Raw genomic sequence first — 56,212 nt, 5'->3', positions numbered from 1 at the left:
GCGCGGTGTGTTCTCGCCCTGGCCGCGGCCCAGTGCCGTGCCTCCCATGCTCAGGACGACCACCACCGCGACCACGGCGGACCATAAGAGGGATCTTGTCCTCGTCATCGTGAAACTCCCCTTCCGAAGCCGCGGTTGCTCACACGCGGGTCCACTTCTGGCCGGCCTGGCCGTTGCAGGTCCACAGCACCAGCGGGGTCCCGTTCGCGGTGCCGGCCCGGTCGACGTCGAGGCAAAGCCCGGCGTGGACGTTGCGGATCGACCCGTCGGAACCGGCGGACCACTTCTGGTTGTCCTGGCCGTTGCAGGGCCAGGTGATGACCCGGGTGCCGTCGGTGGTGCCCTGGTTGTAGGCGTCCAGGCACTTGTCGCCGAAGACACGGATCTCGCCGCCGGCCCACGTGGTCCACAGCTGGTTGGCGGCCGTATGGCAGTCCCAGAGCAGTACTGTCGCCCCGGCGGCGGTGGAGGCGTTGTCTACGTCCACGCATCGGCCGGACCCGTTGCCGCGCAGCCGCGAGGTGGTGGCGGCCAGCGGGCTGCCACCGCTCACCCGGAACACGGCCACGCCGTGCGCGGGGACGCTCGCCGAGATCTGGCCCGCCGTACTCGACGTGCCGCCGGTCCACAGATCGGTGAGGGTGAACGGCCCGCCGGACAGGCCGACTTGAGCTGCAGTCGTGCTGACCGCCGCGGTGCTGCCTCCCCGGTTGAACAGGCCCACCGCCACCGAGCCGTCGGACAGCGGCTTGGCGAACACCTCGGTGCTGCCGTCGTCGCGCACCCTGCGCCCGCCCGCGCCCAGCTGATCCTGGTTCACCGCCAGCAGACGCGGGTTGCGCAGGATCGCGCTCACGTCGGCGGACATGGTGCGGATGTCATTGCCGGCCATGAGCGGGGCAGCCAGCAGCGCCCACAGGGCGAAGTGCGAGCGGGACTCGGTCAGTGACAGGCCGGGACGGCCCACGACCAGCATGTCCGGGTCGTTCCAGTGCCCTGGACCCGACTGCGCCGCCAGTGGCGCGGTGACGTCAAGGACGTTGCCGACGCCCATCGGATAGCTGTTGGTGTTGCCGTTCTGCCAGATGTCGAGCAGGTCCTCGGTCGTCCGCCACAGGTCGGCGACCTCGCCCCAGTTGTACGTGGCGCCGGTGATGGCGTGGAAGCTGTTGGGGTTGATGCTGTAGACGATCGGCCGCCCGGTGGCACGCAGTGCGTCGCGCATCACCGTGAACCGTGCGACCTGCTCGTCACGGCTGCCGCTGGAGGAACACCAGTCGTACTTGAGGTAGTCCACACCCCAGGCGGCGAACGTGGCGGCGTCCTGGGCTTCGTGCCCCCTGCTGCCCGTCGACCCGGGATAGGCGCCGCTGGTCTGCGCGCACGTGCGCTCGCCCGGCACCTGGTAGATGCCGAACTTCAGCCCCTTGCCGTGGATGTAGTCCCCGAGCGCCTTCATCCCGCTCGGGAACTTGGCCGCATTGGCCCGCAGGTTGCCCGCCGCGTCACGCTGTGGGTCGAACCAGCAGTCGTCGACCACCACGTACCGGTAACCGGCGTCCCGCATCCCCGAGGACACCATCGCGTCGGCGGCCTGGCGAACCTGCGCCTCCGTGACCCCGCACCCGAAGCTGTTCCAGCTGTTCCAGCCCAACGGTGGAGTGAGCGCCGGGCTGCCGGGCGCGGCCGAAGCAGTGGAGTGAGCGGAAGCCGTCACGGACGCGGTGACCGTCAGCACGATGGTCGCGAGGAGGCGGAGCAGTCGTCCGCCTGACCGTCTGGGCACCAAGGGCTCCTTCGCGGAAGGGCGCCATGGGTGGGTGACACGAAGATCGATGTCACGTCCATGACACTGGATGGAAGAGAGATGGGTGATTCGAAATTTCGTGAGCAATTCGGAAACCAAGACCTCACGGATGTTAGGGAGGTCATCGAACGTGTCAACACCCATCACCGTACTGCCTCCACTATCCGGCCATACAGACTCATGGAAGGCGACATATAGGCACCATATGGGCAGCTGACCCGCGGTTACATGGGATCTATCTTCGAATGTTTCGAAGCCAACAACGATTTATGCGAGAGGTATTGACGGGGTTCACCGGCTCTCTATCATCCAGGATGCTCGACAAGCCGATCCATGTTCGACATCTCGTATACAGAGCAGCCACTGGGCCACAGAAGGGGATCGCCACTCTTGCAGATGTCATGGACTCATCAAAAGTTGTCCCGTCGACGCGCGCTGACGGCGTCCACCGGCCTGGCCGCCGGTGCCCTGCTTCCTCCGACTGCGGCCCCCGCGACCGCGGCGGCCTTCACGAACCCGGTGATCTGGCAGGACTTCGCGGATATCGACGTCATCCGCGTCGGTGACACCTACTACGCCTCGGCCTCGACGATGCACTACTCGCCGGGCGCACCCGTCCTGCGCTCGTACGACCTGGTCAACTGGGAGATCGCCGGCCACTCGGTGCCGGTCCTCGACTTCGGCGCCAAGTACGACCTGAACGGCGCCCGTGGCTACGTCCGGGGCATCTGGGCATCCTCGCTGGCCTACCGGCCGAGCAACCGGACCTTCTACTGGCTGGGCCAGATCGACTTCGCCCGGACGTACGTCCACACCGCCACCGCCGCCGAGGGGCCGTGGAGCAGACTCACGACGATCAGCACCCCCTACTACGACGCGGGGCTACTCGTCGACACCGACGACACCCTCTACGTGGCGTATGGCAACACCACCATCAACGTGGCCCAGCTCTCGCCCGACGGCCGCAACCAGGTCCGGACACAGCAGGTGTTCACCACACCGTCGAGTGTCGGCACCCTCGAGGGCTCCCGCTTCTACAAGATCAACGGGCAGTACTACATCTTCCTGACCCGCCCCGCGAACGGGCAGTACATCCTGAAGTCGTCGAGCGGCCCCTTCGGCCCGTACACGATGCGGCAGGTCCTGCTCGACTTGCGCGGGCCGATCCCCGGCGGTGGTGTCCCGCACCAGGGCGGGCTGGTGCAGACGCAGAGCGGCGCCTGGTACTACCTGGCCTTCGTGGATGCCTACCCCGGCGGCCGGATGCCCGCCCTGGCCCCGATCACCTGGACCCCGGACGGCTGGCCGGTCGTGCAACTCGTCAACGGCGCATGGGGCACTTCGTATCCCAGCCCGGCCGTGCCCACTCCGCCCCGCCAGGTCACCCCGATGAGCGGCATCGACACCTTCGACGGGACGACCCTCAAGCCCCGGTGGGAGTGGAACCACAACCCGGACGACACCAAGTGGTCGGTCGACAACGGACTGACCCTGCGGACCGCGACCGTCACCAACGACCTGTACTGGGCCCGCAACACCCTCACCCACCGCATCCAAGGTCCGACCTCCACCGCCACGGTCCAGCTCGACCACAGCGCGATGCGCGACGGCGACCGCGCCGGACTCGCACTGCTGCGTGACTCCTCCGCCTGGATCGGCGTCAAGCGCGACGGCGGTACCACGCGGCTGGTGATGGTCAACGGGCTGACCATGGACGGCAACTGGAACACCACCGGCACCGGCACCGAGGCCGCGAGCGCGCCCCTCTCCGGCAGCCGCGTCTGGCTGCGCGCGAACGCGGACGTCCGCCCCGGCACCGGACGCCCCGGCACCTTCTCGTACAGCACCGACGGCACCGCCTTCGCCCGCCTCGGGCCCGCCTTCTCCCTGGGCAACGACTGGCGGTTCTTCATGGGCTACCGCTTCGCCCTCTTCAACCACGCCGCCCAGGCGCTCGGCGGCTCGGTGCGCATCGCACGGTTCGAGCTGACCACGCCCTGAGGAGGTCCACCGAGCGCACCACGCACCCCCCACCCACCCCACAAGGAGAACTATGAACCCGCTGAAACGGCTCGGCTGTCGCCGAGCCTCGGTCCTGGGCCTGCTGGCCGCGACCGTGCTGGTGACACCCGGGACCGCGACCGGCGCGCCAGACGCCGTCCGGGCCTCCACCCTGGGCGCCCAAGCGGCCCAGTCCGGACGGTACTTCGGAACCGCCGTGGCCGCAGGCCGGCTCGGCGACGGCACGTACACCGGCATCCTGGACCGCGAGTTCAACATGGTCACACCCGAGAACGAGATGAAGTGGGACACGACCGAGCCGTCCCGCGGCTCGTTCAACTTCGGCCCCGGCGACCAGATCGTCAACCGGGCGACGTCCCACGGTCAGCGCATGCGTGGCCACACCCTGGTGTGGCACTCCCAACTGCCCGGCTGGGTCAGCTCCATCAGGGACGCGAACACTCTGCGATCCGTGATGAACAACCACATCACCACCGTGGCGAACCACTACAAGGGAAAGATCTACGCCTGGGACGTGGTCAACGAGGCCTTCGCCGACGGCGGCAGCGGCCAGCACCGCTCCTCGGTCTTCCAGAACCTGCTGGGCGACGGCTTCATCGAACAGGCCTTCCGCACAGCTCGGACGGCCGACCCGGCGGCCAAGCTCTGCTACAACGACTACAGCATCGAGGACTGGAACGCGGCCAAGACGCAGGGCGTCTACCGCATGGTGCGCGACTTCAAGTCCCGCGGCGTGCCCATCGACTGCGTCGGCTTCCAGTCCCACTTCGGCACCGGCGGACCGCCGGCCGGCTTCCAGACCACGCTGTCGAACTTCGCCGCCCTGGGCGTGGACGTACAGATCACCGAACTGGACATCGCGCAGGCGCCGCCGACCGCGTACGCGAACACGGTCAGGGCCTGCATGAACGTCTCCCGCTGCACCGGCATCACGGCCTGGGGCATCCGAGACAGCGACTCGTGGCGCAGCGGCGAGAACCCCCTGCTGTTCGACCGCAACGGCAACAAGAAGCCGGCCTACAACGCGGCACTGACCGCACTGGGCGGCACCCCCACCGCCGCGAGCGCATCAACCACCGTGCAGGGTAAGGCAGTTCGCTCGGCCAAGTCCGCCGCCGCCCTGCCCTCCACCTTCAAATGGAGCTCCAGTGGTGCGCTGATCTCGCCGAAGTCGGACGCGACCCACAACATCGCCGGGATCAAGGACCCGACGGTCGTCTACTACAACGGCAAGTACCACGTGTTCGCGAGCACCGCGAACGCCTCCGGCTACAACCTGGTCTACCTGAACTTCAGCGACTGGTCGCAGGCGGGTTCGGCCACGCACCACTACCTGGACCGCACTGCCATCGGGTCCGGTTACCGGGCCGCACCGCAGGTGTTCTACTACGCGCCGCAACGCCTGTGGTACCTCGTCTACCAGACCGGCAACGCGTCGTATTCCACCAACTCCGACATCAGCAACCCGAACGGCTGGAGTGCGCCGCGCAACTTCTACGCCTCGATGCCGGACATCATCCGGCAGAACATCGGCAACGGCTACTGGGTCGACATGTGGGTGATCTGCGACAGCGCCAACTGCTATCTGTTCTCCTCCGACGACAACGGGCATCTGTACCGCTCCCAGACGACCGTCGGCCAGTTCCCGAACGGGTTCACCAACACGGTCATCGCGGCCCAGGACTCCAACAGGTACGCCTTGTTCGAGGCGAGCAACGTCTACAAGGTGCAGGGCGCCAACCAGTATCTGCTGCTCGTCGAGGCCATCGGATCGGACGGCCGACGCTACTTCCGCTCCTGGACGACGAGCAGCCTCGCCGGCTCCTGGACACCCCTGGCCGCCACCGAGAGCAACCCATTCGCACGGGCGAGCAACGTCACCTTCCCCGCGGGCGCGTGGACCAAGGACATCAGCCACGGCGAAATGATCCGCGCCGGCTACGACCAGACACTCACCATTCCCGCCTGCCGACTCCAGTACCTCTACCAGGGCAAGGACCCCAACGCGAGCGGCGACTACAACAGCCTCCCGTGGCGGCTCGGCCTCCTCACCCAGACCAACTCCACCTGCTGACCGACCGTGCCATGGGGAGCGCTTCCGGTGGGAGCGCTCCCCATGCTCGCCACCGCACCGTCCGCCCACGCGGCCGACCCGACGGCCATGACCAGCGGGTTCTACGTGGATCCCGACTCCAGCGCGAAGCGGTGGGTCGCCGCCAACCTCGGAGACGGCCGGGCGCCCGCGATCAACACCTCCATCACCAACACCCCGACGGCCCGCTGCTTCGGCTCCTGGAGCGGCACCATCGGCACCGCCACCGGCGCGTACGTGTGCGCCGCCGACTATTGGGACAAGCTGCCCATCCTCGTCGCCCACAACATCTACAACCGCGACTACTGCGGCGGGCACTCCGCGGGCGGAGCCTCTTCCCCATCCGCCTGCGCGAACTGGATCGCCACAACGGCAACGGCAACGGCTCCAACGGCCATTGGTGCAACCCCTCAGGTCGCCGTATCGGTACCCCCACCCGGCTGGGCGGAGGCGCCGAGATGCTCTTGTGGATCAAGGTTCCGGGCGAGTCCGACGGCAACTGCGGTGTCGGAACCGGCTCTTCGGCCGGACAGTTCCGGCACCGGGTCAGGGGGCTCGCTCGACGGAACTGCCCCCTGGACGCTATCCGAACAGGCGTCGCTGGATCTCCCGCCGGTAGTCCTCGAGAGTCCTGTCGAGATGTGCCGCCGTAGCCTCGGCCGCCTCGTCGGGCCGGCCGTCACGAATGGCCCGGTAGATCACCTCGTGCTCCACGACCGCGGACTCGGTTCCTTCACCGAGCGAGTCGTGGATCCCGATCGCGCTGGACTGCCGCTGCAGTCGGCGCGCGTCACGCACGGCGCTGACGAGGAAGGTGTTGTGCGAGGCCGCGGCCACGCCCATGTGGAAGTCCTCGTCCGCCTGGTTGAACTCCTCGACCTGACCGTGGACGAACCCGTGGCGGCACTGCTGCATGGCCACCTCGATGGTCCGCAGCTCGGCGGGCGTGGCGCGGGTGGCAGCCAGACTGCTCGCGGCCATCTCCTGAACCCTGCGGAACTCGAACAGCATGAGTACGTGATCGAGGTCGACGGGACGGAAGAAGCCGCCCCAGCGGCTGGTGATGAGCATGCCCTCGTCGTCCGAGACGAACAGTCCACGCCCCTTGTGAGCCTTGACCCGGCCGAGCGCCGAAAGGATCTTCACGGCCTCCCGCACCACAGCCCTGCTGGTGTTCAGCGTCTGGGCCAGATCGTTCTCGGTGGGCAGCCGATCACCTGCCACCAGGCGGGCCTCGGCGATGAACTCGAGGATCTGCTCCGCCACGATCTCGTAGCCGGGCCGGTAGTCACGCCGCTCGTCCGCGCCGTTCACCGCTGCCGCCGCAACGGAGGGTGCCTGCGTCGGCGAGGCCGCCTGGGCCGCGGGCGTGTCGTTCATCTGTCCTGCCTCCTGGCTGGCGCAACTGGAGCGGTTGGTCGCTGTGGAGCCGCGGTCATCGTAGCGCAAGCATCAATGAGTCGTACTCATCTGGCAAGTAGATCCACATCATGGAGCTCGATCTTCCATCGTTATATATAGTAACTTTCTGGACATTTCATGCACTCATGCTGCAGCATCACCCGCAAATCGACGAGAAGAAGGCTGCACAAACCCTTGACGGGCCCCTTTATAAGGCGGCTAATTTCTTCCGCAGCGGCAAGCGGAGCGGCCGTTGCGGTACCCGACGCCCGACCGGTTCGGCCTGGCGTCGCCCATTCCTCGCGCCACCTGCCCATCTCGGGGCGCCCTGTACAAGCAGTGGAGTCGCACATGACCGTCAACAAGCCTTCGTCCGGCCGGGAGAGAGTGTCCAGCAAGAGGCGCGCGGCACTGCTGGCCGGCTGCGCGGCCGCCGCGGCGCTGACCATGACCGCCTGTGGCGGCGGTACCGCCGGCACGACCGACAAGGACGGCTTCGCTCAGGCGCCGCAGAAGGACGGTGCGTTGACGGTCTGGGTGGATGCGACCCGTGTGGAGGCCGCGAAGCTGTACCAGAAGCAGCATCCGGACGTGAAGCTGGACATCGTCACCTACGACGGCGACGCCAACGGCTCGAACTACCTCCAGACCAAGGTCCAGCTCTTCAACCGCACCGGCAAGGGCTGGCCGGACGTCGTGTTCAGCTCCCAGAACAACGAGGCGTCCTGGGCGGTCGACCAGAACTTCGCCGCTCCGCTCAACAAGGGCCTGATCCCCTCGGCGACGCTGGGGAAGTTCGCGAGCGGGGCCAACGACGTCTGCACGGTGGGCGGCACCGTCTACTGTCTGCGCAACGACCTCTCCCAGGCGGTGCTCTGGTACAACGCCCCCCTGCTGAAGAAGTTCGGCTACACGGTGCCGACGACCTGGGAGGAGTACCAGAAGCTCGGCGAGAAGGTGGCCAAGGAGCACCCGGGCTACCTCGTGGGCGACGCCGGCGACTCCTTCACCCCAGAGATCTACCTGTGGGCGAGCAAGTGCGGCGCCAACCACATCACCGGCCCCAAGTCGGTGTCGGTGAACACCTCCAGCGAGGCCTGCACCAAGATGGCCAAGCTCATGGACGTGCTGATCAAGAACAAGTCCATGTCCATCAGCGGGGTCTTCAGCACCGACTTCGGCAAGAACCTCGCCGACAAGGTCCTGCTCATGCCGGGTCCGGCCTGGTACGGCGGCGCGCTGTTCGAGGGCACCTTCAAGACGCCGGCCAAGCAGATCGCGGCCGCGCCCATCCCCCAGTGGCAGGGGGAGACCTCGCCGTCCACGGGCAACGTCGGCGGCGGCACCTGGCTGCTGTCCAAGCACTCCGAGCACGTCAAGGCCGCCACCGACTTCCTGAAGTGGGTCACCACCGACAACGCCTACCAGGGCGAGAAGGCGCCGGGCTTCCCCGCGTACACGCCGACGGCCGAGACATGGCTGAAGGGACAGGACGCCTCCGGCTACTACGCCAGCGACCTGAGCGCCCTCAAGGCCGCCTCCTCCCAGGTCTGGAACGGCTGGGGCTCGGGCCAGTTCAGCCAGGAGGCGATCTGGGCCGCCACCGTCAAGCCCGGCCTGACCCAGGGCAAGAGCATCGTCTCGCTGCTGCCGGCCTGGCAGGACTCCATCGTCAAGTACGCCAAGTCCAACGGATACAAGGTCTCCCAGTGACCCTCACCCACTCCCGGGCCGGTTCTGCCGCCCGGCGCCGTCGTGGCGCCGCGCGGCAGAGCCGGGCCGGCATGGCCTTCGTCGCCGCCTACGTGGTCCTGCTGGTCGCCTTCGGCGTCCTTCCGACCGCTTACGCGGTCTACTTCGCCTTCACCGACGCCGGGGGCAAGATCACCGGCTTCTCCAACTTCATCACCACGGCGCAGGACTTCCGTTTCGTGGACGCCGTGACCCATGTCGCCACCTACCTCGCCTTCTGGCTCGTTTCGCTGGTCGTGTTCGTGGTGGCCCTGGCGCTGCTGCTGCACCGCCTGGCCTCGGGTGGCGCCAGCAAGGCGCTGCGTTTCCTCTACTACATCCCGGGAGCGCTCGCCGGCGCCGCGAGTGTGCTGGTGTGGCTGTTCATGCTCGACCCGACGGTGAGCCCGGTCAGTTCGCTGCTGGGCACGCTGGGCTTCCACACCTTCGGCGAGGTGATCGCGCCCGGCAACCTCCCCCTGCTGTTCACGATCATCGCATTCTGGACCGGCGCGGGCGGCTGGATCGTCGTCATGTACGGCGCACTCAACAACATCCCCACGGATGTGATGGAAGCCGCGCGCATCGACGGCGCGGGCGCCTGGCAGACCGCCTGGCACGTGCAGATCCCGATGCTCCGCAAGTGGATCGTGTACATGGTGATCCTGGCCTTCGCGGGCGGCGCCCAGTTGTTCGTGGAGCCGCAGTTGCTGTCCCTCGCCAGTGTGGGCGTGGCCGGACGCGACTACTCGCTCAACCAGTTGACGTACGACTTCGCCTTCCAGATGAACAACATCAACGGCGCCGCCGCGGTCTCGGTGGAGCTCCTGGTCGTCAGTGTGTCGGCCGCCGCCGTCTTCGTCGCACGGTCGGGGTTCTTCGATGCCGACTAGAACTCATGTCAGTCGAGTCGCCGCCACGGCGAGCTCGGAACTGGAAGCGCCCCTCATGAGCCGATCTCACCACCAGCCGCCGCACCGCGGGTCCGTACGGCACCTGGCCTCCCGGCTGCTGACCGGATCCGTACTGGCCGGGTTCCTTGCCTTCTTCGTGCTGCCGGTGCTGTGGCTCGTCCTCGCGGCGACCAAGACCGACCAGCAGTTGGTCCACGACAACCCGCTCTCCTTCGGGTCGTTGCACGCACTGAAGGCCAACTGGCACGCGCTCACGGCGTTCCAGGACAACGCCGTCATGCAGTGGCTCGGCAACTCGGCCCTGTACGCGGTGATCTCGCTGGTCATCACCCTCGCGGTCGCCATTCCCGCGGGATACGCCCTGGCCATGACCGAGTTCCGCGGCCGGCACACCCTGCTCATCGCGACGCTGGTCGTGATGCTCATGCCGAACGCCACACTGGTGGTGCCGCTGTTCCTGGAGATCAACGCGGTGCACCTGATCGGCACCATGTGGTCGATCATCCTGCCGTACTCGTTCTACCCGTTCGGCGTGTACCTGACCTACATCTACTTCACCACCGCCGTACCGAAGGACCTGCTGGCGGCGGCACGGATGGACGGCTGCTCGGAGTTCCGCGTCTTCTGGCACATCGCGCTGCCGCTGGCGACCCCGGTCATCGCGCTCGTGGGCTTCTTCAGCTTCGTCGCCAACTGGACCAACTACTTCCTGCCGTACGTCATGCTCCCCGAGAGCAGCCAGATGCCCATCCAGGTGGGCGTCGGATCCCTGCTCAGCAACGTGCCGTCCTTCAATCCGGCCGTCGGCAACCTCGCGATCGAGCGGCCGCAGCTGGCCCTGGCGACACTCGTGGCCATCACGCCCGTGCTGATCGTCTTCCTCTTCGCCCAGCGCTTCCTGGTCAGCGGGATGCTCGCCGGCGCCACCAAGGAATAGCGGCCCGTCCCGACCGCCCGGCCGTCGTCCCCGGCGTGCGCCGTCCCGCCGTCCGCCCCGAACGGAGATCTCCCATGCCCTTCAGCTCTGCCGACCGCACCACGGCCGAGGACACCCCCAGCGACCAGCCGGCCCCGCCACCCGAGATCGAGGCGGGGGTGCCGCTGCTCGAACCACCCGGCTGGGCCGTGGCCCAGCGATCCCTGTTCGACCTCCTCGACCACGGCTGGCGGCGCTTCGCCCACGACTTCACCGGTCCGGACGGACGGCTGAACTACTCCGGCCCGCTGACCACCCGTGACGGGGTGGACGACTTCTACGAAGTGTTCTTCAACTGGCCGCAGCTGTACCTCCTCGGCGGCGCCGACGATCTGCTGCCCGCCAGTGAGAAGCACTGGGAGGGCGTGACCCGGCAGCTCACCGAACTGGGCATGTTGCACGAGGAGTTCGAGCGCGGATACGACTGGTTCCACCAGGGCGAGAGCCTGCTCCTGCTCTACTTCCTCAGCATGGCCGCCCCCGACCGCTGGTCCGAACGCGCCCTGCGCTTCGCCGAGTTGTACGTCGACCCGGCCAAGGGCAACTACGACCCCGCCCACCGCATCATCACCCGCCCGCACAACGGCAGCGACCCCGACCGCACAGGCCTGTTCGACGGTGACGTCTATCCCTGGCTGCAGAACGAGGCGCGGACGTACGGCTTCCCGCTCGACTGGATTCCCGAGGCCGACGGCGGCCCCCACCCCCTCTCCGCGGACCCGCGTCTCGGCGCGCAGATGCGGGACCGGATGGGCGTCGGCGACACCGCGGTCAACCTCGCCGCGGCCGGGCTGGTCCTCAACGCCTGGATCCTGTCCGGCGAGGACCGCTACCGCGACTGGATCGTCGAGTACGTCGGCGCATGGCGGGAGCGCACCGAGGCGAACGCCGGTCTCATCCCCGACAACGTCGGCCCGGACGGCGTCGTCGGCAGCCTGCTGGAGGGCCGCTGGTACGGCGGCCACTACGGCTGGTCCTGGCCGCACGGCTGGCACAGCGTGGGCCACGCGGCCTGTGTGGCGGCGCTGGCGGCGGCCACGGTCACCGCGGACGACGACTACCTCTCCATGGTCGCGACCTCACTCGACACCCTCATCGGCCGCGGCAAGGTGATGCCCCACACCGAAGCGGACTCCAGCCTCCCCTCCAAGTGGACGGCCGAACTCGGGCCCGACATCCACACGCCCACGCTCCACCTCCCCTTCCGCCACAAGGACTCGGGCTGGTTCGACTACAACCCGGCCACCCCACCCGTCCCGGTGGCCCTGTGGCACCACACGGCCTCCGACGCCGACCGCGCCCGGCTGGAGGGGCTGCGCGAGGCCGACGGCATCGACTGGCGCACCGTCCGACCGTTCCGCGCCAAGGAAGAGTCCGGGCACGAGAAGGCGTGGTTCGCCTTCCTCGCCGGCGACGACCCCGACTACCCCGAACGCATCCTCGCCACCGCCCAGGCCCAGGTCCGCCACCGCCTGCGCCGCATCGACCGCTACCGCGACCTGGACGTGCCCGAGGCCGACATCCACGTCTGGCAGCAGTCCAACCCCGTAGTCACCGAAGCCCTCGTCCAGCTGACCTGGGGCGGCCCCCAGGTGCTCTACAACGGCGGCCTGCAGCAGGCCCGGCTGCGCTACCACGACGCCGAGGCCCGCCGTGCCGGCCTGCCGCCGGACGTGGCCGCACTGGTCACCTCCATCGACCCCGAGGCGACCACCGTCGAGCTGGTGAACCTCTCCCCCGAGTCCAGGCGCACGGTGATCGTGCAGGCCGGCGCCTTCGCCGAACACACCATCACCGCTGTCCGGTACACGACCTGCTCGGACGACGGCTGGATCGGGGACATGTACGACTACGGCCACACCGAGCCCGTCGTCACCGAGACGGAGCAGGTCTGCGACGGCGCTTTCCTGGCAGTCCGGCTGCCCGCGTCCACCCGCATCCGGCTCACCCTGCGCCTCCAGCTGCGCACCAACACACCCAGCTACCGCACGCCGTTCGACACCCCCGCCGGCCGGCCCTCCCCTGGCACGGACGGAGAAGCCGCATGAAGCGCCTCGCCCAGACCATCAGGCTCCGGCCCGAGCACCGCGAGGAGTACCTCGAACTCCACTCGGCCGTCTGGCCCGGCGTCGAAGCCGCCCTGCACCGGTCGAACATCCGCAACTACAGCATCTTCCTCCACGGCGATGTGCTGTTCGCCTACTTCGAGTACCACGGCGACGACTTCGAGGCCGACATGGCCGTCCTCGAAGCCGACCCCGAGACCCGGGAGTGGTGGAAACTCACCGACCCCTGCCAGGAGCCCTGGCCCGACCGCGGCGACTCCCGCCAGTGGACGGAGCTCCCCGAGATCTGGCATCTGAGCCCGCCGGGTGACACCAACGGCGCCTGACGCACCTCACCGCCCCGACCACTTGGCCCCGCCCGACGTGGACCGACCCGACTTGGACCACCAGTGAGCCCCACCACCGCCCCACTCATCGACGCCCACCACCACCTGTGGGACGTCGACCAGCGTCCGCAGCCCTGGCTCGACGACCCGGCTCTGGCAACGATCCGCCGCTCCTTCACCCCTGACGACCTGCGTACCACCGCGACTCAGCCCATCGCGGGCCGCCGTCTGCACAGCACGGTGGCCGTGCAGTGCATGCCGGACGTGCCCGAGACGGAGGACCTCCTCGCGCTCGCGGGGCGGGAGCCGCTGATCGGGGCCGTGGTCGGCTGGGCGGACCTGACGTCCCCGGGGATCGGGGACCTGCTCGACGGGTTGCTCGCCGGGCCGGGCGGTACGTATCTGCGGTCCCTGCGTCATCTCGTGCAGGGCGAGACAGATCCGGAATGGCTGCAACGCCCCGATGTCGAACGCGGGTTGGCGGCGGTCCAGGACCGCGGGCTCTGCTACGACGTGCTCGTCCGCAGCCACCAGCTCGACCAGGCGATCCGGCTGGCCGAGCGGTTCCCGGACCTGCCTCAGGTCCTCAACCATGCGGGCAAACCGGCGATCGCCGGTCGCGAACTGGCGGACTGGGAACGCCGGTTGCGGCGGCTAGCCGGACATCCACAGGTGATCTGCAAGGTGTCGGGACTGATCACAGAGGCCGACCACAGCACCTGGACCACCGCCGACATCCGCCCGGTGTGGGATGTCCTGCTGAGCACCTTCGGGTCCGACCGGCTGATGTTCGGCTCGGACTGGCCGGTGGCGAATCTCGCGGGAGGCTGGAACCGCTGGGCCGCCACGGTGGACGAACTGCTCGGCGGATGTTCCGCCGACGAGACCTCGGCGATTCTCGCGGGCACCGCGACCGCCTTCTACCGCCTCACTCGTACGGAACGGACCTTGGGATCACGATGACACTCGCTGTTCGCTACATGGCCGCCCGCACTCTGGAGACGGCTCCGGCCGAGTTCTCCGAGCCCGGTCCGGGCGAGGTGGAGCTGGCGCCCGCCTTTGTCGGTATCTGCGGTACCGATCTGCACATCTTCCACGGCGACATGGACGCCCGGGTCGATGCGCCCGCCGTCCTGGGACACGAGATGTCCGGCCGCGTGGTGCGGGTGGGGCCGGGCGTGGAGGGCTGGCGGCCCGGTGACGCGGTCACGGTGATGCCGCTGCGCTGGGACGGCACCTGCCCGGCCTGTTTGAGCGGTCATCAGCACATCTGCCAGCACCTGGACTTCATCGGCATCGACTCCCCGGGCGCGATGCAGCAGCGCTGGACCGTGCCGGCCTCCACACTCATCCGGCTGCCGGGCTCTCTCGCTCTGGACCGGGCCGCACTGGTGGAGCCCACGGCGGTGGCCGTGCACGATGTCGGGCGGGCCGACGTGCGAGCGGGTGAGCGGGTCGTCGTCGTGGGCGGCGGTCCGGTCGGGATCCTGATCGCGCTCGTGGCACGGGCGGCCGGGGCCGAGGTCCGCGTGGTGGAGCTGAGCGCCCACCGGCGGGCGCTGGCCGAGGAGTTGGGGCTGGCCTCCTGGGACCCGGTCGCCGAGGACGTGCCAGAGGCGGTGCGGCGGTGGACCCGGGGCGCCGGTGCGGACGTCGCGTTCGAGGTGTCCGGTGCGGCGGCCGGCGTGAACACCGCCGTGGACGTGTTGGGGGTGCGGGGCAGGCTGTGCCTGGTCGCCATCCACCCCCGGCCGCGTGAGGTGAATCTGCACCGCTTCTTCTGGCGCGAACTCACTTTGGTGGGCGCCCGGTTGTATGACCGCGGCGACTTCGAGAGGGCGGTGGCCCTGGTCGCGGACGGCACCATTCCGGCCGGGCGGCTGATCAGCAAGGTCGTGCCGCTCGCTGAGGCGCCCGCGGCGTTCGAGGCGCTGGAGGGCGGCGGTGACGTGATGAAGATCCTCGTGGACTGCACCACCGACACCGAGGGAGCATCCGCATGACCTCCTTCGACCTCACCGGAAAGCTCGCCGTCGTGACCGGGGCGCGGCGCGGCATCGGCCGGGCCATGGCCCGCGCCCTGGCCGAGGCCGGTGCGGACGTCATCGGCGTCAGCGCCAGCCTGGAGGCATCCGGCAGCGCGGTGGAGAAGGACGTCCTGGCCGCGGGGCGTACGTTCGAGGCGATCCGCACCGACTTCGCCGACCCCGAAGCCGTACGGACTCTGGGTGCGGACCTGGCCGGGCGTCAGAGGCCGGTGGACATTCTGGTCAACAATGCGGGCACGATACGTCGTGCTCCGGCCGCCGAACACGCCGATGCGGACTGGGAGTTGGTGCTCCAGGTCAACCTCACCGCGCAGTTCGCGCTGACCCGCGCGGTCGGCGCGGCGATGGTGGCCCGCGGCCAGGGGAAGGTCATCTTCACCGCCTCGCTGCTCAGCTTCCAGGGCGGCATCACCGTCCCCGGCTACACCGCCGCCAAGCACGGCATCGCCGGACTGACCAAGGCGCTGGCCAACGAATGGGCCCCGCACGGCGTCAACGTCAACGCCCTCGCGCCCGGCTACATCGCCACCGACAACACCCAGGCCCTCCAGGACGATCCAGTGCGCAGCAAGGCGATCCTGGACCGGATCCCGGCAGCCCGGTGGGGCAGCGCCGACGACCTGGCCGGTGCCACCGTCTTCCTGGCCTCGGACGCTGCGGCCTACATCCACGGCGTCGTCCTGCCCGTCGACGGCGGATGGCTCGGCCGATGAGCACCGACATGGCTGCCGCGCCGGCGGGCGCCCGCGTCCTGCCGGTACTGACCGTGCCCGAACCCGCCACGGCCGCCCCGCTCGCCGACGCGCTCGGCGCCGGCGGCGCGATCCGTCGTCTGACGGCCGAGGCCGTGGAGGTGGATACGCCGTGACCGATGTGGTGGCCCTCGGCGAGGTCATGCTGCGTTTCGACCCTGGGGAGGGGCGGATCAGCACCGCCCGCACCTTCCGTGTGTGGGAAGGGGGCGGTGAGTACAACGTCGCACGCGGGCTGCGCCGCTGCTTCGGCGTGCGGACGGCTGTCGTCACTTCGCTCGCCGACAACGCGGTGGGCCGGCTCGTCGAGGACCTGATCCTGCAGGGCGGCGTCGACACCTCGCTGATCCGCTGGGTACCCGACGACGGCATCGGCCGCACCGCGCGCAACGGCCTCAACTTCGTCGAGCGGGGCTTCGGCATCCGCGGCGCACTCGGTGTCAGCGACCGCGCCCACACCGCCGCATCCCAGCTGCGCAAAGGGGACGTCGACTGGGACACGGTCTTCGCGGCAGGGGTGCGCTGGTTCCACACCGGCGGCATCTTCGCCGGCCTGTCCGACACCACCGTCGACGTCGCCGACGAGGCGATGACGGCCGCCCGCCGCCACGGTCTCACCGTCTCCTACGACCCCAACTACCGTCCGAGCCTCTGGGCCGGCCGCGGCGGACCGGAGCGGGCCCGCGAGGTCGACCTGCGGCTCGCCCGGCACGCCGATGTCGTCGTGGGCGCACTGGGGATGGCGGGCCGCCATCCCGGCGCCGACCGCATCAGTGCCGACGAGGTACCGGACGCGCTCGCCTCGGTGGCCGGCCTGCTCCCCGACGCACAGGTGCTGGCGACGACCCTGCGCGAGGTCCCTTCGGCCGGAGTGAACGACTGGAGCTCAGCCGCGTGGTCGGCGGAGACCGGTCACGTCATCGGCCCCAGGATGCCCGGGCTGCACGTCCTGGACCGCATCGGCTCCGGTGACGGCTTCGCCGCCGGCCTGATCCACGGCCTGCTCGCCGGTGCCGGTCTGGAGCGCGCCCTCGCTTACGGCACGGCCCTCGGCGCCCTCACCATGACGACGCCCGGAGACGTGGCCATGGCCTCGATCGCCGAGGTCGAGGCACTGATCGCGGGTGCCCCCGCCGCTGTCAGACGCTGACGGCGGCTCCACCCCTGCCAAGCTCACATATTCGTCCCGACTCCCATGGTCGGGACGCCGAAATTTCATCTGATCCAGGGATGGGAGTCCATATGAAACTGCTTCGGATCGGGGCAACAGGAGAGGAAATCCCGGCGGTCCTCGGCGAGGACGGACGCGTGTTCGCCCTGGCTGAGCTGACCGGGGACATCGACGGGGCGTTCCTCGCCACCGGCGGAATCGACAGAGCCGCGGCAGCACTGGCCGCCGGACACCTGCGTGAGGTCGACCCGGTCGGGCTGCGCATCGGCGCGCCGGTCGCCCGCCCGGGCAAGGTGGTGTGCGTCGGCCTCAACTACCGCGACCACGCGGCGGAGACCGGTGTGGCCGTCCCCGAGCGGCCGGTGGTGTTCATGAAGGACCCGGCGACCGTCGTCGGCCCGTACGACCAGGTGCTGATCCCCCGCGGCTCGGTGAAGACCGACTGGGAGGTGGAGCTCGCGGTCGTGATCAGCCTGGAGGCCCGCTACCTGGCGAGCCCGGACGAGGCGGCGGCGCACATCGGCGGCTACACCATCAGCCACGACGTCTCCGAGCGCGAGTTCCAGCTGGAGTACTCGGGGCAGTGGGACCTGGGGAAGTCCTGCGAGACCTTCAACCCGATGGGGCCCTGGCTGGTCACTCCGGACGAGGTGGCCGACCCGCAGGCGCTCGGCCTGCGGCTGACCGTCAACGGTGAGACGAGGCAGGCCGGCCACACCAAGAACATGATCTTCGAGGTCGGGTACCTGATCTGGTACCTCAGCCAGTACATGGTGCTGCGCCCCGGGGACGTCATCAACACCGGCACCCCGGCCGGCGTGGCCCTCGGCCTGCCCGGCACCCCGTACCTGCGCGGGGGCGACACGGTCGAGCTGTCCATCGACGGCCTCGGCACCCAGCGCCAGACGTTCATCGACGCGTGAAGGGCACCATGTCGGCAGCATCCGCCGCGCGGACCACCGCCGTCGGCACCCACGGCATCCGCCTCCCTACCTCGCGCGGGCTCGACGGATCTGACGCCGTGAACCCCGACCCCGGCCACTCCACCATGCGCCAAGAGGAGTCCCAGGCATGACGACGACAGACCTCGAAGGACTCACGGCACTGGTCACCGGTGGCGCCTCCGGGATCGGCCTCGCCGCCGCGTCCCTGCTCGCGGAACGCGGCGCGCGGGTCGCCGTCCTCGATCTCGACCCCGCATCGCTGAAGGAACCGCTACGGGGCTTCACCGCCGACGTCTCCGACGACACCTCCGTGCGCGCGGCGGTCGAGGCCGCTGCCGCGGCACTCGACGGGATCGACATCCTGGTCAACAACGCCGGCATCGGTGCGCTCGGAAGCATCGAGGAGAACCCGGACGAGCAGTGGCACCGCGTCCTGGACGTCAACCTGCTCGGGGTCGTCCGGGCCACCCGGGCCGCCTTGCCGTACCTGCGCCGGTCCGCCCACGCCTCGGTGGTCAACATCGGCTCCATCGTCACCACTACCGGTCTGCCGCAGCGTGCCCTGTACTCGGCGAGCAAGGGCGCCGTGCTCTCGCTCACCCTCGCCATGGCAGCCGACCACGTCCACGAGGGCATCCGGGTCAACTGCGTCAACCCCGGCACCGTCGACACCCCGTGGGTCGGCCGGCTGCTGGAGGCTGCTCACGACCCGGCCACCGAACGTGCCGCCCTGAACGCCCGTCAGCCCACCGGCCGCCTGGTCACCGCCGAGGAGGTGGCCGCTGCCATCGTCTACCTGGCCTCCCCCGCGGCCGCCTCGGTCACCGGCACCGCCCTCGCGGTCGACGGCGGCATGGCGGGCCTGCGCCTGCGACCCGACGAGAAGCCATGACAATGCGCCAGAACATACTCGGACCCGGGCCGGTGCGGGTCAGTGAACTCGCCTTCGGCGCCGCAGCGATCGGCAACCTGTTCACCGCGGTCACCGACACCGAGGCCGAGGAAGCCGTCGTCGCCGCCTGGGAGTGCGGTGTCCGGTACTTCGACACGGCACCGCACTACGGCCTCGGCCTGTCCGAACGCCGACTCGGCACCGTGTTGCGCGGCATGCCCCGCGAGGAGTACACGATCTCCACCAAGGTCGGCCGTCTCCTGGAGCCCACTGACTCCGGTGACGGTGACGACCTGGCCCACGGCGGCTTCGCGGTCCCTGCGACGCACCGCCGCCGGTGGGACTTCAGCGCCGAGGGTGTACGCCGCTCACTGGAGGGCAGCCTCGAGCGCCTGGGCGTGGACCGGATCGACATCGCCTACCTGCACGACCCGGACGACCACGCCGAATGGGCCCTCACCGAGGCCTATCCCGAACTGGAACGCCTGCGCGCCGAGGGCGTGCTCGGCGCGATCGGCGTCGGCATGAACCAGGCCGAGCTGCCCGCCCGGTTCGTCCGTGAGACGGACATCGATGCCGTGCTGCTGGCCGGCCGCTACAGCCTGCTCGACCAGCGAGGCCTGGCCGAGCTCCTGCCGCTCGCCGCCGAGCGCGGCGTCGGCGTACTGGTCGGCGGGGTCTTCAACTCCGGCCTGCTCGCCGACCCGAAGCCGGGTGCCACTTTCGACTACGCCGCAGCTCCCACCGAACTCCTCGTCCGGGCCACGCAGTTGAAAGAAGCATGCGAGCGGCACGGCGTCCCGCTGCGCTCCGCCGCGCTCCGGTTCCCCTTCGGGCACCCGGCCGTCGCGTCGGTCCTGGTCGGCACCCGCAGCGCCGGCGAGGTGCGGGACGCCGCCGCGATGGTCAACCACCCCATTCCCGGCGCGCTCTGGGCGGAGATCAAGGAGCGCGGACTGCTGCCTGCCCACGTACCCACCCCGGCCCCGGCCGAGGAGGAGTGATCCCGGAGGCCGTCCCGCTGGTGGAACGCTTCCTGTGAGATTCTCGAGAGGAGTGGCAGATCGTCGCGGTCCGAGCCACCGGGCAGCAAGGAGCGCGCCCGCATCCGCTGGGGCGGACGCCCCCTCGACGCGGCAACTTGATCACCCCGGGGGCCTTCCCGGCCACGGCATCAGGTGAGTCGCGGGGCGACCTCGGCTGCGACCCACTCCATCGCCTTCCCGACGTGCTCAGCGGCGACAGGCAGCCACAGGGTGCAAGCGGTGAGCCCTGCCTCGGCGAGCCGCCCGAGGTCGTCGGCGACGCTCTCTGCGGTGGGCGCAGCACCGCCGAGTGGTCGTCCCGGTGGCGGAACCTCCGCGGGGACGCCGGGCGGAGTGAGGAACGCGGCGGAAGCAAGCGTCATGCGGTCGGCATTCCCGCTGCCGCCGGCGAGGTCATGCAGGCGGCGCCGGACGTCGCTCACGTCCGCGGCGTCTGCGCCGGTGCCGTACCAGCCGTCGCCGAACCGCAGCGCACGACGCAGGGCGGCGTCGCTGTGTCCGCCGACCCACACGGGCGGACCGCCGGCGGTGAGCGGAGGCACTCCCAAGTGCGCGGCGTGCAGTGTCGTGAACGGCCCGTCGAAGTCTGCGGGTCGCCGGGTCCACAGGGCCTTGGCGGCGGCGAGGTGGTCGTCGGTGCGTGCACCGCGTTCACGGGCGGATACGCCGACGGCGGCGAACTCGTCCGGGTTCCAGCCGGTGCCGACGCCCAGGATCAGGCGGCCGCCGGACACGACGTCCAGGGTGGCCGCCTGGTTGGCGAGCACCAGTGCGGGATAGTACGGGGCGACGAGTACGGACGTCAGCAGCCGCAGGCGCGTCGTCGCCCCTGCGACGGCCGACAGCAGCACAAGCGGGTCCGTGTCGAGGCCGAAACCGCTGTCCAGGAGGCGGTTGCCGACGGCGACGTGATCGAAGCCCAACTCTTCGGCGTGGAGCGCGGCGCGGAGCACGCCGGCTCCATCGTCGAGCGGCCAGCGCGGCTGGAGGGAGACGCCTAGGCGCAGCAGGGGCATGAGGTTGCCTTTCGCAGTCCGATAGGCGACACGACGATCGACCGACCGCCCTGTCCCCACACCCAACCCCCGCAAGCCCCCTAAATCATCCCGGCCGGGAACGTCAGAGCACTAAACGGGCGTCGCCGCCGACGGCACGAAGGGTGCCCCGTGTCCCGGCACGATCAGCGCCGGGCCGAGGGCCAGGACCTTCTCCCTGGCCGCCCGCAGTTGCTCGCGGTCGGGCGCGAAGGGATCGTCGGCGGGTCCCTCGGCGGTCCACCACAGATGGGTCAGGACAACCAGGCCCTCGCCGGCCGTGACCAGGGTGCTGACGTCCTCGGCGGTGTGGCCGGGGGTCGTCATGAGCGTGATCGACGGCGACAACTGGTAGCCGTCGGCATGGCGGTCCTCCCAGATGTCGTCCCGGTAGATGGCCATGTGGTCGTGGAAGCGGGCTCGGGGGAACAGGGCCGCGTTCAGCGTGTGGTCCGGGTGGTGGTGGCTGAAGATCACGTCGGTGACGTCTTCGGGGTTCAGTCCGTGGTGCGCGAGCGGGTCCAGGATGAGTCGGCGGTCCGCGACCATGCCGGGATCGGCGATCGCGACCGTGTCGCCGTCGACGAGCAGGGTGACGGTGCCGGCCACCCGCTCGTCGGCGTAGCCGGTGGTCAGGACGTGGAAGGTAGCGGTCATGAGGGGCTCCTCGGGCGACAGGTGTGGTGTGGGACCGTACAGGCCGGAGACGAACCGAGGATGAAGCTCTTCAGCGCGTTGATCAGCGGCATGACCTGGCCGGCGGTCAGCAGGAGTTCGGCGACCCTTTGCCCTCCGCCACGGCGGCCGGCGCCCGCCCGTCAGTTCCGCGCTGCCGTTCCGAAGGGAAGGGGTTCGCCGGAGCGCAGGTGTTCCCTCAGCCACTGCTCGGTGTTGCTCACATGCAGCAGAGCGGCGGCCTGGCTGAGGGCGGAGTCACGGGTGGACAGCGCGTTGAAGATCGCCTCGTGCTCGGCGAGCGTGCGGCCCGCGGCCTGGGTGTCGACCAGCCCGCGCCAGATACGGGCGCGCAGGGTGCGGCCGGAGATTCCTTCGAGGAGGGTGAGGAGGGTTTCGTTGCCCGTGGCCGAGATGACGGCGCGGTGGAAGGCGGCGTCATGGGCGTTGAGTTGTCCGACGTCGTCACGGGCCTCGCGCATGGCGTCCAAGTGCCGCTTCACCTCGGCCAGTTGGTCGTCGGAGATCCGGGTGGCGGCAAGGGCCGTGGCGATCGGTTCGAGGAGCCGCCGTACCTCCATGAGGTCCTGCAGGGCGACCGAGTCGCCCTGCAGCAGTTCCACCGCGCCGCCGAGCCCCTCAAGGAGCAGGCTCGGCTGGAGGCTGGTCACATACGTGCCGTCGCCCCGCCGGACCTCCAGGACCCGCGCGACGGCCAACGCCTTGACCGCTTCGCGGGCGAGGTTGCGGGACAGCCCCAGCTGTGCGGCCAGGTCCGGCTCCGGCGGGAGCTTCGAGCCCGGTGGCAGGGCACCGGTCCGGATCAGCTCACGGATCTGCTCGATGGCCTTGTCCGTCAGTGACACCGCTCATCCCTCCCCCCACCGTGCCCCGTGAGCACGTCCGACCTGATCAGCCCCTGGGTGCGGAGGTCGTCCCAGAGGCCGTCCGGGATGTGCCGGCCATGGAGTGCCACGTTTCGTCCGACCTGTTCCGGAGTCCGCATGCCGAGGGTGACGTTGATGATACTGGGATGCGTGTGCGGGAAGGCGATCGCGGCGGCGGGCAGGGTGGTGCCGTGCGCCTCGCAGACCTGGGCGATCGCCAGCGCCCGTGCGACGAGTTCCGGCGGGGCGTCCTGGTAGTCGTACTTCATGCCCTCGGCGGGCCGGTCGAGGGAGAGCAGTCCCGAGTTGAAGACGCCGACCGCGACGACGTTCTTCCCGAGTTCCTGTGCGGCGGGCAGGACGTCGTCCAGGCCGGACTGGTCCAGGAGCGTGTAGCGCCCGGCCAGCATCACCAGGTCGGCGGCGGTCTCGCGCAGGAAGCGGGCGAGCATCGCCGACTGGTTCATGCCGGCGCCGATCGCACCGATCACCCCCTGGTCGCGCAGATCCGCCAGCGTGGGCATGGCCTCCTCGGCCGCCTGCCGCCAGTGGTCGTCCGGATCATGCAGGTAGACGATGTCCAGCCGGTCCAGGCCTGTGCGGGTGAGGGTGTCCTCGATGGAGCGCAGCACCCCGTCCCGGCTGAAGTCCCACTGCCGGCGCAGGTCGTCCCGTACGACGAAGCCCTCGGTGTCGACGCCGCGCGGTTCCTCGTTGGGCACCAGCAGCCTGCCCACCTTGGAGGAGATGACGTACTCGTCGCGCGGACGGCCTCGCAGGGCGGCCCCCAGACGACGCTCAGAGAGGCCGAGGCCGTAGTGCGGTGCGGTGTCGAAGTAGCGGATGCCCGCATCCCAGGCCGCGTCGACGGCGGCGGTCGCATCGTCCACCGGGGTGACGCGATACAGGTTGCCGATCACGGAGGCGCCGAAGCCGAGGTCGGTGAGTGAGACGGATGTGTCCTGGATCTTCTGCTGGTGCAAGCCGTGCTCCTGGTACGGGTAAGGGGGCGCCGGTCAGCGACTGACGTGGGCTGAACCGCCCGCGATGAGCGCCTCGACCTCGGTGAGCGAAGCCATGGAGACATCGCCGGGCGTGGTCATGGCGAGCGCGCCGTGGGCGGTGCCGTAGGCCAGGGCGCGCTCCAGGCCGGTGTCGCCTAGCAGTCCGTGGATCAGGCCGGCGGCGAAGGCGTCGCCGGAACCGATGCGGTCCAGAACCTGTAGGCCGGGCATCCGCGGGCCGGTGACGAAGCCGGTTTCGGCGGACCAGCCGGCCGAGGACCAGTCGTTGACGGCGGCCGAGGGCACCTCGCGCAGGGTCGTCGCCAGTACTTTCGCCTGGGGCAGCAGGCCGGCCACCTCGGCGAGCGCGTCCGCCACCTCGTCGGCCCCGATGCGCGCCTGACCCGGATACGTCCCGGCCAGACCCAGGGCCCCCACCACGACGTCGGCCTGCCGGGCGAGCCGCAGGTCGGCCTCGCGGGCGGCGTCGGCGCCACCCCGGCCGGCCCAGAGGCTGGGACGGTAATTGGGGTCGTAGGAGACCGTGACCCGATGACGGCGCGCCGCGGCCATGGCCTCGTCCACGACATCCAGCGTGGTGTCCGACAGACCGGCGAAGATGCCGCCGGTGTGGAACCAGCGCACCCCGGCGGAGAACATGGCGTCCCAGTCGACGTCCCCTTTGCGCAGCTGGGAGACGGCGGTGTGGGCGCGGTCGCTGACACCGAGGGCGCCTCGGATGCCGAAGCCCCGCTCGACGAAGTTGAGGCCGTTGCGCGCGGTGCGGCCGATGCCGTCGTCGGGCACCCAGCGGATCAGCGAGGTGTCGACGCCGCCCTGGAGGATCAGGTCCTCGACGAGCCGGCCCACCGCGTTGTCGGCGAGCGCGGTCACCACGGCTGCCCGCAGGCCGAAGCAGCGTCGCAGTCCGCGCACCACGTTGTACTCGCCGCCGCCCTCCCAGACCTGGAAGGTGCGGGCGGTGCGGATCCGTCCCTCGCCCGGGTCGAAGCGCAGCATGACCTCACCGAGGGCCACCACATCGATCACACCGTGCTCCTCTCCACCGCGTCGGCTGTCAGGCGACGGATCTCCTCGTAGTTGCCCGTCTCCAGATGGGCGGAGGTGGCCAACCAGCTGCCGCCCACGGCGAGGACCGCCGGGTCGGCGAGATAGGCGGCCATGCGGTAGGCGTCGATCCCGCCGGTCGGTACGAAGCGCATCCCGGGGAAGGGCGCCGCGAGCGCCCGCAGCGTCCGCAGTCCGCCAAGCGGCTCGGCGGGGAAGAGCTTGACGGTGTCGAGGCCCGCCCGCAGGGCACGCATCAGCTCCGTCGCGGTGGCGATGCCGGGCACCACAGACACCCCCAGCTCCCGGCACTTCGCGACGACCTCCTCGTCGAAACCGGGCGAGACCACGAAGCGGGCCCCGGCCGCCACGGCCCGCTCCGCCTGCTCGGGCGTGAGGACCGTGCCGGCGCCGACGGCCAAGCCGCCGTGGGCGGCCATCTCCTTGAGCACCCGCTCGGCGCCCGGGGTACGGAAGGTGACCTCGGCGCACCGGGCACCGCCCGCCGCGAGGGCGTCGGCCAGTGGGCCGGCCATCGCGGTGGACGGCACGGTCAGTACGGGTAGGAGGCGGCAGCCGTTGAGTACGGCGTCGAGGGCGGTGCTCATCGGCCGAGCCATCCGCCGTCGACGGGCAGGACGACGCCGTGGATGTAGGCGGCGGCGTCGGAGGCGAGGAAGACGGTGGCGCCGGCGAGGTCGTCGGCGTTGCCCCAGCGTCCGGCGGGGATGCGGTCCAGGATGGCGCGGCTGCGCTGCGGGTCGTCCTGGAGGGCCTGGGTGTTGTCGGTGGCGATGTAGCCGGGCGCGAGGGCGTTGACGTTGACGCCACGCCCGGCCCATTCGTTGGCCAGGGCCTTGGTGAGACCGGCGATGCCGTGCTTGGCGGCGGTGTAGCCGGGGACGGTAATGCCGCCCTGGAAGCTGAGCAGCGACGCGGTGAAGATGACCTTCCCCTGGCCGCGGGCCACCATCGCCGCGCCGACCGCGCGGGTCAGCGCGAACTGCGCGGTGAGGTTGACCTGGAGCACCAACTCCCAGTCCGCGTCGGCGTGTTCGGCTGCCGGGGTGCGGCGGATCGTGCCCGCGTTGTTGACCAGGATGTCCACCGGCCTCTGGCGCCCGGCCAGGTCCGTACCCAGAGTCCGTACGGCTTCGGGGTCGGCGAAGTCGGTGCGGATCGCCTCGAAGGTACGCCCCGTGGCGAGGACGTCCTTTTCCACCGCGCTGCCGGTCTCCTCGAGGCTGGCGCTGACGCCGATGATGTCGGCGCCGGCCTCGGCGAGGGCGCGGGCCATGGCCCGGCCGATGCCGCGCCGCGCCCCGGTCACGACGGCGAGCTTTCCGGTGAGGTCGAAGGCGGTCATGCGGATGCTCCCTCGGTGTCGGTGGTGCAGTCCACGAGGATCTTCATCACGTCACCGCCGCCCTCCAGCGCCTCGAACGCGGCGGGTGCCTGCGTGAGCGGCACGACCTTGCTGATCAGCCGCCCGGCCGGAATGGTGCCGTCGCCGACCAGGGCCACCGCCCTCTCGAAGTCGCCGCGGTCATACAACCGGGCGCCCACCAAAGTGAGTTCGCGCCAGAAGAAGCGGTGCAGGTTCACCTCACGGGGCCGGGGGTGGATGGCGACCAGGCACAGCCTGCCCCGCACCCCCAACACGTCCACGGCGGTGTTCACGCCGCCCGCCGCACCGGACACCTCGAAAGCAACGTCCGCGCCTGCCTCGGCGGTCCACTCACCGACCAGCGCAGGCACGTCTTCTGCGGCCGGGTCCCACGCCGTCAGCCCCAACTCCTCGGCCAGCAGCCGACGGTGAGCGCTCAACTCCACCACCCGCACCTCCGCGCCCGCGGCCCGCGCGACCAGCGCGATCAGGATGCCGACCGGCCCGCCGCCGACCACCACGGCCTTCTCGCCCTCGGTGACCTCGGCGCGGCCCACGTCGTGCACGGCCACCGCGGTGGGTTCGACGAGCGCGGCCCGGTCCAGGGCAAGGGTGTCGGGCAGCCGGATGAGGGTGGAGGCGGGCACGGTCCAGCGCTGCTGCATCGCGCCCGGGGAGTCGATGCCGATGAAGTCCAGGTGCTGGCAGATGTGCTGATGGCCGGAGCGGCAGGCCGGGCAGGTGTCGTCCCAGCGCAGCGGCATCACCGTGACCGCGTCACCGGGCCACCAGCCCTCCACGCCCGGCCCCACCCGCACCACGCGGCCGGACATCTCGTGTCCCAGGACGGCGGGCGCGGCGACCCGGGCGTCCATGTCGCCGTGGAAGATGTGCAGATCGGTACCGCAGATACCGACAAAGGCGGGCTCCAGTTCCACCTCACCCGGACCGGGAGGGGAGGGTTCGGCGGGAGCCGTGTCCAGAGTGCGGGCGGAAACGTAACGGACGGCAAGAGTCATCGTGTCGTCAGGGTCCCTTCAGCGCGGACACCGATGGTCAGCAGCAGGTTGGCGTAGGTACGGGTGTCGGCGGTGACGATCGCCAGCGCCAGGTCGGGCGAGCGGGCGGCGTCGTAGAACTCGTAGCGGCCGAGCGTGTCGACCGGGACGGGTGCCAGCTTCGAGCGGTACTCGGCGATGGCCGGCGGCTCCGGTTCGCCCTCGGGCGGCACCATCACGTGGGCAGCCTCGACGGGCAGGGCGCGTAGCAGGACGTCGAGCACAGCGGTGACGTCGAGCAGACCGGGGGCCAGGTTGAGGTGCACGGTCCTGGCGCGCTCGCCGGTGGCGGTGCTCGCGGGATAGTGGCCGTCGGCAAGCAGGACGCTGGCGCCGTGGCCCGCGCCGGCCAGGGCTTCGAGGACCCCGGGGTGCAGCAGTTCCGTCAGGAGCACGGTGTCCCCTCCTTCGTCGGGGCAGGCGTCAGGTGGTAGAAGGCCGTGGCACTGCCGGCGAGGACGGCGTGGGTCTCGGGGCCTGAGCAGCCGTCCAGGAGTTCCTCAACCGTGGCGGCCCAGCGGTTCCAGCCGCCCGCGAGGTTCGCGACCGGCCAGTCGGAGCCGAACATCAGGCGGTCGGGGCCGAAGGCGGAGAACAGGACGTCCCACACCGGGCGGATGTCGTCGACGGTCCACCTCTCGTGGTCCGCCTCGGTGATCAGCCCCGACACCTTGCAGTGGACCTGGGCATGCCTGGCCAGGGCCCGCACCTGCCGTGCCCAGTCGGTCAGTTCCCGCCGTGCGAGGGGCGGCTTGCCCGCATGGTCCAGGACGAGCGGCAGCTCCGGGAGCCGCTCCGCGAGACGAATCGCCTGCGGGAACTGATGGCTGCGGATCAGCACGTCGTATCCGAGCCCGCGCTCTCCGACCGCTCGCAACCCGCGCTCGACGTCAGGTCGTTGGAGCCAGTGCGGGTCCGATTCACCCTGCACGATGTGGCGTACGGCCCTCAGGTACCGGCCGGCGGACCCCGTCCGCAGGTCGTCGAGGACGTCGCCGATCGCGGGGGATGTCAGGTCCGCCCAGCCGACGACCGCGCCGATCAGCGGGTCGCTGTCGGCCAGGGCGAGGAGGTCGCGGGTCTCGGGCACGGACGTGACGCACTGGACGACCACCGTGCTCGTCAGCCGCCGTCCGGCGATCGGCCGGGTCGCGGCCGAGCGCAGGGCGAGCGGGCTGAAGCTGCGGCGGATCGGCTCATGGCCGGGTTCGTCGAGCCAGGGCTGCGGCCGCAACTCCAGGTCCCAGACGTGGTGGTGGGCGTCGACAAGGGCCCGGCCGTCAGGCACGGGCGGTCCAGACGGGGCCGTCGGGGTACGTGTACTCCTTGAGGGATTCGGGGTGCATCTGCGCGCTCAGCCCGGGCAGGGTCGGTGCGAGGTAGTGGCCGTCGACGATGCGCACCGGGTCGACGAAGTGCTCGTGCAGGTGGTCGACGTACTCGATGACGCGGTCCTCGGTCGTACCGGAGACGGCGATGTAGTCGAACATCGAAAGGTGCTGGACCATTTCGCACAGGCCGACGCCGCCGGCGTGCGGGCAGACGGGGATGCCGAACTTCGCGGCGAGCAGCAGGATCGCGATGTTCTCGTTGACACCGCCGACCCGCGCGGAGTCGATCTGCACGATGTCCACCGCGCCGGCCTGGAGGAGCTGCTTGAAGACGACCCGGTTGGCGATGTGCTCGCCGGTGGCGACCTTGATGGGCTCCAGGGCCTGCCGGATGGCGGCGTGACCGAGGATGTCGTCCGGCGAGGTGGGTTCCTCGATCCAGTACGGCTGGTAGGGGGCCAGGGCGCGCATCCAGTCGATGGCGGGCTGCACGTCCCATCTCTGGTTGGCGTCGACGGCGATGCGGATGTCGTCGCCGACCGTCTCGCGGGCGGTGCGCATGCGGCGTACGTCGTCCTCCAGGTCTGCGCCGACCTTCAGCTTGATCTGCGTGAAGCCGTCGGCGACCGCCTCGCGGGCCAGGCGGGACAGCTTCTCGTCGGAGTAGCCGAGCCAGCCGGGGGTGGTGGTGTAGGCGGGGTAGCCCCGGTCGAGCAGCCGGCCGATGCGCTGTTCGCGGCCGGGTTCGGCGCTGCGCAGGATCTCCAGGGCCTCCTCGGGGGTGAGGGCATCGCTGAGCCAGCGGAAGTCGACCTGGGCGACCAGCTCCTCCGGCGACATCTCGCCGAGGAAGCGCCACACGGGCTTGCCGGCGCGCTTGGCGGCCAGGTCCCAGGCGGCGTTGACGACCGCGCCGGTCGCCATGTGGATGGCGCCCTTCTCCGGTCCCAGCCAGCGCAGTTGGGGGTCGTGGACCAGGGAGCGGGAGAAGGCGCCGAGGTCGGAGCAGACCTCCTCGACGGACAGGCCGACCACGTGCGGGGCGAGGGCCGCGATGGCGGCGGCCTGGACGTCGTTGCCGCGTCCGGTGGTGAAGGCGAGGGCGTGGCCCTCCAGTCCGTCGCCGGCGTCGGTGCGCAGGACGACATAGGCGGCGGAGTAATCGGGTTCGGGGTTCATCGCGTCCGACCCGTCCAGGTGCTCGGACGTCGGGAAACGTACGTCGAGGACGTCCAGGGCGGTGATGCGGGCGGATGCGGGCACGGCGGAGGACATTGCGGCAACTCCTGAGGAGCAGGCGGGGCACAGGGCCCGCTGCGACGGAAGGGTGAGGCGGCTGTGGGAGGTCCGGCGGCGACGGCCGCGCGGGTCACTCCTGGACCTTGCCGCCCGTGATGCGGGAGATGGCGAGGGCGACCAGGATGATCAGGCCGTTGAGGGCGCCGATCCACTGGGCGGGGACACCCGCCAGGGTGAGCACGTTCTGGATCATGAAGAGCAGCAGGATGCCGCAGAACGCCCCGAACATGGTGCCCTTGCCGCCGTTGAGGCTGATCCCTCCGATGACGGCGGCCGCGAACACGGTGAAGATGTAGCCGTTGCCCTGTGCGGAGGCGACGGAGGCCAGGCGTCCGGAGAGCAGCAGTCCGGCGAGGGCGGCGAGCACGCTGCCGGTGACGATGACGATCCACAGCACCCGGTCGGTGCGGATGCCGGCCGCCTTCGCGGCGTCGACGTTGCCGCCGATGGCGTACAGCGAGCGGCCGAAGCTGGTCCAGCCGAGCACCACGATCGCGACGGCGAAGAGCACCAGGCAGATCCAGATGGACGCGGGCATCCCGAACCATTCGGTGGTGCCCAGGTAGAGCATCGACTTGGGCAGCTGGAAGAAGGTCTGGCCACCGGAGATGCCCGTGAGGACACCGCGCAGCACGATCAGCATGCCGAGGGTGACGATGAAGCCGTTGAGGCCGAAGCGGATGATCAGCAGGGAGTTGATCACGCCGACCAGCGCGCCCACGGCGAGCGTGACCGGGATCGACCAGGCCCCGGGCAGCAGCCCGAGACCGTGTCCCGCGCCGGTCGGCACCACCAGCCAGGCCGCCACACCGGGCGCGAGGCCCATCGTGGACTCGAGGGACAGGTCCATCTTCTTGACGATCAGGATCATCGTCTGGGCGAGGACCAGCAGGGCCATCTCGGACATGGTCTGCAGGACGTTGATGAGGTTGTCGGCCTGCAGGAAGACCGGGTTGACGATCTGGCCGACGATCGCGATGACCACGATCGCCGGGACGAGCGCGAGGTCGCGCAGGCGGGCCAGGGGTATCCGGCCGCCGAGCAGCGTGGTCCGCTTCGCCTCGGTTTCCGTGGGGGCGGCGGTGTCCGCGAGGACGGTTTCAGGCATTGAGGTCCACTCCTTCCATCGCGGCCACGAGGTCGTGGTCGTGCCAGCCGCGGGCGATCTCTGAGGTCACACGGCCCTGGAACATCACCAGGACCCGGTCGCACATGCGCAGATCGTCGAGTTCGTCGGAGGCGATGAGCACTCCGGTGCCGGAGGCCGCGGTCTCCTCGACCTTGCCGAGGAGGAACTCCTTGGAGCGCACGTCCACGCCCGCGGTCGGGTTGATCAGGATCAGCAGTCGGGGGTCGTCGGCCAGGGCGCGGGCCATGACGACCTTCTGCTGATTGCCTCCGGACAGGGCGGAGACGGGCAGTTCGGGACCGGGGGTCTTGATCGCCAGATACTCGATCATGCCCTCGGCGAGCCGGTCCCGGCGGCTGCGGCTCAGGAACCCGTTCGAGCCGAGGCGTTTCGGTACGGACAGTGTGGCGTTGTCCGCGATGGACATGTCGGGCACGAAGCCCTGGTGGTGCCGATCCTGCGGGACGAACCCGGCGCCGGCGGCGAGCGCCGCGGGCACACTGCCCGGCCGGGGCCGCTGCCCGGCGATCTCCACCTCGCCCGCCGCTGCCGCCCGCAGCCCCACGACGGTCTCGGCGACCTCGGTACGTCCGCTGCCGGCGGCGCCCGCGAGGCCGACGATCTCACCGGCCCCGACCTGGAAGCTGACGTCGTCGTACGCGTCGCCTCGCAGAGCACTGACGCTCAGTGCGGCCGTGGCGCCGGGAGTGAGGGTGCTCGCCCGCTCCCCTTGCCGGTCGGCCGCCGCCTCACCGGTCATCGCGGCGACCAGATCGGCGCGAGGGAGTTCCGCCACCGGCGCCGTGATGATGTGCCGGGCGTCGCGGAAGACCGTCACCATGTCGCAGATCTCGTAGATCTCCTGGAGATGGTGGCTGATGAACAGGAAGGTCACGCCCTGGCGTTGCAGGTCGCGGATTCGGTCGAAGAGGCGGTTGATGGCTGCCCCGTCGAGTTGGGCGGTCGGCTCGTCGAGGATGATGAACCGCGCCCCGAAGGACAGCGCGCGGGCGATCTCGACGAACTGCCGCTGCTCGACGCTCAGTTCGCCCGCGGAGGTGCGTGGGTCGACGTCCACCGACCAGGTCGCCAGCAGTTCCTGGGCGCGGCGACGGGTGGCCTGCCAGCTGATGAGCCGGTTGCGTCCGTGGTCGTGCCGGTGCAGGAAGAGGTTCTCGGCGACGGTCAGCGTCGGGATGATCGTGGACTTCTGGTAGACGCAGGCCACGCGTTGCCGCCACGCATCCCGCTCGTTGGGCCGGGGTGCAGGCTCACCGCCGAAGGTGACCGTTCCCTCGTCGGGGGCCTGAAGGCCGGTGAGGACGGAGACCAGGGTCGACTTGCCCGCCCCGTTGCGGCCGACGAGCGCGTGGGTCTCACCGGGCCTGATGGTGATCCGGGCGCCGTCCAGGGCCACCGTCGGACCGAATCGTTTGACTATGCCCGTCGCCTCGACGACGGGCGGGCCCGCCGGGACCCGTCCGCCGTCCGCCGGGACGGACACGGGGGTGGCTGCTCGCTCCCCGTCGCTCATCTCAACCGCCTTGTTCTCGTGAGCCGTTGCATGCCGGACAAGGGATCAGCCGAGGTTGTTGCCCCACAGCGACTTGTCGTCGCTCTTGAGGCTGGTGATGCCGCCGTAGGTGCCGCCGTCGGCGGTGACGAGCGGGGCGGAGAGCTGGTCCTCGAGCAGACCGGCACGGACCTGGATGATCGTGCTGTCGTGGTCGGTCTTGCCGGGCTTGAACGTCTTCCCGTCGATCGCGGCCTTGAGGTAGTACAGGGCGTACTTGGCGTAGAGGTCGGCCGGCTGGGAGACCGTGGCGTCGATCTTCCCGGCGGCGATGGACTTGAGCTCCTCGGGGATGCCGTCGTTGGAGACGACGAAGACGTGCTTCTTGTCCTTCGGGTCGACCAACAGCCCCTTCTGCTTCAGGACTTGGAGCGTGCCCGACAGGGCGAAGCTGGACTCCATGTAGATGCCCTTGATGTCCGGGTTGGCGGTCAGGTCGGTCTGCAGCTTCTGCGCGGCGACCGCACCGTCCCAGTTGGTGGGCTCGCCGAACACCTTGATGCCGGGGTAGTTCTTCTTGATGCAGTCGTTGAACGCCTCCGTGCGGTCACGGCCGTTGATGGAGTCAAGACCGCCCTCCAGCATCACGACCTTGCCCTTGCCGCCGAGCTTGGTGCCGAGGTACTGGCAGGCCTTCTCGCCGTACGCGCGGTTGTCGGCCCGGACCACCATGAAGACCTTGCCGCTGTCCGGGCGGGTGTCGACCGTGACGACCGGGATCTTCTTCGCCTCCAGCTGCGCCAGGGTGGGCGCGATGGCGGCGGTGTCCTGCGGGGCCATCGCGATGCCCTTGACGCCCTGGCTGATGAACGTCTGCGCGTTGGCGGTGAGTTTGGCGACGTCGTTCTGCGAGTTGGTGGTCTTGAGCGAGAGGCCGAGCTTCTTGCCGTACTCCGGCGTGTACTTGATGTACGAGTTCCAGAAGTCGGTGTCGGAGCGCGGGTAGTCGACGCCGACCAGCGGCGCGTCACCCGCCGACGCCGACGTGGTGGAGCCGCTGCTGCACGCACTGAGCAACGCCAGTGCGGACAGGGCGGAGACGGCGGAACAGAGGGCGGTTCTGAGTCTCATCGGTGCTTCCTCGCGCCGGTCCCGTAGTGGGAGATGTTTCGCTTCGACGACATCCGTGTATCGCCGCACGGTAGAGATGGGATGTTTATAGGGCGGCTCCGAGTGACCTGTCCAGCCCTCTACCCAAATCGCGATGAAATCCCAGTTCATGAACGCCCATGAGGAGGGGTGGGGTGCCGCTAGAGGAGTATCCATCCCATCAATCGTGGCCACTCGATGACCTGCGGCTGACTATGAAGCCCTGCAAGACATGCCATGTTTGCGTGACTGCAATACGCGCTAGATCAGAACAAAACCGGCAACTCATCCAAGACAGCAGTCGCTTTCATCCCTGCACGCTGGTTGACATCCCCCGGTTACATGGCCGACCTTCATGCGTGGCCCTGCATTCCCCCCTGTCCCCTTCCGCATCAGGGATGTGCCCATGTCGAGCTCGATCAACAGACGCCAGTTCCTGGCCTCCGCAACCTGCGTGGCCACGGCGGCCGTTGCCGGAGGCGTGTTCAGTGCCGGCGTCGCCCAGGCGGCGCCCAGCACGTACACGCCCGACTGGAACTCGGTCGACCAGCACCCGCCGGCCCCGGAGTGGTTCCAGGACGCGAAGTTCGGGATCTACTTCCACTGGGGTGTCTTCAGCGTCCCCGCCTACGACAACGAGTGGTACCCGCGCAACATGTACCAGGCCGGAAGCAACGCGAACCAGCATCACATCGCCACCTACGGCCAGCCCTCGGCATGGCCGTACCACAACTTCATCAACGGAGCGAAGGACCTGGCGGGCAACACCGTGAAGTTCGCGCCGAAGCTGAAGTCGGCCGGCCGGAAGTTCGACCCCGACGAGTGGGTGCAGCTGTTCGTCGACGCCGGCGCCAGGTTCGCCGGCCCGGTCGCCGAGCACCATGACGGTTTCTCCATGTGGGACAGCCAGGTCAACGAGTGGAACTCGGTGGACAAGGGTCCAGGGCTGAACCTGCTGCGGCTGTTCTCCACGGCCATCCGAGCCAAGGGCCTGAAGCTGCTGGTGGCCATGCACCACGCGTACCACTTCAACGGCTTCTACGAATTCGTCCCCGCCCAGACGGATACCAGCCTCAAGAAGCTCTACGGGCAGCTGGGTTCAGCCGCGGAGAACCAGCTCTGGTTCGACAAGCTCAAAGAGGTCATCGACCGCGCCCAACCCGACATCCTGTGGCAGGACTTCAAGCTGGACGCCGTCGACGAGACGCAGCGGCTGAACTTCCTGGCTTACTACTACAACCAGGCAAACAGCTGGGGCCGTGAGGTCGTCGCCACCTACAAGGACGGGATGAACGGCAAGGGCGAGGTCTTCGACTACGAGCGCGGCGGCCCGGCCGACCTCACCACCCCGTACTGGCTGACCGACGACAGCATCTCCAGCAGCAGCTGGTGCTACACCCAGGGCATCGGCTACTACACCATCCCGCAGATGCTGCACTCGTTCATCGACCGGGTGAGCAAGAACGGCAACATGCTGCTGAACATCGCGCCCATGGCCGACGGCACCATCCCCCAGGCGCAGAAGGACATCCTGCTGGGCATCGGTGACCACCTGAGGCGCTTCGGCGAGTCGATCTACGCGACCCGCGCCTGGACCGCGTACGGCGAGGGCCCGACGAAGATGGGCGGCGGCTCCTTCACCACCCCGCACGCCGGAACGGCCCAGGACATCCGCTTCACCCGCAACAAGGCCGACAACGTCCTGTACGCCACCGTCCTGGGCTGGCCCGGCAGCTCACTCACGATCAAGACGCTCGGCTCGGACCGGATCAGCCTCTCCTCGCTGACCTCGGTGAAGCTCCTCGGCTCCACCGCCGGCACCTACATCGACCTTCCCACACCGACCCAGAACTCCTCCGGCCTCACGGTCACCCTGCCGTCCTCGGCGCCGTACAACGCCAACGCCTACGTCCTGAAGCTCACCTTCTCCGGCACGATCCCCGGCCTGCGACCGGCCGCCGGCGCCGTCGCCTTCACGGACGTCAACTACGCCGGCAACGCCACCGTCCTCACCGTCGGCGACTACACCGCGGCCGACCTGACCGCGGCCGGACTGGGCCCGCGCACCCTCTCCTCCCTCCGGCCGGCCCCCGGCTACCAGGTGATCGGCTACTCCGGAGACAACTTCACCGGCACCTCCTGGACGTTCACCGCCGAGAACCCCGACCTCAGGGTCACCGGCAACAACGACCAGATCACCTCGCTGAAGGTCCAGTTCAACCCGGCGACGTACTTCCGGATCACCAACGCCACCAACGGCCTCGCCCTGGACAGCGGCGGCAACGTCGCCTCCGGCTCCAACCTCAAGCAGTGGACCTGGGACGGCAGTTCCAACCTGCAGTGGCATGCGGAGGCTGTCGGAGGCGGCTACTACAGGCTGGTCAACCGCACCAACGGCATGGTCGCCGACGGCTGGGGCGCCACCACCGACGGCTCCGCAGCCAGACAGGCGCCCTGGAACGGCGGCACCAACCAACAGTGGAAGATCACCCACCGGGGCGGCGAAAGTTATTCGATCGCCAACCGCACCACCGGGCTGGTCCTCGACGGCGGCGGCAACGTCACCTCGGGCTCCGTCACCAAGCAGTGGACCTACGGCAGCAGCACCAACCTGCAGTGGACCTTCACGGCGCTGTAGCCGGCGGAACGGTCCTGTTGCGTCCAGGAGTGGATGGGACACAAATGCAGCGAGATGGCATGCATATGACATCCAGTGGGTCGTGGCGGGGGCGTGGGAGGCGTACGGGGGTGCTGGCTGTGGTGACCGCCTTGCTGGCGGCGCTGCTGGCCGAGTGGGGTGTTGCCGGGACGGCGCGGGCGGCCACAGTGGATACGAGCGCGTCCTATGTGCTGGTCAACCGGGGCAGCGGCAAGGTGCTGGATGTGGCCGGCGCGAGTACCGCGGACGGGGCGGGTCTGCCGCAGTGGCCCCGAACCGACGGCGCCAACCAGCAGTTCCGGTTCGTCGACTCGGGCGGCGGCTACTACCGGCTCAGGGCGCAGCACTCCGGCAAGGTGCTGGACGTGCTCAACTACTCCACCGCCGACCACGCGGACATCGTGCAGTGGAGCGACGCGGGCGGCACCAACCAGCAGTTCCGGCTGGCCGATTCGCCGGACGGTTACGTCCGGCTGATCAACCGCAACAGCGGCAAGGCCGTCGAGGTCGACAACGCCTCCACCGCGGACGGCGCCAAGGTAGTGCAGTACAGCGACTGGGGCGGCACCAACCAGCAGTGGCAACTGGTCCGCGCGACAGGAGTGGCGGCCCAGGTGCACACCGCGGGGCGGGTCAAGGACGCCGGAAACACCGTGCAGTACAGCTGGCCCGGCGTGTACTTCGAGGGCCGCGTCAGCGGCACCGGCGTGGGCATCGTGCTCAACGACTCGGCCGCCGACTACGACGTCCAGGTCGACGGAACCACCGTCGCCACACTCGTCACGCCAGGCGACACCACGCACTGGATCAACGGGCTGCAGAACCGTGAACACACCGTCCGGCTCGTCAAGCGCAACGACAGCCCAGGGGACACCAGTGCGTTCGGGGGCTTCCTGGCCGCGCCCGGCGGTGCCGTACTGAGCAGACCGGCGGCCCGCAACCGCCAGATCGAGTTCATCGGCGACTCCCTCACGGTGGGCTACGGCAACCTCTCGAGGTCGCGCACCTGCACCTGGGACCAGGTCAAGCGGAACACCAACTCCGATGTGAGCTACGGCGCCCTCACCGCCCGGCAACTGAACGCCGACTACCAGATCAACGGCTACTCGGGCCTTGGCATGGTGCGCAACTACAACGGAGGCTCGCCGGACGTCACGTACCGGACCTTCTACGACCGTGCCCTGCTGAACGTGTCGGGCGACGTCTGGCAGAACCCGGGCACCTGGCGCCCCCAGGTGGTGGTGATCAACCTCGGCACCAACGACTTCTCGACCGCCATCAACCCCGGTGAGCCGTGGACGCCGGACAGCCTCGCGGCCGCCTACCGCAGCGCCTACGGCGACTTCGTCCAGAAGCTGCGCACGCGCTATGGGGCCGACACGACCATCGTGGCAGTAGGCGCCGGCCAGTACGCCGGCCATGTCCAGCAGATGGTCAAGGCGCGCAACGACGCCGGCGACAGCCGGGTCCGCTACTGGTCCCTCGACGACTCGGGCCTGGACTTCCTCGGCTGCGACTGGCACTACTCGGCCCATGACGACCAACTCATCGCCGGCCGGCTCACCTCGTTCATCGCCGGTCTGCCGACGGGCTGGTGACGGCACCGACCGCCCAGCAGCACCTCAGATCCGGCTACCGGCCGCCTTTCTGACGGTACGTCAGGCGTTGATAGAGGCCAACGGGACGACACGGCGGCCGAGTTGCTGACTCGAACGGCGATTCAGCCCGTTGATCCCGCACTCACTCGTCATGGGAGGACGTCTGCATGAGAAAGTCCTGGACTCTGTCCCTCATCTCTCTCGTCACTGCCGCGCTCGGGGTGACCGCGGCTGATGCGACCCCTGCCTCCGCCGCCTCGACCACGCCCTTGCGGGTCATGCCGTTGGGCGACTCGATCACCTGGGGGTGGGAAGCAGTACGGGCAACGGCTACCGGGGTCCGTTGTGGGACAAGCTTGCGGCGGACGGCCATCCGCCGGACTTCGTCGGCACGTTACGGGGCGGCTCCATGTCCGACCCCGACAACGAAGGCCACTCCGGATACCGCATCGACCAGATCTCCGCACTCGCCGACACCTCGCTGACCCGCCACCGGCCCAACGTCGTGACGCTGGAGATCGGCACCAACGACCTCAACGGGAACTACCAGCCCTCCACCGCCGGCGCCCGGCTGAAGTCGCTGGTCGACCAGATCACCGCCGCCGTCCCCGACGCAACCGTCCTCGTGGCCTCCCTGGTCGTGTCCACCAGCGGCACGGTGGAGCAGTACCGTGCCGCGTACAACCAGGCCATCCCCCAGATCGTGAGCGACGCGCAGGCCGCGGGCAAACACGTCACATACGTGGACATGAGCAGCCTGACCACGGCAGACCTGGCCGACACGCTGCATCCCAACGCCATGGGCTACCAGAAGATGGCAGACGCCTTCCACCGCGCCATCCAGGCCGCGGACGGCGCCGGCCGGCTGAAGGACCCCGCCCCGGCTCCCGCACGCGTGCAGTCCGGCATCGCCGGCAACAGTCTGGATGTCAACGGCGCAGGCACCGCCGACGGGACAGCCGTCCAGATCTAGGGCTGCCGCAACAGCGCAACGGCGGCTACCGGAACCCCGTCTCTGAACGCCGGATGACATGCCGGCGACGCTCCGCGCCCCAGCGATCCGGGGCAGCAGAAGGAAGCCGGTCAGTGGCGGAAAGGACGCCGAGCCCACGGCGCACACCCCTCGGAAGCCGAGTGTGGAGCTGGCTCTGACGTATGACTTGTCGAAGCGCTTCGAAACTGCCATTCTCCCTGACGGGCTGACAACAGCCCAACGGGAGGAGGAGCCTTTGCAGTAGAGGACCTTGTTCCACAGGAGGCTTAGCATTGACTTGCGGCTGGAGGTGAAGCGCTTCGACAGTCTCCACTGGCAGGCCCTGCTCCACCGCATCCCGAGGCCGTGCCCTGCAGACCCCGCCCACGACCTTCTCACCGATGCCCTCGCGCACGAACTGCCGCCCGGCGGTGCGCGGTTCTGCGCGGGCACTGATCTCGAAAGGGCCTCCATGACCAAGGAACACGGGGCTTTCCACTGGGGGCACGAGGCCCTTCGCCTCGAGCTCGACCTCGATGACGACGGCAGCCCGCGCCTCACGTACCTCGGACTGCCGGGCGAAGCGCAGAGAATCCCCGGTGCGTCCCTGCCCCTGGTGGAGGTGACGGCCGCGGGTCACGGCCGTGGCTGGTCGGGCAACCGCCTCGTGGGCACCGACCTCGGCGGGCGTCTGCGCCACCGGACCCATCGCACGACCCACGACGGCGACTGGCACACACTGACCGTGGACCTCCACGATCCGGAAACCGGGCTGGTCGCGGAGGTGAACTACCGGTCACCGAACGGCATCCCCGTGCTCCGCAGCGAGGTGACCCTGCGCAACGAAGGGCGGTCCACGCTGCACCTGGAGTCGGTCAGCTCGCTCGCGGTGGGCTGCCTCACCCCGCAGGACCCGGCGGCCATCGACGCCGCGGACCTGCTGTGGGCCGAGAACGACTGGCTCGCCGAATGCCGCTGGCAGCGACAGCCGATGCGCCTGACCACACCGGCCCACAGCGGACGCGTGAGCCACGCGAACGGCAGAGCCGGCTTCGCCGTGAACGGACAGGGCACCTGGTCCAGTTGCGGGCGCCTCCCCATGGGCGGCCTGACGGACCGGCGTACCGGCCGCAGCTGGGTGTGGCAGATCGAGCACAACGGCGGGGGCTGGCGCTGGGAGTGCGCCGAGCGGGACAAGGCGGCCTACGCGGCGCTGTTCGGACCCACCGACACCCACCACGGCTGGCGGCACGCCCTTGAACCCGGCGGCGTCTTCCGCACCGTACCCGCCGCCGTGTCCTTCAGCGCCGACGGCGGCCCCGACGAGGCGTTCGCCGCGCTGACCCGCTACCGCCGCGCCCAGCGCCGCCCGCATGCCGACCACCAGCGCCTGCCCGTCATTTTCAACGACTACATGAACTGCCTGATGGGCGACCCCACGACCGAGAAGCTGCTGCCGCACATCGACGCGGCGGCCGATGCGGGCGCGGAGTACTTCGTGATCGACGCCGGCTGGTACGACGGCGAGAACGGCGGCTGGTGGGACAGCGTCGGCGCATGGGAGCCCGCCGCCTCCCGGTTTCCCGGGGAGCGCGGGATCCACGTGGTGCTGGACCGCATCCGGGAGCGCGGCATGGTTCCCGGCCTGTGGCTGGAGCCGGAGGTGATCGGCGTACGCAGCCCCATGGCCAAGTCCCTGCCCGACGAGGCGTTCTTCCGCCGCGACGGCATCCGCGTCACGGAGGCCGGCCGGCACCACCTGGACCTGCGCCACCCGGCCGCCCGTGCCCACCTGGACGAGGTCGTGGACCGCCTGGTCGGCGAGTGGGGCGTCGGCTACCTCAAGCTCGACCACAACATCGACCCCGGCTCCGGCACCAGCGCCCACCCCGGCGAGACCCCGGGCGCCGGTCTGCTCGGCCACAACCGCGCCCACCTCGACTGGCTCGACGGCGTCCTGGACCGCTACCCGCATCTGGTGCTGGAGAACTGCTCCTCGGGCGGCATGCGCTGGGACGACGCCCTGCTGTCCCGGATGCAGTTGCAGTCCACGAGTGATCAGCAGAACCTCCACCTCTACGCGCCCATCGCGGCTTCCGCGCCCACCGCCGTCGCCCCCGAACAGGGTGCCGTCTGGGCGTACCCCCAGCCCGAGGACTCCCTCGACGAGGTGGCCTTCAGCATGGCCAACGCGCTCCTCGGCCGGATCCATCTCTCCGGCCGCATTCCCGAACTCGAGCCGGAGGCCCGCGCCCTGGTCCACGAGGCGGTAGCGGCGTACAAGGCCATCCGCGCCGACCTGCCGCACGCCGTGCCGACCTGGCCCCTGGGCCTTCCTGGCTGGGACGACCCCTGGATCGCACTGGCCCTGCGCACCCCGGCTACCACCTACCTCACCGTCTGGCGTCGCCCCGGAACCGACGCCACGGCGACGCTTCACCTGCCCCACCTGCGGGACACCTCCGCCCGGGTCGACCTGCTCTACCCCTCGGTCAGTCGGGCCGCTCCCGCCTGGATGCCCGACGCGGCCGAGCTGAGCGTGACCCTGCCCACCGCGCCGTCCGCCGTCCTGCTCCGCATCAGCCCCACGGACCCAGGCGCCCCTGAACCACGCCACTGAACCACCCCACGCCTGCATCACGAATCGACGAGAGGACCTGTCGGGTGCCCCCTCCGCGCCAGCCGGACAGACGCTTCACCAACCCCGTGATTCCCGGCTTCCACCCCGACCCCAGCGTCTGCCGTGTCGGCGACGACTACTACCTGGCCTGCTCCAGCTTCGAGTACTTCCCCGGCGTACCCCTCTTCCACAGCCGCGACCTCGTCCACTGGACGCAGATCGGCAACGCCCTGGACCGGCCGGAGCAACTGCGTCTGTCGGGCACGTGGTCCTCCGGCGGGATCTACGCCCCCACCCTGCGCCACCACGACGGCCGCTTCTGGCTGATCGTCACCAACTGCACCGAGGGCGGCGGCAACTTCATCGTCACGGCCACCGACCCCGCCGGACCCTGGTCGGACCCCATCTGGGCGCCGGGTGTCCCCGGCATCGATCCCGATCTGGCGTGGGACGAGGACGGCACCTGCCGGTGCACGGTCGCCGGGGTCTCGCAGGTCCGTCTCGATCCGTCCACCGGGCAGACGTACGGAACACCGAACGAGCTCTGGTCCGGCGGGCCCGGCGCCAAGGCCCCGGAGGCGCCGCACCTGTACCGGATCGGCGACTACTGGTACCTGCTCATCGCCGAGGGCGGCACCGAGCGCGGTCATGCTGTCTCGATCGCCCGCGGCCGTACGCCTGCCGGCCCGTTCGAGCCGTGCCCGGCGAACCCGATCCTCACTCATCGCGGCACCGACCATCCCGTCCAGAACACCGGGCACGCCGACCTGGTCCAAGGCCCCGACGGCTCCTGGTGGATGGTGCTGCTCGGCGTACGGCCGGGCGGCGGCACGCCGGGCTGGCACGTGCTCGGCCGGGAGACCTTCCTGGCCCCCGTGACCTGGGTGGACGACTGGCCGGTCGTCGGCGAGGTCGCCCTGGACCTGCCCGAGCTCCCGTGGCCGCTCTCCCTCAGCCCTGCCGAGGAGCACCGGGACGACTTCGAGCTCGCCGAACTGCGGCCGTCCTGGATCTCCCTGCGCGACCGGCCCGCCGAACACTGCACCACCAAGGAGCGCCCCGGATGGCTGACGCTCCGCGCGCGGGGCGGCTCCCTGGACGAGCCCGACGTGGTGTTCACCGGTCGGCGCCAGCAGCATCTGTCGTGCCGGGCGCGCACGCTCGTCGATGCGGCCGAGGGGGGCGGTGGCCTCGCCGTACGGCTCGACGAGCAACACCACTACGCGATCGAGGTGTCCGGCACGGAGGTGCGGGTGGTCGCGCGCGTCGGCTCCCTGCGCACGGTCGTTGCCGCGCAGTCCGTGCCCGCCGGGCCGGTGGTCCTCGCCGTCACGATGGCGGAACCGCCGTCGCCGGACGGGCCGTGCACGGGACCCGACGTCGTCTCCTTCGGCGTCGAGCAGCCTGACGGCACGCTCACCGAACTCGCGACCCTCGACGGCCGCTACCTGTCGACCGAGGTCGCCGGCGGCTTCACCGGTCGGGTCATCGGCATGTACGCCGCTGCAGGCACGGTCCACTTCGACTGGTTCGACTACGAGCCACTCGACGACTGAACCAGGCCCCTCCCTCCGCATCTCTCTGCATCCCTCCGCCTCCCTCTACTCACCATGAGCCGACGGTGGCGCCTGACCGCTGCCCGGCCACGGATCGGATCACCCGTACGACCGAAAGGCATGACGCATGAAGGACATACGGCAACCCGCACACCACCGCAGTCGCGGCCCCGGACGCCTGGCCGGCCTGCTGATGGCGTTGCTCGTCATCCTGGGACTGTCCGGCAGCACCGCGCTCGCCGCGCCCGGCGGCACCGCACAGCAGGCACGCGCCACGGTCAAGGTTCCGGCCGGTGCCAAGGACGCCGTCGCCGCGATGCAGCCCAGTTGGAACCTGGGCAACACCCTGGACGCGATTCCGGACGAGACGTCCTGGGGCAACCCCAAGGCCACCAGGGAGCTGTTCAAGACCATCCGGGCGCAGGGCTTCCACAGCGTCCGCATCCCGGTGACCTGGAGCGCACACCAGTCCGCCACCGCGCCCTACACCGTCGACGCCGCGTACCTGAGCCGTGTCAAGGAGGTGGTCGACTGGGCACAGGCCGAGAACCTGTACGTCGTGCTCAACGTCCACCACGACTCGTGGCAGTGGGTCTCGAAGATCTCCACCGACCACGACAACGTGCGCGCCCGCTACGACGCCCTGTGGACCCAGATCTCCGCGACGTTCCGGGACGAGCCGCGCACCCTGCTCTTCGAGAGCATCAACGAACCGGGCTTCGACAACGCCACGGCGGCGCAGAAGACCCAGTTCATGAACGAGCTGAACACCTCGTTCCACGAGATCGTCCGCTCTTCGGGCGGCACGAACAAGGGCCGCCTGCTCGTCCTGACCACACAGGGCGGCACCCCCTCACAGGACCTCATGGACGACCTGTACACGACGATCAGCGCGCTGCACGACAGCAACCTGGTCGCCACCGTGCACTACTACAGCTACTACCCGTTCAGCGTGAACGTCGCGGGCGGCACCCGGTACGACACCGCCGCCCAGAACGACCTGACCGACGCCTTCGCCCGCATGCACGACACCTTCGTCGCCAGGGGCATCCCCGTCTACCTCGGCGAGTACGGCCTGTTGGCCTGGCCCGACCACAACCATCCCGACCGCGTCGAGCGGGGTGAGGCGCTGAAGTACTTCGAGCACCTCGGATACGCGGCGCGCCAAGCCGGCGTCACCACCGCCCTGTGGGACCCGGGAACCTTCGCCTACCTGAACCGGGACACCCTGAAGTGGCAGGACCCCGCCCTGTTCGCCTGGATCAAGTCGAGCTGGACCACCCGCTCGGGAACCGCCTCCTTCGACAAGGTCTTCGTGGCGAAGTCGAGCCGGATCACGGCCCAGTCGCTCACACTGAACCTGAACGGCACCAAGTTCCAGAGTCTGTGGAACGGCGACACCAAGCTTGTCGCGGGCAAGGACTACACCGTCTTCAAGGATCGGCTCACCCTCACAGCGCAGGCGCTGACCCGGCTGACCGGTGAGCGGGACTACGGGGTCAACGCGACGCTCCAGGCCCGGTTCTCCCGCGGCCTGCCCTGGAACCTCGACATCGTCACCTACGACACCCCGGTGCTGTCGAACGCCACGGGCACACCCGATTCGTTCACCCTTCCCACGAAGTACCAGGGCGACCTGCTGGCGACCATGGAGGCCACGTACGCCGACGGCAGCAACGCCGGCCAGACCAGCTGGACTCCGTACCAGGAGTTCAACCAGGCCTTCTCGCCGGACTACCCGAACGGCACGATCATCCTGACCCCCGAATTCCTGAAGGCACTGCGTGACGGCGAACCGGCGACGCTGACCTTCCACTTCCACAGCGGCGCCAAGGTGAAGTACAAGGTCACGAAGTCCGGGGACTCCGTCACCGGTACGGCTGTCCAGGAATCCTGACCGACCGACCCTCGCCCTGGTTGCCCACCTCCGGGGCAACCAGGGCACCGGCGTCTCTGCGGCGCCGCGGCACACCCGTGCTCGCGCATGAGCCGATTCCTGTGAGAAATCGTTGGCAACCTTTGCGCTTCCTGTGGCCACTCCGTAGTGCACCATCGGCTCGATCTTGCGAACGGACAGGAAATGAACACATCGAGGCAGGCCGCGCGGCAACGCAGACAAAGACGCAGGCTCATGCTGGGCGGCACATCGGCACTGATCGCCACGGGCGTTCTCGTCTACCTGGTCATGGCGTTGGCCCCCGACCGCAACGCCGACGCAGGGCCTGCCGCAGCCACACCCCTCGCCACCTCCGAGGTGAAAGCCACCGCCGCCGCCAAGAGGGGCACCCCGGCCGCGACGGCGAGCCCGACCCGCTCGCCCAGCCCGACGGGTGCCGCGACCACCAAGTCGGCGCGACCGTCACCCACTCACACTCCGGAGCCCAAGCAAAAGCCCGCTACCACAACTGCGCAGGCAGGACGGATTCAGCCGCACACCAGCTATAAGGGCGTCGCCACCGCCTACGAGGCCGCGGACGGAAACGGCGCCTGCCTTTTCGGCCCCAGCCCCGACCTCATGATCGCGGCCATGAACACCACCGACTACGAGACGTCCAGGGCGTGCGGCGCGTACGTGCTCGTGCGCGCGGCCAACGGCAAATCCATCACGGTGCGCATCACCAACGAATGCCCCCTGCCCTGCGCACCCGGGCAACTCGACCTCAGCCAACAGGCATTCGCCAAACTGGCCGACCTCAAGGTCGGCCGGATCCCCATCACCTGGAGCCTGGTGAGCCCCGGCATCTCCAACAAGATCTCCATCCGGTACAAGACCGGCTCCAGCCGCTACTGGTGCGGCATCCAGGCGATCGGCCACCGCAACCCCGTCGCAAGTCTTGAGGTCCGCACCACAGGCGGCTGGCGGCGACTGCCCCGCACCTCCTACAACTACTTCATCTCCGCGGACGGCAGCGGGTGCGGCAGCGCGATCAGACTCACCGACATCTACGGCGAACGGCTGACCATCAACGGAATCGCGGTGCGGCCGAACGTCGTGCAACCCACCCAGGTCCAGTTCGCCCGACACTGATCCCACCGCCTGCCCAAGGCCGACGCCGAGCCACCCTCGCGGACCACAACGCGCAACGGGCCGAGGTCGACCGCGCCTGAGAAAGGACGCGGACCGACCTCGGCCCTGATGTCGTGTCAGCCGCCGCTGACGGTCAGGTTGTTGGTGATGAAGTCGAGTCCGCCGGACGACGAGGTGATCTCATAGCCGAACTGCACGTCGCCGATGATCTCGTTGCCGGGCATCCAGCCCTTGGTGTACGCGATCCAGTTGAGGACCGGCTTGACGTCCACGGTGCCGGAGTTGGAGTCGGACGTCCGCAGGAACGAGAACACCTGGTTCGACCCGTTGGTGCCCTTGTAGACGTTCCGGTTGTGGCCGCCGAGCGTGACATTGGCCTGCCAGGTGCCGATCGGGCCGACAGATCCGTTGTAGTTGACCCACAGCATGATCTCGTACTGGTGGTCGTTGTCCCAGATGTCGTACGACGTGTTGTACGCGCCGGACGACGGGACGCTGACGTCGTAGTTGCTGGTGAGCCAGCCGAGGGAGTCGATCGTCTTGTTGATCGACTTCGTTGAGTTGGCGTAGGACTTGATGCCGCCGGTGTTGGGATGGTTGGCCCAGACACCCCAGCCGGTCCCGGAGTTGGCCCAGATGCACTGGCTGCCGGCGCCCGAGCCCCAGATGTTGTTGTAGAGCGTGTAGCCGTTCAGGGTCGTGCTGCCGTACTGGTCGCAGGTGTTCCAGACGGCGGCGGAGGCGGGCGCGGAGGCCAGGCCGACGGTGGCACCGAGAGCCATCGCCGGCGCCAGCGTGATCGATCTGCGGCGGGACTCACTGCCGGCCTCCTTCCGGTGCCGCGGTGGCGGATGTCACCGGTCCTCCGCGGCGGACCCCGGTGCAGCGGCGAGGACGCGGACGTCCCAGGCACCGAGCCGCACGGACGTGCCGGCTCCAGTTGTCGACGACGACATGGACGCGCCGGCCGTCGGGAGCTCTGCCGGTGGCGGCGGTGACCGAGTCCGCCAGGCCCAGCCAGCCGCTGCACGGGGAGGGCGCGAGCCAGATCGCGGCCGGGCACCCTGCCCCGTCTGATTCCTTCGCTTGACGTATGCCGATATCGGCATACGATTGCGCCCATGGCACGAGCAGCGACGACCTCGGACGTCTTCAACGCGATCGCCGAGCCGCAGCGCCGGCAGATCCTGGTGCTGCTGCGGGCGGGTGAGCGGCCGGTGACCGAGTTGGCCCAGGAGCTGGGGATGACCCAGCCGGGGGCGTCCAAACACCTGCGGGTGCTCCGGGAGGTCGGACTGGTGCGGGACCGCAAGGCGGGCAAGCAGCGCCTGTACGGCCTCGACGCCCGCGGGCTGCGACCGGTCCACGAGTGGACCGGCGGGTTCGAGCAGTTCTGGAACGAGAGCTTCGACCGGCTGGACGCGTACGTGCAGGACCTCAAGCAGACAAGGCAGGAGGAGTAGCCGATGAGCGCGACGGGACGAGGAGCGCCGGCGCAGTCCGCGACGGCCGACCGTGAGATCGTGATCTCCCGGGTCATCGACGCCCCACGGGAGCTGGTGTTCGAGGCGTTCACCGAGGTGCGGCACCTGTCTCGGTGGTGGGGACCGGAGGGATTCACCACCACCACGCGGGCGTTCGAGTTCCGCGTCGGCGGGGAGTGGGACTTCGTGATGCACGGACCGGACGGGACGGACTACCAGGAGTGGATCTCCTGGAGCGAGATCACCCCGCCGGAGCGGATCGCGCTGCTGCACGGTGAGTCCCGCGGCGACCCGAACGCCTTCGAGTCGGTCCTCACGTTCGCGCCCGACGGCGCGGCGACCCGGCTCGAGATGCGCACGGTGTTCCCCACCAAGGAGCTGCGCGACGAGGCGGTCGAGAAGTACCACGCGATCGAGGGCGGCCGGCAGACCCTGGGCAACCTGGCTGCCTACGTCACCGAGATCGTTCGGAAGGGAGCGGAGGGCTGATGGCCGGGAAGGTGTTCTTCAGCGTCTCGATGTCGCTGGACGGGTTCGTCGCGCCCGAGTCCGTGCCGGTTGAAGACGAGCTCTTCGCGCCCGACAAGCAGGACGACCCGGACGTGCAGCGCTGGATGGGGCAGTGGATGGAGCTGCATCAGTGGATCTTCCCGCTGCGGTTCTTCCGGGAGAACCTGAAGTTCGGCGAGGGCGGCGAGGAGGGGCGCGACAACGACATCGCGCGGGAGACGTTCGAGCGCACCGGCGCGAGCGTGATGGGTAAGCGCATGTTCGATCTCGGCGAGCAGTCCTGGCCGGAGGAGGCGCCGTTCCACACGCCGGTCTTCGTCGTGACGCACGAGAAGCGTGACCCCTGGGAGCGGCCGGGCGGGACCACCTTCCACTTCGTCAACGACGGCATCGAGACCGCGCTCGACCAGGCCCGCGAGGCCGCCGGCGACCGGGACGTCCGCATCGCGGGCGGCGGCGCGACGATCCTGGAGTACGTGAACGCCGGCCTGATCGACGAGTTCACGATCGCGCTCTCACCCGTGCTGTTCGGCTCCGGAACCCGCCTGTTCGAGGGTGTGGACGCGGGCCGCGTGGCCCTGGAGCAGGTCCGCGCGGAGCCCACGCAACGGGTGACCCACCTGACCTACGCAGTCCGGGAGCGATAACCGTCTCGACCTCAGCGCTCCCCCGCCGAGGTCAGCAGCGCGGTGAGATCCTCGATGCTCTGAGCGTCAGGAAGGGCGAGCGTTGGCGCCGCGACGCGGGCCTCGAGTTCCGCCCGCGCGGGTGGTCACGCGCAGGACGGCGGGGAAGGCGTGCGGGAACGACGCGCTGCAGCGCTCGTCGGCGGCGTCGGTGAAGTCCTCGTGATACACGCCGAAGGCACCGCCGAGCAGCGCCGCGGCGACCGTGTAGGGGCCGCTGAACGCCGCGTGGTACTCGGAGGCCGGCAGACCTGTCTGCGAATCGAACGGTTCGCCGTCGCGAGCGGCGGTCATCAGCTTGGCCCGCCGGCTTTCTGCGAGGCCCTTGGTGATGAAGGACTCGGACTTCTCCCTGCCGTTGACCGTGCGGTGACCGAACTCGGCGTCCTGGGCTTCCACTTCCACCCGATCATGGGCCGCTGCCGAGTCGACGACCGCGCCCTGTACCCCTTGTTCGAGACGATCTCCGGTCTCGGCGCACCCGTGATGATCGACGTCGGTACCTGCACAAGGGCAACGTCTTCTGGGAGTTGTCCGGCTGGGCCCCAAGCACTTCCCCGACCAGCTCAAGAAGGACGTACGGGGCCGGCTCCGCGAGAAGATCATGTTCGGCAGCGACCAACCCAGCCTGCCCTACGAGCGGATCTTCCCGGAATGGGAGGAGATCGGCTACGCGGACGACGTCCTCGTCGGCGTCTTCCACGGCAACGCCGAGCGGGTGCTGGGGCTGTAGATCCACCGTCCGCCCCGCTACTACAGGGACACCGCCTTGCGGTGGCTTCTTCCAGGCGCGCGAAAAGGGCGCCTGGACCGGGCGGTTGCCCGTCAGACGCCCTTCGCGGCACTCGGCTCAGTGGCCGGCCTTGCGGTACAGGTAGTTCACCACCGAGATGATCTCGGCGGAGCTGCCTGCCTGGGACGGCGAGGTGTGGACGCGTCCGCCCACCACCACGGTCGGCTCCTCGTCCACCTGGTAGCGCTCGCGGAGCGCAGGCGCCTTCTCGACCGCGTCGGCAACCTCCTTGGACTTGTAGGCGGTTCGGACCGCCGTGACGTCGAGTCCCTCCCTGGCCGCCCAGCGCACGACGCTCGCCTCGGTGGTGAGCCTCTGGTGCCGGTCACGCACGGCCTGGAAGACCGGAATCGCCTCCTGCTCCGCGATGCCGAGCCGGTCCAGCGTGTAGAAGAGGCGAGCGTAGGCGACCATGTCGGGCTCGTCCGTCCAGACCGCCGGGATACGCACCACCTTCACCGCGGGAGTCTGCCGTGCGGCCCATTCCTCCAGCGGCTTTTCGAATGCGTAGGAGTGCGGGCAGTCGTACCAGAACAGCTCCACGACCTGGCGCGCGTCGACGCCGGCGACCGGGTGCGCGAGCCGTTTGTACTGCACGCCCTCCTTGGGTTGGCCGGAGGACGCGCCGAGCAGGCACGTGAGAACGGTGGTCAGCGCCAGCAGGCGATACGTCAGCTTCATGGCAGCCACCTTTGCGTCGCCCGTCCGAGGCGCACCGCGCCGACACACGCAAGGTCCCCCGATCGGATCATCGTGATGACGGTGCTGCCCGAGGTCGTGCTGTACGACGTGGCGCCGGCGCTCACCCAGTTGCCGCCGAAGTTCGTACGAGCCCCTCCCCGATGACGTTGGACCGGCGGACGTCGCTGTACTGCACATGCCACCGCCGGCGTCCCCCATTGCGCGAAAGACCTCCGTCTTTGACATCGTCACGGGCCTTTGAGGCAAGGCCGCCCATGTCTTCGCCACTGACTCACCCGTACCCACAAGGAGGTACAGCATGGTCGGCAGACATGTCGCAAACAGACGCCGCACCGCCCTCGCCGCACTCGGCACCCTCGTACTGACCGGACTCCCCGCAGCCGCGATGGCCGCACCGCCACCCGCTCCGGGACCCCCGTCCTCCACCGCCGCCAAGACGCTCGGCGCCGACAAACCGTCGGACGAGGTGCTGCGCGCGATGGAGCGCGACCTGGGGCTGACGAAGTCGCAGGCGGCCACCCGGCTCGTCAACGAGGCCGAGGCGGGCACCCGTGCCGGCCGCCTCCGCAACGCCCTCGGCGGCCACTTCGCCGGCGCCTGGGTGCACGGGTCGACCTCCGCCGAGCTCACCGTCGCCACCACCGACGCCGCGGACCTGCCCGCCATCCGTGCGCAGGGAGCCAGGCCCGCGGTCGTCAAGACGCCGTTGAGCACCCTGGAGGCCGACAAGAAGAAGCTGGACACGGCCGCCAAGCGCAGCCGGGACCTCGACGCTCCGATCTGGTACGTCGACGTGCCGGAGAACCGGGTCGTCGTACAGGCCACGACGCAGTCGGCCGCGACGGCCCTCGTCGAGGCCGCCGGTCTCCAGGACGAAGGCGTGGCGGTCCATGTGTCGCCGGACCGGCCCCGGCTGACGGAGGACATCGTCGGCGGCGACGCCTACTACATCAACGGCAACACCCGCTGCTCCATCGGCTTCTCCGTCACCAAGGGCACCCAGCAGGGCTTCGCCAGCGCCGGCCACTGCGGCAAGGCCGGGGCGACCACCACGGGCTTCAACATGGCCGCCCAGGGCACGTTCCAGGCGTCCACGTTCCCCGGCAAGGACATGTCCTGGGTGGCCGTCGACGGCGACTGGACCGCCACGGCCGACGTCAAGGGCGAGGGCGGCAAGCGGACGCAGGTCGGCGGCTCGGTCCAGGCGCTCGTCGGGGCGTCGGTGTGCCGCTCCGGTTCCACCAGCGGATGGCACTGCGGCACCATCCAGCAGCACAACGCGAGCGTCCGCTACTCCGAGGGCACCGTCAACGGGCTGACCCAGACCACGGTGTGCAGTGAACCGGGCGACTCCGGCGGCCCGTTCATCTCCGGCGCCCAGGCCCAGGGTGTCACCTCGGGCGGTTCGGGCGACTGCACGAGCGGCGGCACGACCTTCTACCAGCCGGTCAACGCGATCCTCAGCGACTTCGGCCTCACCCTGAAGACCGCGACCACCCAGGCCGGCCCGTCAGCCGCGCAGGGCGGCGAGACGGCGACCCCCTGGTCCGCGGGCAAGGTCTACGAGGCGGGAACCACGGTGACCGTCGAGGGCGTGCGCTACCAGTGTCTGCAGACCCACCAGGCGCAGGGAGTGTGGTCGCCGGAGAGCACTCCGGCGCTGTGGCAGCGGATGTAGGAGTCGTCGGGAGTCGTACGGCGTTCCGGTGCGAAGGCGCGGCCCTCGCACGGGAACGCCGGCTACTCGCCCGCGAGAAACCCGTAGGCGCCGGCCACGAACGGGTCGCCGGCGCGGAAGCGGCGCGTGCACAGCGCCGCCAGGGCCGTGCCGGTGTCGGGCCGGAAGCCCAGGAAGGCCTGCTGGCCGAGGGTGGCCCCGCCGTGGAAGTACATCGGCCCGGCGTCGGTGGGGTGCCGGAACCACGCCAGGGTGTGCACGTGCCGGTGCCCCAGACCGCGCCGGAGCACCGGTGTGCGCACCGAGCGCAGCGCTCCCGCCAGGGGTGAGCCGGACGGGTCGAGGTGGGCTTCGAGGAAGGTGAGCAGGTCGTGCGGGGTGGCCCGGACGGCACCCGCCGCTTGGAAGCCGCCGGCGTCGAAGGCGGGGACGGGTGTACGGCCGTCCTTGCCGTACCCCACGGCGTCGATTTCCGGGCCGCGGGCCAGGAGAGCGGTGTCGCTGAGCGCGAGCGGGCGCAGGACGTGATCGGCGAGCAGGTCCTCCCAGGCCGTGCCCATCGCCGCCGAGACGGCGTGGCCGAGCACGGCGACCCCGAGGTTGGAGTACCGCCAGCGGGTGCCGGGCCGGTGTCCGGGGCGGTGGCGCAGGAACGCGTCGATCACGCGGGCGGCCGGGTAGCGGGCGTAGGGGTTGGTGTGCCAGGCGGGCAGGGCCCGGAGGTAGAAGTCGGCCGGCAGTCCGGGCAGTCCGGCGGTGTGGGTCATGAGGTGGGCCAGCGTCACCGGGGCCGGGCCGGTGCGCCGGGACGGGTCCAGGCAGGCGGTGGCCGGCTCGCCCCCGGACAGCAGGCCGCGCTGGATCAGCTGGGCGAGCAGCAGACCGGTGAGCGTCTTCGAGGCGGACCCGAGTTCGTAGCGCAGGTCCTGACGGTCGGTCGGCGGGGGCGGTGCGGTGCCGCCGCAGCGGATGGTGCGGCGGCCGTGCCGGGAGATGGCGAAGACGACGTCGGGTGCGTCGGCGGCTTCCACTGCCGCCGCCAGCCTCTCGTGGATTTCCCCGTCGGCCGTACCGTCGTCGTTCGACTCACCCGCGGGGAGGCCCTCTCCGTCGTACGACTCACCCGCGAGGAAGTCCTCCCCATCGATGGGGTCCCCCGGCCAGGGCCGAGCCACGGTCATTTGGGCCGTCATGAGGAGGCGTGCGCCAGCTCGGTCAGGGCGCGGGAGGTGGCGAGGACCGAGGCGAACGCGGCGACCAGCGTCGGGTGGTAAACGATGTCGAACACCTCGTCGGGCTCGCCCTCGGGCATGGTCCGGATGGCGGGCATGGCGCCGTCGGGCTGCTGTGCGGCGGCGAAGCCCGCCCAGGCCCGTTCGTCGAGGGTCGGGCGGGGCAGACAGGCGTCGACGACGAGGAGTTCGCCCAGCAGGTCCCAGCGCTGCAGGTCCAGCCAGTCGTCGATCCACACCGGCAGCCAGGTGGCTAGGTAGTCGGCGATGTCCGGGGGCAGGCCGTCGGGGTTCTCTCCCCAGTCGGTGAGGTGGAACACCGCGTGCGTTACGTCGTAGGCGATGTGGCCGCTGACCGTCCAGGGCTCGGGGGTGCGGGCCAGCCAGGTCGCGTCGACGAGGTCGGCCTCGGGCGGGCTGGGCGTGAGGCCGAAGCGGCGCTGGAAGGCGGCCATGCCGAGGCGTCGGGTCGGGTCCAGTTCGAGGGAGGACCAGCTGCTCAGCCGATGGTAGAGGGCGGTCGCGCGCTCCACCTCGGGCTCGCTGTAGCCCAGTTCCTTGTACGGCAGGTACACCTCGAAGGGGATCGGCGAGAGCGGCTCGATGCGCTGGCCCTGCACCAGCATGCGGCCGCCGTCCAGGGTGTGCCGCCAGGTGTGGTCCACCAGGCGGTGCGCCAGGTCGGCCTGGCGCGATCCGGCCACTCCCTCGCGGAACAACACCCGGCAGATCAGGGCGAGTTCGCCGACCGGTTTGAAGCGTTCGAGGAAGCCGACTTCCGGATCGACGTCGTGCTCCAGGCGGAAGCCGTCGCGATGGGCCCACAGCCATTCCAGGGCCCGGACGCCGACGGTGTGCATCAGACGGGTGTCGGTCATCCGGGCACTCCTTGTCCGTGCATGTCGCCCGCGTACGGTGCGCGGTCGTCGTCGACGCCTCCGGTGAGGCGCTCGACCGTGAGTGCCGCCGCGAAGGCGGCCATCAGGGTGGAGTGGTAGCAGTGCAGGAAGTCCGGCTCGGCAGCTGCCGCATCGTCCTCGCCGGGGTCTGGGCCGTCCACCAGCAGGGCGCCCGTTTCGTGCTGCGCCCGCGCGATCCGGGTCCAGGCGTCCTGGAACATCGCCGAGTCGGGTGGGCGGGGCAAACTCGCGGCCACGACGAGCAGTTCGCAGCCGAGGTCCCACATCCTGGCGTCCAGGCAGGTGTCGAGCCAGGGCGGCAGCCAGTCGGCGAGATAGTCGGCCAGGTCCGGGGGGAGTCCCTCGGGGGTGCGGCCCCAGTCGGTGAGGTGGAAGACGACGTGGGTGAGCGCGTACCCGGCGGAGCGCTCGAACGTCCAGGGTTCCGGCAGTCCGCCCAACCAGGTGCGGCGCAGCGCCTGTTGGGCCCGCTCCGGCCGGTGGATGCCGCTGCGCCCCTCGGCCTTGAGAAGGCCGAGCCGGCGGGTGGGTTCCTGCTCGGTCTGCCGCCAGCCGCGGGTGCGGGCCACCGTCGCGGCGGCGGCCTCGTACCCGTCGTGCCGCAGCCCGGCGCCGGCGAAGACGGAGTACACCTCCAGCGGATACGTGGCGAAGGGCTCCAACTCCTGCAGGCGCAGGAAGAGTTCGCCCCGTCCGGTCTGCTGCCAGGCGAACCCCAGCAGGTCGGACACGCAGGCGTGCAGCGGGTCGTCGGGCGCGGTGTGCTCACGCACGCTCGCGCAGGTCTGCGCCAGTTCGCCGAGCGGTTTCCAGGTGAGGTCGACCTGGCCGTCGGCGGTGAGCGCGTCGTCGCCGAGCGCGAAGTCGCCGCGGTGTGCGGACAGCCAGGCGAGCGCGGCGACCTCCGCTTCCCGGACCTTGTGTACGTCCACTCGGGTCATACGAGGGCTCCGGCCCACCGCATGGCCCGTGCCGCCTCCACCTGGAGGGCGACGCGCGGGTCGGTGCCGCCCATCAACTCCACGAAGTCCAGCCCGGCTTCGAGACCGAGCGACTCCGGCACCCCGTCCAGCAGGGTCAGCCAGCGCCCGGCGCCGGCGGCCTGCTGCCAGTCCCGGCGGCGCACCGCCCTTACGAAGCCGCGGGCGACGTCGACCGGGCGGGCTCGGGCCGCGCGAGTCACTGCGCAGTCCTCGCCGGGCACCGCGAGCGGTGCCAGGACGGCGAGTTGATGCGTCAGCAACTGCCAGGTCACGCCGTCGAGCCAGCCGGCGTCGGGTTCCGCACCGTCTTCGGTGGCGGGTGCGTCGAGCCTGTGCAGCGTGCGGCGCATGGCCCAGTGGCTCCATACGACGGCGGGGGCCGAGTCGGCGCGGGGCGGGAAGGTCTCCACGGTCTGCCGGAACGCGGTGAGCGACTCCGGCGCGGGCTGGGTGCGGGACAGGACGTGCGGCAGGAGCAGATCCGCTCCCAGCACGCGTACGGCAGCTACGGCGACGCTTGCCCGAGGGCCGTCGTCCGCCTCGCTGCCGGAGACCCGGACGTGGTCTCCGCCGCGGAGGGCGGAGACCACGTCCGACGAGAGGTCCTGCACCGCGCCCTGCAACAGGGCCGAAGTGCCTGACTGCTCCATTCAGCTGCTCCCGTCGACTCGTTCAGCCCTTCTTGGGGCGGGGGGTCGGCGGCGAGAGCAGCAGCTTGGTCTCTGCGGAGAGAAGCGCGAGGGCCGCGCATTCCCGGCTGTCACGGAAGACGCCGTCCGGCTCGGCGGGGTCGAGTGCCGCCTCGATGTCGAAACGGGTGACTTCCTCGATCGCCTTGTCCGTGAAAGGCATACGACCATCTCCTCTGGGTGTGCCTGAAGCCTGCGTAATTCAGATCACCACACCTACACAGAGGGTGCAAACCGTCACAGATGCCACAGCAGTGACTGATTCAACGTTTCAGATGTGTGCTGTATGAACTTCCGCCGTGCCGAGAGGAATTGACGGCGTTCAGCGGCCGGTCCACACCGGTCGGCGCTTCTCGGCGAAGGCGCGCGGGCCTTCCTC

Annotated in this window: 52 protein-coding genes and 3 pseudogenes (2 of these 55 running past the window's edge); 29 read left to right on the top strand and 26 right to left on the bottom strand. The window is 69.7% G+C overall.

The annotated features are described in order from the left end of the window. Positions 1-108: pseudogene (locus ACFY1L_RS21555) on the bottom strand (alpha/beta hydrolase family esterase); its annotated part reaches 876 nt to the left of the window's first position; the annotation flags it as partial. A gap of 31 nt (positions 109-139) precedes the next feature. Further along, the gene (locus tag ACFY1L_RS21550) at positions 140-1,786 is read right to left on the bottom strand and encodes a glycoside hydrolase family 27 protein (RefSeq protein WP_388826383.1); all 1,647 of its coding nucleotides are present in this window, start codon (positions 1,784-1,786) and stop codon (positions 140-142) included. Positions 1,787-2,203: 417 nt separating this feature from the next. Between ACFY1L_RS21550 and ACFY1L_RS21545 the strand changes: the two genes are divergently transcribed. The 3 genes and pseudogenes from ACFY1L_RS21545 to ACFY1L_RS21535 form a co-directional block, all read left to right on the top strand. Then, on the top strand, positions 2,204-3,808 hold the full coding sequence (locus tag ACFY1L_RS21545; RefSeq protein WP_388826380.1) for a glycoside hydrolase 43 family protein: 1,605 nt from the start codon (positions 2,204-2,206) through the stop codon (positions 3,806-3,808). Between the two features lie 52 nt (positions 3,809-3,860). Further along, positions 3,861-5,903: a non-reducing end alpha-L-arabinofuranosidase family hydrolase gene (locus tag ACFY1L_RS21540; protein ID WP_388826377.1), complete on the top strand. Its 2,043-nt coding sequence runs from the start codon at positions 3,861-3,863 to the stop codon at positions 5,901-5,903. A 42-nt stretch (positions 5,904-5,945) separates the two neighbouring features. After that, positions 5,946-6,457 (top strand): annotated as a pseudogene (locus ACFY1L_RS21535) (glycoside hydrolase family 6 protein); the annotation flags it as partial. 46 nt (positions 6,458-6,503) lie between these two features. Here the strand turns inward: ACFY1L_RS21535 and ACFY1L_RS21530 are convergent. After that, entirely contained in the window at positions 6,504-7,301 is a 798-nt protein-coding gene (locus ACFY1L_RS21530; RefSeq protein ID WP_388826374.1) for a FadR/GntR family transcriptional regulator, read from the bottom strand. 372 nt (positions 7,302-7,673) lie between these two features. Between ACFY1L_RS21530 and ACFY1L_RS21525 the strand changes: the two genes are divergently transcribed. The 14 genes from ACFY1L_RS21525 to ACFY1L_RS21460 all read left to right on the top strand — a co-directional run bounded on the left by ACFY1L_RS21525 (position 7,674) and on the right by ACFY1L_RS21460 (position 20,146). Beyond that, a complete protein-coding gene (locus tag ACFY1L_RS21525; protein WP_388826371.1) occupies positions 7,674-9,035 on the top strand; it encodes an ABC transporter substrate-binding protein in 1,362 nt (453 codons plus the stop codon). Further along, positions 9,032-9,946 (top strand): carbohydrate ABC transporter permease, encoded by a 915-nt coding sequence (locus tag ACFY1L_RS21520; protein ID WP_388826368.1) that lies wholly within the window; start codon positions 9,032-9,034, stop codon positions 9,944-9,946. Before ACFY1L_RS21525 ends, ACFY1L_RS21520 begins: the two co-directional genes overlap by 4 nt. Before the next feature lie 55 nt (positions 9,947-10,001). Continuing rightward, the gene (locus ACFY1L_RS21515; protein WP_388826365.1) at positions 10,002-10,904 is read left to right on the top strand and encodes a carbohydrate ABC transporter permease; all 903 of its coding nucleotides are present in this window, start codon (positions 10,002-10,004) and stop codon (positions 10,902-10,904) included. A gap of 74 nt (positions 10,905-10,978) precedes the next feature. Continuing rightward, a complete protein-coding gene (locus ACFY1L_RS21510) occupies positions 10,979-12,991 on the top strand; it encodes a hypothetical protein (protein ID WP_388826362.1) in 2,013 nt (670 codons plus the stop codon). Beyond that, positions 12,988-13,335: an L-rhamnose mutarotase gene (locus tag ACFY1L_RS21505; protein WP_388826359.1), complete on the top strand. Its 348-nt coding sequence runs from the start codon at positions 12,988-12,990 to the stop codon at positions 13,333-13,335. The genes ACFY1L_RS21510 and ACFY1L_RS21505 overlap by 4 nt, the downstream gene beginning before the upstream one ends. A 63-nt stretch (positions 13,336-13,398) precedes the next feature. Continuing rightward, positions 13,399-14,298 carry an amidohydrolase family protein gene (locus ACFY1L_RS21500; RefSeq protein WP_388826356.1) on the top strand — a complete coding sequence of 300 codons (900 nt, stop codon included), beginning with the start codon at positions 13,399-13,401 and terminating at the stop codon, positions 14,296-14,298. Then, positions 14,295-15,338 (top strand): zinc-binding dehydrogenase, encoded by a 1,044-nt coding sequence (locus ACFY1L_RS21495; RefSeq protein ID WP_388826353.1) that lies wholly within the window; start codon positions 14,295-14,297, stop codon positions 15,336-15,338. The genes ACFY1L_RS21500 and ACFY1L_RS21495 overlap by 4 nt, the downstream gene beginning before the upstream one ends. Continuing rightward, positions 15,335-16,096 (top strand): SDR family NAD(P)-dependent oxidoreductase, encoded by a 762-nt coding sequence (locus tag ACFY1L_RS21490; RefSeq protein WP_388826350.1) that lies wholly within the window; start codon positions 15,335-15,337, stop codon positions 16,094-16,096. Before ACFY1L_RS21495 ends, ACFY1L_RS21490 begins: the two co-directional genes overlap by 4 nt. Beyond that, complete coding sequence (locus tag ACFY1L_RS21485) at positions 16,093-16,251, top strand: hypothetical protein (RefSeq protein ID WP_388826347.1); 159 nt, start codon at positions 16,093-16,095, stop codon at positions 16,249-16,251. The genes ACFY1L_RS21490 and ACFY1L_RS21485 overlap by 4 nt, the downstream gene beginning before the upstream one ends. Beyond that, positions 16,248-17,285 carry a PfkB family carbohydrate kinase gene (locus ACFY1L_RS21480; protein ID WP_388826344.1) on the top strand — a complete coding sequence of 346 codons (1,038 nt, stop codon included), beginning with the start codon at positions 16,248-16,250 and terminating at the stop codon, positions 17,283-17,285. Before ACFY1L_RS21485 ends, ACFY1L_RS21480 begins: the two co-directional genes overlap by 4 nt. A 92-nt stretch (positions 17,286-17,377) precedes the next feature. Continuing rightward, positions 17,378-18,229 (top strand): fumarylacetoacetate hydrolase family protein, encoded by an 852-nt coding sequence (locus tag ACFY1L_RS21475; RefSeq protein WP_388826341.1) that lies wholly within the window; start codon positions 17,378-17,380, stop codon positions 18,227-18,229. An 8-nt stretch (positions 18,230-18,237) separates the two neighbouring features. Next, positions 18,238-18,381 (top strand): hypothetical protein, encoded by a 144-nt coding sequence (locus ACFY1L_RS21470; RefSeq protein ID WP_388826338.1) that lies wholly within the window; start codon positions 18,238-18,240, stop codon positions 18,379-18,381. After that, on the top strand, positions 18,378-19,142 hold the full coding sequence (locus ACFY1L_RS21465; RefSeq protein ID WP_388826335.1) for an SDR family NAD(P)-dependent oxidoreductase: 765 nt from the start codon (positions 18,378-18,380) through the stop codon (positions 19,140-19,142). Before ACFY1L_RS21470 ends, ACFY1L_RS21465 begins: the two co-directional genes overlap by 4 nt. A gap of 2 nt (positions 19,143-19,144) precedes the next feature. Further along, positions 19,145-20,146, top strand: coding sequence for an aldo/keto reductase (locus tag ACFY1L_RS21460; RefSeq protein ID WP_388826332.1), 1,002 nt, complete (start codon positions 19,145-19,147; stop codon positions 20,144-20,146). 170 nt (positions 20,147-20,316) lie between these two features. On the opposite strand, the gene ACFY1L_RS21455 is transcribed toward ACFY1L_RS21460, so the two are convergent. The 14 genes from ACFY1L_RS21455 to ACFY1L_RS21390 all read right to left on the bottom strand — a co-directional run bounded on the left by ACFY1L_RS21455 (position 20,317) and on the right by ACFY1L_RS21390 (position 33,704). Next, a complete protein-coding gene (locus tag ACFY1L_RS21455) occupies positions 20,317-21,204 on the bottom strand; it encodes a TIGR03619 family F420-dependent LLM class oxidoreductase (RefSeq protein ID WP_388826329.1) in 888 nt (295 codons plus the stop codon). A gap of 111 nt (positions 21,205-21,315) precedes the next feature. Beyond that, a complete protein-coding gene (locus ACFY1L_RS21450) occupies positions 21,316-21,879 on the bottom strand; it encodes an MBL fold metallo-hydrolase (RefSeq protein WP_388826326.1) in 564 nt (187 codons plus the stop codon). Positions 21,880-22,040: 161 nt separating this feature from the next. Further along, positions 22,041-22,763 carry a FadR/GntR family transcriptional regulator gene (locus tag ACFY1L_RS21445; RefSeq protein ID WP_388826323.1) on the bottom strand — a complete coding sequence of 241 codons (723 nt, stop codon included), beginning with the start codon at positions 22,761-22,763 and terminating at the stop codon, positions 22,041-22,043. Next, the gene (locus ACFY1L_RS21440; protein ID WP_388826320.1) at positions 22,754-23,767 is read right to left on the bottom strand and encodes an aldo/keto reductase; all 1,014 of its coding nucleotides are present in this window, start codon (positions 23,765-23,767) and stop codon (positions 22,754-22,756) included. The genes ACFY1L_RS21445 and ACFY1L_RS21440 overlap by 10 nt, the downstream gene beginning before the upstream one ends. Before the next feature lie 33 nt (positions 23,768-23,800). Further along, a complete protein-coding gene (locus ACFY1L_RS21435; protein ID WP_388826317.1) occupies positions 23,801-24,838 on the bottom strand; it encodes a sugar kinase in 1,038 nt (345 codons plus the stop codon). Beyond that, positions 24,835-25,464, bottom strand: a complete 630-nt coding sequence (locus tag ACFY1L_RS21430) for a bifunctional 4-hydroxy-2-oxoglutarate aldolase/2-dehydro-3-deoxy-phosphogluconate aldolase (RefSeq protein WP_388826314.1) — start codon at positions 25,462-25,464, stop codon at positions 24,835-24,837. The genes ACFY1L_RS21435 and ACFY1L_RS21430 overlap by 4 nt, the downstream gene beginning before the upstream one ends. Next, positions 25,461-26,222 (bottom strand): SDR family oxidoreductase, encoded by a 762-nt coding sequence (locus ACFY1L_RS21425; protein ID WP_388826311.1) that lies wholly within the window; start codon positions 26,220-26,222, stop codon positions 25,461-25,463. The genes ACFY1L_RS21430 and ACFY1L_RS21425 overlap by 4 nt, the downstream gene beginning before the upstream one ends. Next, positions 26,219-27,262 (bottom strand): zinc-binding dehydrogenase, encoded by a 1,044-nt coding sequence (locus ACFY1L_RS21420; RefSeq protein ID WP_388826309.1) that lies wholly within the window; start codon positions 27,260-27,262, stop codon positions 26,219-26,221. Before ACFY1L_RS21420 ends, ACFY1L_RS21425 begins: the two co-directional genes overlap by 4 nt. Continuing rightward, on the bottom strand, positions 27,259-27,696 hold the full coding sequence (locus ACFY1L_RS21415) for an RbsD/FucU domain-containing protein (RefSeq protein ID WP_388826306.1): 438 nt from the start codon (positions 27,694-27,696) through the stop codon (positions 27,259-27,261). The genes ACFY1L_RS21420 and ACFY1L_RS21415 overlap by 4 nt, the downstream gene beginning before the upstream one ends. Beyond that, on the bottom strand, positions 27,687-28,589 hold the full coding sequence (locus tag ACFY1L_RS21410) for an amidohydrolase family protein (protein WP_388826303.1): 903 nt from the start codon (positions 28,587-28,589) through the stop codon (positions 27,687-27,689). Before ACFY1L_RS21410 ends, ACFY1L_RS21415 begins: the two co-directional genes overlap by 10 nt. Further along, on the bottom strand, positions 28,582-29,907 hold the full coding sequence (locus ACFY1L_RS21405) for an L-fuconate dehydratase (protein WP_388826300.1): 1,326 nt from the start codon (positions 29,905-29,907) through the stop codon (positions 28,582-28,584). Before ACFY1L_RS21405 ends, ACFY1L_RS21410 begins: the two co-directional genes overlap by 8 nt. Before the next feature lie 94 nt (positions 29,908-30,001). Continuing rightward, a complete protein-coding gene (locus tag ACFY1L_RS21400; RefSeq protein WP_388826297.1) occupies positions 30,002-31,039 on the bottom strand; it encodes an ABC transporter permease in 1,038 nt (345 codons plus the stop codon). Then, on the bottom strand, positions 31,032-32,594 hold the full coding sequence (locus ACFY1L_RS21395) for a sugar ABC transporter ATP-binding protein (protein ID WP_388826294.1): 1,563 nt from the start codon (positions 32,592-32,594) through the stop codon (positions 31,032-31,034). The genes ACFY1L_RS21400 and ACFY1L_RS21395 overlap by 8 nt, the downstream gene beginning before the upstream one ends. Positions 32,595-32,639: 45 nt before the next feature. Beyond that, positions 32,640-33,704, bottom strand: coding sequence for a sugar ABC transporter substrate-binding protein (locus ACFY1L_RS21390; protein ID WP_388826291.1), 1,065 nt, complete (start codon positions 33,702-33,704; stop codon positions 32,640-32,642). A 424-nt stretch (positions 33,705-34,128) separates the two neighbouring features. Between ACFY1L_RS21390 and ACFY1L_RS21385 the strand changes: the two genes are divergently transcribed. From ACFY1L_RS21385 to ACFY1L_RS21355, 7 genes are all read left to right on the top strand, one after another. After that, the gene (locus tag ACFY1L_RS21385) at positions 34,129-36,360 is read left to right on the top strand and encodes an alpha-L-fucosidase (RefSeq protein WP_388826288.1); all 2,232 of its coding nucleotides are present in this window, start codon (positions 34,129-34,131) and stop codon (positions 36,358-36,360) included. A 65-nt stretch (positions 36,361-36,425) separates the two neighbouring features. Next, entirely contained in the window at positions 36,426-37,979 is a 1,554-nt protein-coding gene (locus ACFY1L_RS21380) for an RICIN domain-containing protein (protein WP_388826285.1), read from the top strand. 307 nt (positions 37,980-38,286) lie between these two features. Continuing rightward, complete coding sequence (locus ACFY1L_RS21375) at positions 38,287-38,952, top strand: SGNH/GDSL hydrolase family protein (RefSeq protein WP_388826282.1); 666 nt, start codon at positions 38,287-38,289, stop codon at positions 38,950-38,952. 472 nt (positions 38,953-39,424) lie between these two features. Then, on the top strand, positions 39,425-41,572 hold the full coding sequence (locus tag ACFY1L_RS21370) for an alpha-galactosidase (RefSeq protein ID WP_388826279.1): 2,148 nt from the start codon (positions 39,425-39,427) through the stop codon (positions 41,570-41,572). 44 nt (positions 41,573-41,616) lie between these two features. Then, entirely contained in the window at positions 41,617-43,128 is a 1,512-nt protein-coding gene (locus ACFY1L_RS21365) for a glycoside hydrolase family 43 protein (RefSeq protein ID WP_388826276.1), read from the top strand. A gap of 127 nt (positions 43,129-43,255) precedes the next feature. Beyond that, positions 43,256-45,025, top strand: a complete 1,770-nt coding sequence (locus tag ACFY1L_RS21360; protein WP_388826274.1) for a cellulase family glycosylhydrolase — start codon at positions 43,256-43,258, stop codon at positions 45,023-45,025. 234 nt (positions 45,026-45,259) lie between these two features. Then, positions 45,260-46,156 carry an expansin EXLX1 family cellulose-binding protein gene (locus tag ACFY1L_RS21355; RefSeq protein WP_388826271.1) on the top strand — a complete coding sequence of 299 codons (897 nt, stop codon included), beginning with the start codon at positions 45,260-45,262 and terminating at the stop codon, positions 46,154-46,156. Between the two features lie 116 nt (positions 46,157-46,272). Here ACFY1L_RS21355 and ACFY1L_RS21350 read toward each other — a convergent pair. After that, positions 46,273-46,965 (bottom strand): annotated as a pseudogene (locus ACFY1L_RS21350) (hypothetical protein); the annotation flags it as partial. Between the two features lie 312 nt (positions 46,966-47,277). Here ACFY1L_RS21350 and ACFY1L_RS21345 point away from each other — a divergent pair. Genes ACFY1L_RS21345 through ACFY1L_RS21335 form a run of 3 tightly spaced genes read left to right on the top strand, consistent with a single transcriptional unit; the run spans position 47,278 to position 48,797 of the window. Beyond that, positions 47,278-47,619 (top strand): ArsR/SmtB family transcription factor, encoded by a 342-nt coding sequence (locus ACFY1L_RS21345; protein ID WP_388826268.1) that lies wholly within the window; start codon positions 47,278-47,280, stop codon positions 47,617-47,619. A gap of 3 nt (positions 47,620-47,622) precedes the next feature. Continuing rightward, positions 47,623-48,129, top strand: coding sequence for an SRPBCC family protein (locus ACFY1L_RS21340; RefSeq protein ID WP_388826265.1), 507 nt, complete (start codon positions 47,623-47,625; stop codon positions 48,127-48,129). Next, positions 48,129-48,797 (top strand): dihydrofolate reductase family protein, encoded by a 669-nt coding sequence (locus tag ACFY1L_RS21335; RefSeq protein WP_388826262.1) that lies wholly within the window; start codon positions 48,129-48,131, stop codon positions 48,795-48,797. The genes ACFY1L_RS21340 and ACFY1L_RS21335 overlap by 1 nt, the downstream gene beginning before the upstream one ends. A 66-nt stretch (positions 48,798-48,863) precedes the next feature. On the opposite strand, the gene ACFY1L_RS21330 is transcribed toward ACFY1L_RS21335, so the two are convergent. Next, positions 48,864-49,235 (bottom strand): hypothetical protein, encoded by a 372-nt coding sequence (locus ACFY1L_RS21330; protein WP_388826259.1) that lies wholly within the window; start codon positions 49,233-49,235, stop codon positions 48,864-48,866. A gap of 205 nt (positions 49,236-49,440) precedes the next feature. On the opposite strand from ACFY1L_RS21330, the gene ACFY1L_RS21325 reads away from it, so the two are divergent. Then, a complete protein-coding gene (locus tag ACFY1L_RS21325; protein ID WP_388826256.1) occupies positions 49,441-49,569 on the top strand; it encodes a hypothetical protein in 129 nt (42 codons plus the stop codon). Between the two features lie 117 nt (positions 49,570-49,686). Here ACFY1L_RS21325 and ACFY1L_RS21320 read toward each other — a convergent pair whose 3' ends face one another. Then, positions 49,687-50,310 (bottom strand): thiol:disulfide interchange protein DsbA/DsbL, encoded by a 624-nt coding sequence (locus ACFY1L_RS21320; protein ID WP_388826253.1) that lies wholly within the window; start codon positions 50,308-50,310, stop codon positions 49,687-49,689. A gap of 319 nt (positions 50,311-50,629) precedes the next feature. Here ACFY1L_RS21320 and ACFY1L_RS21315 point away from each other — a divergent pair, with 319 nt between their 5' ends. Further along, on the top strand, positions 50,630-52,009 hold the full coding sequence (locus ACFY1L_RS21315; RefSeq protein ID WP_388826250.1) for a carbohydrate-binding protein: 1,380 nt from the start codon (positions 50,630-50,632) through the stop codon (positions 52,007-52,009). A 62-nt stretch (positions 52,010-52,071) separates the two neighbouring features. On the opposite strand, the gene ACFY1L_RS21310 is transcribed toward ACFY1L_RS21315, so the two are convergent. The 6 genes from ACFY1L_RS21310 to ACFY1L_RS21285 form a co-directional block, all read right to left on the bottom strand. Next, positions 52,072-53,190, bottom strand: coding sequence for a serine hydrolase domain-containing protein (locus tag ACFY1L_RS21310; RefSeq protein ID WP_388826248.1), 1,119 nt, complete (start codon positions 53,188-53,190; stop codon positions 52,072-52,074). 8 nt (positions 53,191-53,198) lie between these two features. After that, positions 53,199-54,119, bottom strand: a complete 921-nt coding sequence (locus ACFY1L_RS21305; RefSeq protein ID WP_388826245.1) for a DUF6895 family protein — start codon at positions 54,117-54,119, stop codon at positions 53,199-53,201. Next, positions 54,116-55,102, bottom strand: coding sequence for a DUF6895 family protein (locus tag ACFY1L_RS21300; RefSeq protein ID WP_388826242.1), 987 nt, complete (start codon positions 55,100-55,102; stop codon positions 54,116-54,118). Before ACFY1L_RS21300 ends, ACFY1L_RS21305 begins: the two co-directional genes overlap by 4 nt. Further along, the gene (locus tag ACFY1L_RS21295) at positions 55,099-55,794 is read right to left on the bottom strand and encodes a hypothetical protein (protein WP_388826239.1); all 696 of its coding nucleotides are present in this window, start codon (positions 55,792-55,794) and stop codon (positions 55,099-55,101) included. The genes ACFY1L_RS21300 and ACFY1L_RS21295 overlap by 4 nt, the downstream gene beginning before the upstream one ends. 22 nt (positions 55,795-55,816) lie before the next feature. Beyond that, on the bottom strand, positions 55,817-55,996 hold the full coding sequence (locus ACFY1L_RS21290) for a hypothetical protein (protein WP_388826236.1): 180 nt from the start codon (positions 55,994-55,996) through the stop codon (positions 55,817-55,819). Between the two features lie 159 nt (positions 55,997-56,155). Continuing rightward, positions 56,156-56,212: the final stretch of an enoyl-CoA hydratase-related protein gene (locus ACFY1L_RS21285; protein ID WP_388826233.1), read on the bottom strand. Its footprint extends 750 nt past the window's final position; 57 of the gene's 807 nt are visible here — the last part of the coding sequence; its start codon lies off the right edge, out of view — the gene reads right to left on this strand; it ends in the stop codon at positions 56,156-56,158.

Source organism: Streptomyces sp. NPDC001663 (assembly GCF_042893105.1).
Lineage (GTDB): Bacteria > Actinomycetota > Actinomycetes > Streptomycetales > Streptomycetaceae > Streptomyces.
Note: the sequence above shows the minus strand (reverse complement) of the source record. Positions and strands in the feature narration are given on the sequence as shown.

Excerpts from the sequence above, each read along its gene's own strand:
- ACFY1L_RS21400 (WP_388826297.1), bottom strand. The coding sequence starts at position 31,039 with ATGCCTGAAACCGTCCTCGCGGACACCGCCGCCCCCACGGAAACCGAG.
- ACFY1L_RS21305 (WP_388826245.1), bottom strand. The coding sequence starts at position 54,119 with ATGACCGACACCCGTCTGATGCACACCGTCGGCGTCCGGGCCCTGGAA.
- ACFY1L_RS21300 (WP_388826242.1), bottom strand. The coding sequence starts at position 55,102 with ATGACCCGAGTGGACGTACACAAGGTCCGGGAAGCGGAGGTCGCCGCG.
- ACFY1L_RS21340 (WP_388826265.1), top strand. The coding sequence starts at position 47,623 with ATGAGCGCGACGGGACGAGGAGCGCCGGCGCAGTCCGCGACGGCCGAC.
- ACFY1L_RS21485 (WP_388826347.1), top strand. The coding sequence starts at position 16,093 with ATGAGCACCGACATGGCTGCCGCGCCGGCGGGCGCCCGCGTCCTGCCG.
- ACFY1L_RS21430 (WP_388826314.1), bottom strand. The coding sequence starts at position 25,464 with ATGAGCACCGCCCTCGACGCCGTACTCAACGGCTGCCGCCTCCTACCC.
- ACFY1L_RS21425 (WP_388826311.1), bottom strand. The coding sequence starts at position 26,222 with ATGACCGCCTTCGACCTCACCGGAAAGCTCGCCGTCGTGACCGGGGCG.
- ACFY1L_RS21290 (WP_388826236.1), bottom strand. The coding sequence starts at position 55,996 with ATGCCTTTCACGGACAAGGCGATCGAGGAAGTCACCCGTTTCGACATC.
- ACFY1L_RS21510 (WP_388826362.1), top strand. The coding sequence starts at position 10,979 with ATGCCCTTCAGCTCTGCCGACCGCACCACGGCCGAGGACACCCCCAGC.
- ACFY1L_RS21530 (WP_388826374.1), bottom strand. The coding sequence starts at position 7,301 with ATGAACGACACGCCCGCGGCCCAGGCGGCCTCGCCGACGCAGGCACCC.
- ACFY1L_RS21505 (WP_388826359.1), top strand. The coding sequence starts at position 12,988 with ATGAAGCGCCTCGCCCAGACCATCAGGCTCCGGCCCGAGCACCGCGAG.
- ACFY1L_RS21345 (WP_388826268.1), top strand. The coding sequence starts at position 47,278 with ATGGCACGAGCAGCGACGACCTCGGACGTCTTCAACGCGATCGCCGAG.
- ACFY1L_RS21420 (WP_388826309.1), bottom strand. The coding sequence starts at position 27,262 with ATGACTCTTGCCGTCCGTTACGTTTCCGCCCGCACTCTGGACACGGCT.
- ACFY1L_RS21360 (WP_388826274.1), top strand. The coding sequence starts at position 43,256 with ATGAAGGACATACGGCAACCCGCACACCACCGCAGTCGCGGCCCCGGA.
- ACFY1L_RS21475 (WP_388826341.1), top strand. The coding sequence starts at position 17,378 with ATGAAACTGCTTCGGATCGGGGCAACAGGAGAGGAAATCCCGGCGGTC.
- ACFY1L_RS21395 (WP_388826294.1), bottom strand. The coding sequence starts at position 32,594 with ATGAGCGACGGGGAGCGAGCAGCCACCCCCGTGTCCGTCCCGGCGGAC.
- ACFY1L_RS21515 (WP_388826365.1), top strand. The coding sequence starts at position 10,002 with ATGAGCCGATCTCACCACCAGCCGCCGCACCGCGGGTCCGTACGGCAC.
- ACFY1L_RS21390 (WP_388826291.1), bottom strand. The coding sequence starts at position 33,704 with ATGAGACTCAGAACCGCCCTCTGTTCCGCCGTCTCCGCCCTGTCCGCA.
- ACFY1L_RS21455 (WP_388826329.1), bottom strand. The coding sequence starts at position 21,204 with ATGCCCCTGCTGCGCCTAGGCGTCTCCCTCCAGCCGCGCTGGCCGCTC.
- ACFY1L_RS21295 (WP_388826239.1), bottom strand. The coding sequence starts at position 55,794 with ATGGAGCAGTCAGGCACTTCGGCCCTGTTGCAGGGCGCGGTGCAGGAC.
- ACFY1L_RS21335 (WP_388826262.1), top strand. The coding sequence starts at position 48,129 with ATGGCCGGGAAGGTGTTCTTCAGCGTCTCGATGTCGCTGGACGGGTTC.
- ACFY1L_RS21315 (WP_388826250.1), top strand. The coding sequence starts at position 50,630 with ATGGTCGGCAGACATGTCGCAAACAGACGCCGCACCGCCCTCGCCGCA.
- ACFY1L_RS21450 (WP_388826326.1), bottom strand. The coding sequence starts at position 21,879 with ATGACCGCTACCTTCCACGTCCTGACCACCGGCTACGCCGACGAGCGG.
- ACFY1L_RS21355 (WP_388826271.1), top strand. The coding sequence starts at position 45,260 with ATGCTGGGCGGCACATCGGCACTGATCGCCACGGGCGTTCTCGTCTAC.
- ACFY1L_RS21470 (WP_388826338.1), top strand. The coding sequence starts at position 18,238 with ATGTCGGCAGCATCCGCCGCGCGGACCACCGCCGTCGGCACCCACGGC.
- ACFY1L_RS21405 (WP_388826300.1), bottom strand. The coding sequence starts at position 29,907 with ATGTCCTCCGCCGTGCCCGCATCCGCCCGCATCACCGCCCTGGACGTC.
- ACFY1L_RS21490 (WP_388826350.1), top strand. The coding sequence starts at position 15,335 with ATGACCTCCTTCGACCTCACCGGAAAGCTCGCCGTCGTGACCGGGGCG.
- ACFY1L_RS21460 (WP_388826332.1), top strand. The coding sequence starts at position 19,145 with ATGCGCCAGAACATACTCGGACCCGGGCCGGTGCGGGTCAGTGAACTC.
- ACFY1L_RS21465 (WP_388826335.1), top strand. The coding sequence starts at position 18,378 with ATGACGACGACAGACCTCGAAGGACTCACGGCACTGGTCACCGGTGGC.
- ACFY1L_RS21495 (WP_388826353.1), top strand. The coding sequence starts at position 14,295 with ATGACACTCGCTGTTCGCTACATGGCCGCCCGCACTCTGGAGACGGCT.
- ACFY1L_RS21540 (WP_388826377.1), top strand. The coding sequence starts at position 3,861 with ATGAACCCGCTGAAACGGCTCGGCTGTCGCCGAGCCTCGGTCCTGGGC.
- ACFY1L_RS21320 (WP_388826253.1), bottom strand. The coding sequence starts at position 50,310 with ATGAAGCTGACGTATCGCCTGCTGGCGCTGACCACCGTTCTCACGTGC.
- ACFY1L_RS21385 (WP_388826288.1), top strand. The coding sequence starts at position 34,129 with ATGTCGAGCTCGATCAACAGACGCCAGTTCCTGGCCTCCGCAACCTGC.
- ACFY1L_RS21310 (WP_388826248.1), bottom strand. The coding sequence starts at position 53,190 with ATGACCGTGGCTCGGCCCTGGCCGGGGGACCCCATCGATGGGGAGGAC.
- ACFY1L_RS21370 (WP_388826279.1), top strand. The coding sequence starts at position 39,425 with ATGACCAAGGAACACGGGGCTTTCCACTGGGGGCACGAGGCCCTTCGC.
- ACFY1L_RS21525 (WP_388826371.1), top strand. The coding sequence starts at position 7,674 with ATGACCGTCAACAAGCCTTCGTCCGGCCGGGAGAGAGTGTCCAGCAAG.
- ACFY1L_RS21545 (WP_388826380.1), top strand. The coding sequence starts at position 2,204 with ATGTCATGGACTCATCAAAAGTTGTCCCGTCGACGCGCGCTGACGGCG.
- ACFY1L_RS21380 (WP_388826285.1), top strand. The coding sequence starts at position 36,426 with ATGACATCCAGTGGGTCGTGGCGGGGGCGTGGGAGGCGTACGGGGGTG.
- ACFY1L_RS21325 (WP_388826256.1), top strand. The coding sequence starts at position 49,441 with ATGTTCGGCAGCGACCAACCCAGCCTGCCCTACGAGCGGATCTTCCCG.